Raw genomic sequence first — 57671 nt, 5'->3', positions numbered from 1 at the left:
GCGCCGGCGCTGCTGAAGCGCCTGAGCGAACTGGCGCCGAGCGACGCGATCATCGCCTGCGATGTCGGCCAGCACCAGATGTGGGTCGCCCAGCATTGCCGCTTCAACCACCCGCGCAACCACCTGACCAGTGGCGCGCTGGGCACCATGGGCTTCGGCCTGCCGGCGGCGATGGGCGCGCAGTTCGCCTGCCCCGACCGCACCGTCGTGCTGGTCTCCGGCGATGGCAGTTTCATGATGAATGTGCAGGAGCTGGTCACCATCGCCCGCTGCCGCCTGCCGGTGAAGATCGTGCTGCTGGACAACAGTTCGCTGGGCATGGTCCGCCAGTGGCAGGAGCTGTTCTTCGCCGAGCGCTACAGCGAGATCGATCTGTCCGACAACCCGGACTTCGCCGCACTGGCCCAGGTGTTTGGCATTCCGGCTACGCGCATCGAAGCGCGTGATGATGTCGAAGGTGGCCTGGCCGCGATGCTGGCCCAGCCCGGCCCAGCGTTGCTGCATGTGGCCATCGATGCGCGTGCCAACGTGTGGCCGCTGGTGCCGCCCAACAACGCCAACAGCACGATGCTGGAAAGCAACCCTGCCCATCAGTCCCAGGAGTTCCCCAATGCAATACCGGCTTGACCTGGTGCTGACCCCGGCCGAAGGCGCGCTGCTGCGCGTGATCGGCATGGCCGAACGCCGCGGCTTCGCGCCGCGCGCGATCGCCGGCGCGCCCAATGCCGCCGACGATGGCCGCTGGCACCTGCAGCTGGTGGTGGACAGCACCCGTCCACCGGAAACGCTGCGCCGCCAGATCGAGAAGATCTACGACTGTGTTTCCGTGCGCATCAGCGCGCTGGAACCCGGAGTCTCCGCATGAACGCCCGCACCGCTGCATCGGTGCCGGTACGGAGGTCTCTTCTCGCAGCACAGGGATGTGCAAGTGGTGCGCGTGCAGGATGCATGGCGTCGCACCGCGCAGCACAGGGATGTGCAAGTGGTGCGCGTGCAGGATGCACGACGTCGCACCACGGCGCGCCGTCGCAGCGCGTACCGCATGGCGACGATCACCGTGGCCGGGTGCACGATGCCCGCTAGCCGCACCCCGCAGGAACCGGAGGTAGGCGACGTAAGCGTCGCCGATGTGCTGGCCGCGCAGGCGCGGCTGCGCCGCTTCCTGCCGCCCACGCCGCTGCATTACGCCGAGCGCTTCGGCGTGTGGCTGAAGCTGGAGAACCTGCAGCGCACCGGCTCGTACAAGGTGCGCGGTGCATTGAACGCGCTGCTGGCCGGCCGCGAACGCGGCGATGACCGCCCCGTCATCTGCGCCTCGGCCGGCAACCACGCCCAGGGCGTGGCCTGGGCCGCCTACCGCCTGAACATCCCGGCGATCACGGTGATGCCGCACGGTGCACCCGCCACCAAGATCGCCGGTGTCGCCCATTGGGGCGCCACCGTACGCCAGCACGGCGAGAGCTACGACGAGGCCTATGCCTTCGCCCGCGCCCTGGCTGACCAGCACGGCTATCGCTTCCTGTCCGCCTTCGACGATCCCGACGTGATCGCCGGCCAGGGCACGCTGGGCATCGAGCTGGCCCCGCATGCGCCGGATGTGGTGATCGTGCCGATCGGCGGCGGCGGCCTGGCCTCCGGCGTCGCGCTGGCGCTGAAGTCGCAGGGGGTGCGCATCGTCGGCGCGCAGGTCGAGGGCGTCGATTCGATGGCCCGTGCGATCCGCGGCGACGTGCGTGAGATCGCCCCGGTCGCCACGCTGGCCGACGGCGTCAAAGTGAAGATCCCCGGTTTCCTGACCCGCAAGCTGTGCGGCGCGCTGCTGGACGATGTCGTCATCGTGCGCGAAGCCGAGCTGCGCGAGACCCTGGTGCGGCTGGCGCTGGAAGAACACGTCATCGCCGAAGGCGCCGGCGCGCTGGCACTGGCTGCCGGCCGCCGCGTGGCCGGCAAGCGCAAGTGCGCGGTGGTCTCCGGCGGCAACATCGATGCACTGGTCCTGGCCCAGCTGCTGGCCGACATCCGTCCCCGCCCCCCGCGCAAACCGCGCCGCCGCGCCAGCGAGCGAACACGCCCGCCCCTACCGACCGTGCTCGCGACACCCCCGATCTCCGTTTCGATTCCTACCTCTGCCATCCCATCCGACCTTGCCGTCGAGGAGACCTCCTGGTGACCATGCCCAACTCCCCCCACATCAGAATTTTCGACACCACCCTGCGCGATGGCGAGCAATCGCCCGGCTGCAGCATGACGCCGCCGCAGAAACTGGTGATGGCCCGTGCCCTGGCCGAGTTGGGCGTGGACATCATCGAGACCGGGTTCCCGGCCAGCTCGCAGTCCGACCGCGAAGCGATGACGCTGATCGGCCGTGAACTGCGCCAGACCACCCTGGCGGTGCTGTCGCGCTGCCTGGCCACCGACATCGAGACCTCGGCCAAGGCCCTGGAGGTGGCCGCCAGACCACGCCTGCACCTGTTCCTGTCGACCAGCCCGCTGCATCGCGAGCACAAGCTGCGGATGAGCCGCGAGCAGGTACTGGAGTCGGTGCACAACCACGTCAGCCTGGCCCGCGGCTACGTGGACGACGTGGAGTTCTCGGCCGAAGATGCCACCCGCACCGAGGAAGACTTCCTGATCGAGGTCGCCCGCGTCGCCGTGGCCGCCGGCGCTACCACCATCAACCTGCCCGACACCGTGGGCTTCACCACGCCGGAAGAGATCCGCGGCATGTTCCAGCGCGTGATCGCCGGCGTGCCCGACAGCGACCGCATCATCTTCAGCGCGCACTGCCACAACGATCTGGGCCTGGCCGTGGCCAACTCGCTGGCCGCCATCGAAGGCGGCGCGCGCCAGGTCGAGTGCACCATCAACGGCATCGGCGAGCGCGCGGGCAACTGCTCGCTGGAAGAGATCGCGATGGTGTTGAAGGTGCGCAACGCGTTCTACGAGGAAGACACGCGCATCAACACCCCGCGCATCGTCGCCACCTCGCAGCTGCTGCAGCGCCTGGTCGGCATGCCGGTCCAGCGCAACAAGGCGATCGTCGGTGCCAACGCGTTCGCACACGAATCGGGCATCCACCAGCACGGCATGCTGCGCCACCGCGGCACCTACGAAATCATGCGCCCGGAAGACGTGGGCTGGGAGTCCTCGCAGATGGTGCTGGGTCGCCACAGCGGCCGCGCCGCGGTCGATCAGCGCCTGCGTGCGCTGGGCTTCTGGCTGGAGGAGGAAGAGCTGAAGCTGGTGTTCGAGCAGTTCAAGGCGCTGTGCGAGCAGCAGCGCGTGGTCACCGATGCCGACCTGCAGACCCTGATGCAGGGCAGCGCCACCCAGAATGGCTACCGGCTGGCGTCGATGACGATCAGCGATGTCGGCAGCCGCGCCAATGCGCTGGTCGAGCTGTCCGATCCGGAGGGCAACCGGGTTGCCGAGACGGCGCAGGGCGATGGCCCGGTGGACGCCTTGTTCGGCGCGCTGTCGGCCGCCACCGGCGTGCAGTTGATGCTGGACAGCTACCACGTGCACAGTGTGGGCATCGGCGCCGATGCGCGCGGCGAAGCCAACCTGAGCGTGCGCCACGAGGGCGTGGAGTACGAGGGCACCGGCACCAGCCGCGACATCATCGAGGCCTCTGCGCTGGCCTGGCTGGAGGTGGCCAACCGGCTGCTGCGCCAGCGCAACGCAACGACCGAGCAGCCCACGGCGACCGCCGCGGCCTGAGCACCCCATGACGTACCCCGAACCGCAGCAAGGCCAGTCCATGACCCCAGCTCCCCGCACCCTGTACGACAAACTGTGGGATGCCCACGTCGTCGTGCCCGAAACCGACAGCGCGCCCGCCGTGTTGTACATCGATCTGCACCTGATCCACGAAGTGACCTCGCCGCAGGCGTTCACCGAACTGCGCGAGCGCGGCCTCTCACCCCGCCGCTCGGACCGGACCAAGGCGACGATGGATCACTCCACCCCCACCCTGCCGGCCGCTGCCGACGGCAAGCTGCCGTATGCCAGCGCCGCCTCCGAGGCGCAGGTGGCCATGCTGGCCGCCAACTGCGCCGAGCATGGGATCGAGCTGTTCGACCTGCAGTCGGCCAGCCGCGGCATCGTGCACGTGATCGCGCCGGAGCAGGGCTTCACCCAGCCGGGCATGACCATCGTCTGCGGCGACAGCCACACCTCCACGCATGGGGCGTTCGGCGCGCTGGCCTTCGGCATCGGCACCAGCGAGGTCGGCCATGTGCTGGCCACCCAGTGCCTGCTGCAGCGCAAAGCCAGGACGATGGCGATCACCGTCGACGGCGTGCTGGCGCAGGGCGTCGGTGCCAAGGACGTGGTGCTGCACATCATCGGCGTGATCGGCGTCAACGGCGGCACCGGCCATGTGCTGGAGTTCCGTGGCAGCGCGATCGACGCGATGGACATGGAGCAGCGCATGACGTTGTGCAACATGTCGATCGAAGCCGGGGCGCGCGCCGGCATGGTCGCCCCCGACCAGATTACCTTCGACTGGGTGGCCGCCACCCCGCGTGGCCCCAAGGGCGCCGCGTTCGATGCCGCGGTCAGCGCGTGGTCGCAGCTGCGCAGCGATCCCGGTGCGCGTTTCGATGTCGAGGTCCACATCGATGCCGCCGACATCCGCCCGACCCTGACCTGGGGTACCCACCCCGGCACCGCCATCGCGGTGGACCAGCCGATTCCGGCGGCCAACGACGCTGCCGCGCAGAAGGGCCTGGACTACATGCACTTCCACGCCGGGCAGACCCTGGCCGGCACGCCGGTGGACGTGGTCTTCGTCGGCTCCTGCACCAACGGCCGCTTGAGCGACATGCGCGACGTGGCACGGGTGCTGCAGGGCCGCCGCGTCGCCCCGAGCGTGCGCATGCTGGTGGTGCCTGGCTCGGAAATCGTCAAGCGCCAGGCCGAAGCCGAAGGCATCGATGTGATCGTGCGTGCGGCCGGTGCCGAATGGCGCGAGCCCGGGTGTTCGATGTGCATCGCCATGAACGGTGACCTGGTCGCACCGGGGCAACTGGCGGTCAGCACCAGCAACCGCAATTTCGAGGGCCGCCAGGGTCCCGGCTCGCGCACCCTGCTGGCCTCGCCGATGACGGCCGCCTGGGCCGCGGTCAACGGCCGCGTCGCCGACCCACGTGAACTGTATGCCACGCTGGAGGTGGCCTGATGAGCGGCTTCCGTACCCTGACCTCGACCAGCGTGGTGCTGCGCGAGACCAACATCGATACCGACCAGATCATCCCCGCGCGCTTTCTGTCCACCACCGAACGCGTCGGCCTGGGCAAGCATGCCTTCAACGATTGGCGCTGGCAGAGCGAGGGCGTGCCGAACCCGGCGTTCGCCTTCAACCAGCCGCACAACGCAGGCCGCAGCATCCTGCTGGCCGGCCGCAACTTTGGTTGCGGTTCCTCACGCGAGCATGCGCCGTGGGCACTGACCGACCTGGGCCTGCGCGCCATCGTCAGCAGCGAGATCGCCGACATCTTCCGCGGCAATGCGCTGAAGAACGGCCTGCTGCCGATCGTGCTGGACGAAGCCGATGTGCAGACGCTGATGCAGCGCCCGGATGACGCGCTGACCATCGATGTGGCCGCGCGCGAGCTGCGCACGCCCGACGGGCGCGTGTATGCCTTCCCGTTGGACGGCTTCTCGCAGACCTGTCTGCTGGAAGGCGTGGACCAACTGGGGTATCTGTTGGGCCGTACCCCTGACATTGAACGTTACGAGAGTGAACATGCACGCTGAGATTGTCGTATTGCCGGGTGACGGCATCGGTCCGGAAGTCGCCGCTGCCGCCGTGGCGGTGCTGGAGGCCGTCGCCACCCGTTTCGGCCACACCTTCGGTTTCCAGGAACACGATATCGGTGGCATCGCCATCGATCGCCACGGCGAGCCGCTGCCGGCCACCACACTGGAGGCCTGCCGCAAGGCGGACGCCATCCTACTCGGTGCGGTCGGTGGCCCGAAGTGGTCCGATCCCAACGCCAAGGTCCGCCCGGAACAGGGCCTGCTGGCGATCCGCAAGGCGCTGGGGCTGTACGCCAACCTGCGCCCGGTGCGCACGCATGCAGCGGCGCTCGGCGCTTCGCCGATCAAGGCCGAGCTGCTGGAGGGTGTGGACTTCGTCGTCGTGCGCGAACTGACCGGTGGCATCTACTTCGGTGAGAAGACCCGCACCGCGGATACCGCCAGCGACCTGTGCAGCTACAGCGTGGGCGAGATCGAACGCGTGATGCGAAGCGCGTTCCGGCTGGCGCAGACCCGCCGCGGCAAGGTCACCTCGGTGGACAAGGCCAACGTACTGGAGACCTCGCGCCTGTGGCGCGACGTCGCCGCGCGGATCGGACGCGAAGAATTCCCGGAGGTCGCGCTGGAACACCAGCTGGTCGATTCGATGGCCATGCATCTGCTGGCCAAGCCGCGCGAGTACGACGTGATCGTGACTGAAAACATGTTCGGCGACATCCTCACCGACGAAGCCTCGATGCTGGCCGGCTCGCTCGGCCTGCTGCCCTCGGCCTCGCTGGGCGAGCCCGGTGCGGTCGGCATCTACGAGCCGATCCACGGCTCGGCACCGGACATCGCCGGCAAGGGCATCGCCAATCCGTACGCCACGATCTTCAGCGCCGCGATGCTGCTGCGGCATTCACTGGGGCTGGACGAGGAGGCTGCTACGGTCGAGGCAGCGGTGTATGCCGTGCTGGATGACGGCGTGTTCACCGCCGACCTGGCAGCCAAAGGTTTCGCGGTGAGTACCGCCGCAGCGACCGACGCGGTCCTTGCCAAGCTGCAATGATCGCAAAGGACGCGGCCTGAGGGCCGCGTTCCTGTTTCTACATCCCGCACGGCCTCCCTGTCCCGTCGGTCACGTCGCTGCCAGCGGCCGGCCCCCAACAAGGAAAGCCATTGAATCATCGTTCCTCAGACGACTTCCTCAACCACGTGGCCCAGCGGGATCCGCATCAGCCGGGGTTCCTGCAGGCCGTCAAAGAAGTGATCCAGAGCCTGTGGCCCTTCCTGGAGCGACATCCCCGTTACCTGGAACACGGCCTGCTGGAGCGGCTGGTGGAGCCCGAGCGGGTGATCCAGTTCCGCGTGGCCTGGGCCGATGATGCCGGCAGGACCCATGTGAATCGCGGCTGGCGGGTGCAGCACAGTTCGGCGATCGGCCCGTTCAAGGGCGGCATGCGCTTCCACCCGTCGGTCAATCAGTCGATCCTGAAGTTCCTCGCGTTCGAGCAGACCCTGAAGAACGCGCTCACCACCCTGCCGATGGGCGGTGGCAAGGGCGGCTCGGACTTCAATCCCAAGGGCCGCAGCGACACCGAAGTGATGCGCTTCTGCCAGGCCTTGATGCTGGAGCTCCATCGCCACCTCGGTGCCGACACCGACGTGCCCGCGGGCGATATCGGCGTGGGCGCGCGCGAGGTCGGCTACATGGCCGGCATGATGAAGAAACTCACCAACAATGCCGCCTGCGTGTTCACCGGCAAGGGCCTGTCCTACGGCGGCAGCCTGATGCGTCCGGAAGCCACCGGCTTCGGCACGGTCTACTTCGTCGAGCAGATGCTGCACCATGCCCGCCGCGACACCGATGGCGCGAAGGTGCTGATTTCCGGCGCCGGCAACGTGGCCCAGCATGCGGCGATCAAAGCCATCGAGCTCGGCGCGAAAGTACTCACCCTCTCTGATTCGGGCGGGACGCTGTACGCCCGCGAGGGCTTCGATGAGGAGGCGCTGCAGGAGGTGCTGGACCTGCGCAACGAGCGCCGTGGTTGCCTGTCCGAACTGGCCGACGACAAACGCTTCGAGTACCTGGACGGCAGGCGCCCCTGGCACATCCCGGCCGAGATCGCCCTGCCCTGCGCCACCCAGAACGAGCTGGACGAAGACGACGCCCGCGCCCTGGTCGACAACGGGGTGCTGTGCGTGGCCGAAGGCGCCAACATGCCCGCCACGCTGGAGGCGGTGGACGTCTTCCTCAAGGCGGGCACCCTGTACGCACCGGGCAAGGCCAGCAATGCCGGCGGCGTGGCCACCTCGGGGCTGGAAATGAGCCAGAACGCGCAGCGCCTGTCCTGGCATCATGCCGATGTCGACGAGCGCCTGCACGGAATCATGAAGGACATCCACGCCAATTGCGTGCGCCATGGCAATCGCGCCGATGGCAGCGTGAACTACGTGGATGGCGCCAACATCGCCGGCTTCGTCAAAGTGGCCGATGCAATGCTGGCGCAAGGCGTTTACTGACGCTGATCAAGAAAAAGGCGCCGCATCCGCGGCGCCTTTGGATGTCACCTGCCGTGGCGGTCAGTGCGACGTGTCAGCGCCGGCCTCATCCGGCTTGACCCGGAACCACGCCGCATACAGTGCGGGCAGGAATACCAGGGTCAGCACGGTGCCGACGATCAGGCCGCCCATGATCGAGATCGCCATCGAGCCGTAGAACGCACTGCGCGACAGCGGGATCATCGCCAGCACCGCCGCCAGCGCGGTCAGCACGATCGGACGGAAGCGGCGCACGGTGGCATCGATGATCGCGTGCCAGCGGTCGTGCCCGGCGTCGATGTCCTGCTGGATCTGGTCGATCAGGATCACCGAGTTGCGCATGATCATGCCGGCCAGCGCGATCGTGCCCAGCAGCGCCACGAAGCCGAACGGTGCGCGGAACAGCAGCAGGAACAGGGTCGCGCCGATGATGCCCAGCGGCGCGGTGACCAGCACCATCGCCGCACGCGAGAAGCTGCGCAGCTGCAGCATCAGCAACGTGGCCACCACGATCAGGAACAGCGGCATGCCGGCCTTGATCGAATCCTGGCCGCGTGCCGAATCCTCGATGGTGCCGCCGGTTTCCAGCAGGTAACCAGCCGGCAGCTGCGCACGCACGTCATCCAGGCTCGGCAGGATCTGCTGGACCACGTCCAGCGGCTGCATGCCATCGCCGATGTCGGCACGCACGGTCACGGTCGGCAGGCGGTTGCGGTGCCAGATGATGCCGTCCTCGAACGCATACTCCAGGCGGGCGACCTGCGACAGCGTCACCGAGGTGCCGCTGCTGGTCGGGATCGCCAGGCTGCCGAGCAGGCCCAGCTGGGCGCGCTCGTTGTCCGGCCCGCGCAGCAGCATCTCGATCTGGCGGTTGCCCTCACGATAGGTGCTTACGCGCATGCCCGACAGCGAGCTGCCCAGGAACTGGCTGACCTGCGCACTGCTCACGCCCAGCGCGCGTGCACGGTCCTGGTCGATCACCAGCCGCACCACCTTGCTCGGCTCGCTCCAGTCCAGGTTGACGTTCACGGTGTGCGGGTTGGCGCGCACCTTGGCCTCCACCTGGCGGGCCAGCGCCTGCACCTGGGCGATGTGCTCGCCGGAGACGCGGAACTGCACCGGGTAACCGACCGGTGGGCCGTTCTCCAGGCGGGTCACGCGCATCTGTACGTCCGGGAACTGCTTGATGACGTCCTTGAGCATCCAGTCGCGGATCGCTTCACGGGCCTGGATGTTCTCGGTAAGCACCACGAACTGCGAGAAGTTGGTGGCCGGCAGCTGCTGGTCCAGTGGCAGATAGAAACGCGGCGAGCCGGTGCCCACGTAGGCCACGTAGTTGCTGATGCCCTCGCGCGCCTCGAGCAGTTTCTCCAGCTTGCTCGCCTGCGCCTGGGTGGCGGCCAGCGATGCACCTTCGGCCAGTTCGATGTCCACCATCAGTTCGGGACGGGTCGAATCCGGGAAGAACTGCTGCGGCACGAAGCGGAACATCAACAGTGACAGCACGAACAGCGCCACGGTCGCTGCGATCACCCACCAGCGATGGCGCAGGCAGGCATCCAGGAAGCCGCGGAAGCGCACGTAGAACGGACGCTGGTACGGATCGTGGTCGTGCGCGTGTTCCTTCGGGGCGAGCCAGCGCGCGAACGCAGGATGGCGGTCGGCCCACTGCAGGCGCCTGGCGCGCCAGCGCCCGGCCAGGCTGGTCGGCTTGGGCAGCTGCGGATTGAACAGGTCCGGCAGCATCTTGTCGCCCAGGTACGGGATGAACAGCACCGCGGCGATCCACGACACCACCAGGGCGATGGTCACCACCTGGAACAGCGAGCGGGTGTACTCGCCGGTGCTGGAGGCAGCCGTGGCGATCGGCAGGAAGCCGGCGGCGGTGATCAGCGTACCGGTCAACATCGGGAACGCAGTCGATTCCCAGGCGAAGCTGGCTGCGCGCAGGCGGTCGTAGCCCTGCTCCATCTTGGTGGCCATCATCTCCACCGCGATGATCGCATCGTCGACCAGCAGGCCCAGTGCCAGCACCAGCGCGCCGAGCGAGATCTTGTGCAGGCCGATGCCGAAGTAATGCATGACGAAGAACGTCATCGCCAGCACCAGCGGGATGGTCACGCCGACCACCAGGCCAGTGCGCAGGCCGAGCGAGAAGAAGCTCACCAGCAGGACGATCACCACTGCTTCGGTCAGCACCTGCACGAACTCGCCGACCGATTCTTCCACCGCGTGCGGCTGGTCGGAAACTTTGCGCAGTTGCATGCCGGCCGGCAGGCTCTTCTGCAGGCGCTCGAACTCGGCATCCAGGGTGGCGCCGAGCTTGAGGATGTCGCCGCCGTCCTTCATCGCCACCGCCAGGCCGATCGCGTCCTGGCCCATGAAGCGCATCTTGGGCGAGGCCGGATCGGCAAAACCACGTTTCACCTCGGCGATGTCGCCCAGGTGCAGGGTGCGCTCCCCGGCCTGGATCGGGAACCTGCGGATGTCCTCGATGGTGTCGAACTGACCGGTCACGCGCAGCTGCACGCGGTCGCTCGGGGTCTCGAAGAAGCTGGTGCCGGTAACCGCGTTCTGGTCGGCCAGCGCCTGCTGCACCTGCTGCAGCGATACGCCCAGCGTGGCCAGCTTGGTGTTGGACAGCTCGATCCACACCTTCTCGTCCTGCAGGCCGACCAGGTCGATCTTGCCGACGTCGGGCACGCGCTGCAGTTCCAGCTGGATGCGGTCGGCATAGTCACGCATGACGGCGTAATCGAAGCCGTCACCGGTCAGCGCATAGATGTTGCCGAAGGTGTCGCCGAACTCATCGTTGTAGAACGGACCGACGATCTCCTGCGGCAGCGTCGAGCGGATATCGCCCACGCGCTTGCGCACCTGGTACCAGAGATCGGGAATCTGCTTGGAGCGCAGGCTGTCGCGCGCCATGAAGATGACCTGCGATTCGCCCGGCCGCGAGTAGGAGCGGATGAACTCGTACTCGCCGGTGTTCATCAGCGCTTTCTCGATCGGCTCGGTCACCTGCCGCGAGACCTGCTCGGCCGTGGCGCCCGGCCAGATCGTGCGCACGACCATGGCTTTGAAGGTGAACGGTGGATCCTCGGACTGGCCGAGGTGTTTGTAGGACCACGCGCCGATGACCGCAAAGGCGATCATCGCGAACAGGACCAGCGGGCGATTGCTCAGCGCCCATTCGGAAAGATTGAAGCGGCGCACGCGCTCAGTCTCCCTTGGCGGCGGGCGCCGGCGTGGTCGGCGTCGTACCGAGCACCGGGCGGTTCTGGCGATCCACGGCCGTCACCGGTTGGCCCTCGCGCAACAGGTGGCCGCCGGCGGCAACCACCCAATCGTTTGCGTTCACGCCGGTCAGCACCGGCACGGACTCGGCGGCATAGGCACCGACCGTCACCGGCGTGGCCTTCAACGTGCGCTTGGCCGGATCGACCACCCACACGCTGCTGCGCCCATCGGTACCGCGCTGCACCGCGGCCAGCGGCAACTGCAGCGTTCCCTGGCGGCCGGCCGCGGCGAACACGCGCGCGCTCTGGCCCAGTTCCACTTCGGTCAACGCTTCCGGTGCCAGGCTGACGCGGGTCGCATAGGTACGCGCCTGTGCATCGGCGGCCGGGGCGATCTCACGGATCGTGCCCGCCAGCAGCTGGCCCGGGCGGTTCCACAGCTCCACCTGCACTGGCTGACCGACCTGGTAATCACGGATGTTGCTTTCCGGCAGCGCGATCACGACCTCGCGGCCACCATCGGCGGCCAGAGTGAACACGGTCTGCCCGGCACTGACCACCTGCCCGGCCTCGGCCTGGCGGCTGGCGACCACGCCATCGGCCGGCGCCCGCAACTGCGCGTATTCGGCCTGGTTGCGGGCCACGGCCAGATTGGCGCGGGCCGCATTGGCCTGCCCCTGCGCGGCCTTGAAGGCAGCGGTCTGGCTGTCCAGCGCGGATTGGCTGACCAGCTGCTGCCCGGCCAGCGTGGCGTAGCGCTTCTGGTCATCCCGGGCACGGATCAGATCGGCTTCGGCAGCGGCCAGCTGCGCCTGCGAGGCGCTGGCCTGGGAGGCGTAGTCGGCGGCATCCAGTTCGGCCAGCAGCTGGCCCTTGCGCACGCGCTGGCCGGCATCGACATGGCGCTTGATCATGTTCCCGCCGACGCGGAAGGACAGCGGGCTTTCCTCGCGGGCCCGGATCTCACCGGGATAGGCGGCCACTTCCTGGCCGGCCACGGTGCCGGGATGGACCACCAGCACCGGAATCGGCGCGTCCGGCTCGGCGTCCTGCTTGCCACATGCTGCCAGCGCCAGTGCCAGCAACCCACCACCCATCCATCGCATGTTTTTCATGAGGTCCTGGACCTGAAAGTAAGCCGGGAAACACCGCTGGAAACGCTCTGTTCCAGCCGCTTCAATATTGAACCAACCGGTATAGTATAAATATCGAACCGATTGGTCTAGTATTGATTGGATGACTGATCCGACCCCCTCAAAATCGCCTTCCAAGCCGGCCGCCAAGGCCGCCGGACCGGGGCGCCCGAAGGATCTGGGCAAGCGCGCGGCCATCCTGGAAGCGGCCAAATCACTGTTCGTGGACCAAGGCTACAACGGCGTGAGCATGGACAGCATCGCTGCCCAGGCAGGCGTCTCGAAGCTGACCGTTTACAGCCATTTCGGCGACAAAGAGACCCTGTTCACCGAAGCAGTGCAGTCCAAATGCGTCGAGATGCTGCCCGACGAGCTGTTCGTCACCGACGTTGAAGGCCCGCTGCGCGACCAGCTGTTGGGCATCGGCCATGCCTTCTTCACCCTGATCACCTCCGATGCGGCGGTGGCCGTGCAACGGGTGATGATGTCGCCGGATACCGATGACCGGATCCGCGAAGTGTTCTGGCTGGCCGGCCCGCAGCGGACCACCGATGCGTTGGCCGACTTCCTGCGTGCCCGCACGGCCCGCGGCGAGCTGGAGATGACCGACTTCCCGACCGCCGCGATCCAGTTCCTGACCTTGATCAAGGGCGAGCTGCATACGCATATGATGTGCGGGTTGCGGCCGGCCCCGGCCGAGTGCGATGCCAACGCTCACGTGAGCGCCAGCGTCGACTTTTTCCTGCGGGCGTATGCCCGGCGGCACTAAACTGAATGGACCGGAGGTCGCGGTGACTTCCGGCACTGCGACCCCGGCGCGACGGCAGCGATGCTCTCAGCGCGCCGCCGGCTCCCGGCACCGGTAAAATGGCCGGCCCACTGCGCTGGATATAGAACCTCATGACGATCGATTACTCCCACGCCCGCGAACTGATGGTCGAACAGCAGATCCGCCCCTGGGATGTGCTGGAAATCCGCGTGCTCGATGTACTGGCACGCTTGCCGCGGGAGGCGTTCGTCGCTGAATCGCACCGGGCCCTGGCCTACGCCGACATCGAACTGCCGCTGGGCAACGGGCAGAAGATGATGAAGCCGGTCATCGAAGGCCGCACCCTGCAGGCGCTGGATCTGCAGCCGGGCGACGAAGTGCTGGAAATCGGCACCGGCAGCGGTTACCTGAGCGCCTGCATGGGCGAACTGGCCCGCGAAGTGCTGAGCCTTGAAATCGACGCCGACCTGGCCACGACCGCGCGCGCGCGCCTGGATGCCGCCGGCCTGGGCAACAACGTCCGCATCGAAACCGCTGACGCGCTGAACTGGGACACCGAGCGCCGCTTCGATGCGATCTGTGTCACCGGCGCGGTGGATGTCATCCCGTCACGTTTCACCCAGTGGCTGCGTCCCGGCGGTCGACTGTTCGTGATCCGTGGCCTGTCGCCGGTCATGGAGGCGGTGCTGGTCAAGGCGGACGGCACCACCGAATCGCTGTTCGAAACCGATATCGATTACCTGCGCGGTGCCGCCCCGGCACCCCAGTTCCAACTCTGAGTCCAAGGAAGCCGCAATGATCCGCCGATCCCTCGCCTTTGCGCTGGCCGCCGCCCTGCTGCCGATGACCGCCTCTGCCGCCGACCTGCTGCAGGTTTACGAAATGGCGCGCAACGGCGATCCGCAGCTGTCGGCTGCCGAGTCGACCCGTCTGTATGACAAGGAAGGCGCCGTGCAGGCGCGTGCCGCCCTGCTGCCGCAGCTCAACGGCGAGGCCTCGCTCAACCGCACCCGCACCAACCCGAACCATGATCTGACCTCCAGCTCGTTCACCACCAAGAGCCGGAACTACACGATCAACGGCAGCCAGACGGTATTCAACTTCACCCAGTTCGCCAACCTGCGTTCGCAGCGCGAGCTGAGCCGTGCAGCGGACTTCACCCTGGATTCGGCCAACGACGACCTGATCGTGCGCACCTCGGCGGCGTACTTCAACGTGCTGGTGGGCATTGAATCGCTGTCGGCCGCGCAGACCAACGAAGCCGCTGCCAAGAAGCAGTTCGACTTCGCCGACAAGCGCCTGGAAGTGGGCCTGGCCCCGATCACCGACGTGCACGAAGCCCGTGCCCAGTACGACCAGGCCCGCGCCAACACGATCATCGCGCAGAACACCCTGGCCGACGCCTACCAGGCGCTGACCGAACTGACCGGCCAGCCGGTCACCGACCTGCGCGCCCTGCCGGCCGATTTCCGTCCGGAACTGCCGGCCAAGTACGCCACCATCGATACCCTGGTGGCCGAAGCCGTTGCGCAGAACCCGGCGCTGAAAGCGCAGGAACTGAAGGTCAACGCCGCCGAATCCGGCGTCTCGGCCGCCCGCGGCGCGCACTACCCGACCCTGTCGCTCGGCGCCACCGCCGGCAAGTCGGCCAGCTGGGGCGATGTCGTCGGCGACGGCGGCAGCAGCTTCAGCCCGGACCGTCGCACCAACAGCGTCGGCCTGACCTTGAACGTGCCGATCTTCTCCGGTGGCGCCACCCAGTCCGGCGTACGCCAGGCCCTGGCCCAGCGTGACATCGCCCAGGACGGTTACGAGCAGCAGAAGCGCGCCCTGGACCGCAACACCCGCAATGCCTACCAGACCCTGGTGGCCGGCATCAGCGAAGTGGAAGCGCGTCGTCTGGCCGTCGTGTCGGCACAGAGCGCCTATGACGCCTCGCAGGTCGGCCTGGAAGTCGGGACGCGTACCGTGCTGGACGTGATCCAGAACCAGCGCATCCTGTTCTCCGCGCAGCTGGACTACGCCAACGCCCGCTACACCTTCCTGCAGAACCGTCTGCAGCTGGGCCAGGCCGTCGGCACGCTGGACATCGCCGAACTGCAGGACATCAACCGCCTGCTGACCCAGAAGGCCGCCACGCCGAGCACCACCGTCAACTGATCGACGGCGCACGGCGAGAGAGAAAAACCACCCGCCTGCGGGTGGTTTTTTTTGCGTGCAAGGTGCCGATCCCGACACGCCACAGCCGCTGCCCACGCCACAACAACCCTCGCGATCGCATCGCGCAATGCCGACCTGCGCACAGTCTCCACCGTGAACCGGTCCACAGTCCGGCACGTCGCATGGAAAATGGCTTGACCCCTCACCATGGGCCGACTAAGGTCCGCCCCGCACCACCTTCCCTTTCCCTCCAGAGGCCCCCTCCTTGGACAGTCATAGTCGATCTCGTTGCTGCTCCTGAGCCGACGGACCCACTGACCCCAAGGTCGGTTCCGTCCGCACAGGACGGGGCCCACCAGCGCAGCTGACACGCTCGCCCGCCTCGCATCATCCGTATCGCCGTTCCACCGACCCCAAGAAGGGTGCCACTGGCGTTTCCGTTTGCCTGGAGATTGCCCATGCACGTTTCCCGTATGTTCGCCCTGCCCCTCGTGGCCGTGGCGATGCTTCCGTTCGACACCCGCGCCGCCGCCAGCCTGATGGTGGACGACGCCTCCATCACCGATGCCGGCCGCTGCCAGCTGGAAAGCTGGGGCCGCCGTATCGATGCCGGCAACGACTGGACGGCCGTACCGGCCTGCACGTTCGCCGATACCGAATGGTCGCTCGGCCTCAGCCATCAGCACGCCACCTCCACTACGCAGTGGGCCGTGGGCGCCAAGCGGGTACTGCGTGATCTCGATCAACGTCGTTGGGGCGTGGCAATCAGTGCCGGCCTCGGCAGCGACTGGCACCGCCCGCGCGCCGACGATTGGAGCCTCAATGCGCCGCTGACGATGGTGCTCGGCGCGTCTGACCGGACCCTGTTGCACCTTAATCTGGGCTGGGCGCGCACGGGCGATGCACGGGGTCGCACCGATGGCATCGGCGTGGAAATCGTGGCCGCACCGCACTGGTCACTGCTGGCCGAAACCGCCCGCGATGCGGCGCGCCAGCGCAGCAGTCAATTCGGCGTGCGCCACGAACTCTGGCGTGGCGCCAGCGTGGATCTGCTCGCGGGGCGTGCCCACCATCAGCGCGACGGTCAGTGGATCACGCTCGGCCTCAATCTCGCCGCCACCCGGTAATGCCGTGCGCGCCGGCTGACCGCACCGACTGATCCCGCCGGCCGCCTGCACTCCGCACGCGGCCCACGCAAACACCGCTTACCCGACTCGCCCGGACGCACTCCGGTGTGTCGGACACGTATACCCCATCACCGCGCGCTGCCACCCCACACGCCACTTTCTGCTGGAGCACCACCATGAACCGCGAAGACCTTCTGTTCTCGATCCGCACCCTCTCGCTTTCCCTCGACGCGGCTGGATTTGCCAGCATCGCGGCGACCACGCATCCCTCCGATCTGGTCGACGCACTCGACGCGCTGAGCGTGGACAAAACACTGCCCTTGCTGATGATGCTCGAGCCCACGGCGCGCGCCGATCTGTTCGCGCACTTCGCCGAGCTCCGCCAGGATCAGCTGCTGGCCGCGATGCCACGCGAGGCGGTGGTGCAGCTGTTCGAGCACATGCCATCGGATGACCGTGCCGATCTGTACAACCGCCTTGGCGATGACGCCAAGCAGAACCTGCTGCCGGCGCTGACCAAGGTCGAGCGCGACGACATCCTCAAGATGGCGTCCTACCCGGAAGGCACGGTCGGCTCGGCGGCCACCTCCGACTATGTCTGGGTCTCGCCGGAGATGACCGTCGCGCAGGCACTGGCACATATCCGCGCGACCGCACTGCACAGCGAGACGGTCAACATCCTGTTCGTGCTCGACCACACGCTGCGCCTGCGCGGCACGGTCGCGCTGCGCGATCTGGTGCTGGCCAACGAGAACCGTACCGTTGCTTCGATCATGCACGCGCAGCCGGTCGCGGCGAAGGCGAACTGGCCACGGCTGCAGGCTGCCGAACTGATCCGTCGCTATGACCTGCTCGCGCTGCCGGTCACCAATGGCGGCGACCGCATGATCGGCATCGTCACCGTCGACGATGCGATGGACATCGAGAAGGAGCAGGACGCCTCGCAGCTGGCACGTTTCGGCGGCACGGTGAGCGCGCAGGGCAATGACCTGGACGTGCGCAGCACACCGCTGAAGCAGATGTTCCGCGTGCGTGTGTTCTGGCTGGCGATCCTGACCTGCTTCGGCATCGTCACCAGCACCTTCGTCGCTGCGCAGGAAGAGCTGCTCTCGCAGGTGATCGTGCTGGCCGCCTTCATCGCCCCGATCGTGGACATGGGCGGCAATACCGGCAGCCAATCGGCCACGCTGGTGATCCGCAGCATGGCGCTGGGCGAATTGAAACTGAGCTGGCGCGATGTCTGGTTCGTGATCCGGCGCGAGCTGCCGGTGGTCGCCGCGCTGGGCATCAGCATCGCCGTGCTGGAAGCGATCCTGGCCTACTTCAGCAAGGGGGTAGGCATGGACGTGCTGCTGGTGGTTGGCTCGAGCATGCTCGCGTGCACCGCGCTGGGCGGCATCATCGGGGCGCTCCTGCCCTTCGCCGCACGCCGCATCGGGGCGGACCCGGCCACGCTGTCAGCCCCGATGATCACCTCGGTGATGGACCTGATCGGCGTGTTCATCTACTTCGGCTTCGCGTACGCCTTTCTCGGCGATCTGCTGGTCGCGGCTGGCTGACCCGCGCGCGGGCCTGGTCGACGCACGGCGCGATCAGGTCCGCGGCGTTCAGGCCACCGGCGGCGGCAGCCGCGGTGCGATCAGGGCGACGGTGCGCTTCAGCGCGCCACGCCCATTGCTCACCAGCGCGCAGCCTGCCCGCGCCATGTCTTCGCGGGCCTGTGGATCCCGCAGCAGGATCAGCAGCGCATCGCCGACCCCGTTGGCATCCTCGGCGATCACCACTGCACCGGCTTCGCGCATGCGCCGGGAAATTTCGGCGAAGTTGTGCAGATGCGGGCCCGTGACTGCCGCGGTGCCCATTGCCGCCGGCTCCAGCAGGTTGTGTCCACCGATGGCCTGCAGGCTGCCGCCGACGAAGGCCACCTGCGCGCAGCCGTAGAACGACATCAGCTCGCCGAGCGTATCGATCACGAACACATCCGTATCCGCCTGCGGCCACTGCTGCTGGCGGCGCGTGGCGACCTTCCAGCCCTGCTCGCGGGCCAGTGCTTCCACCCGCGGGAAGCGCTCGGGGTGTCGCGGTGCCCACAACAGCAACAGGCCCGGTACCGCGTCGCGCAGGCGGCGGTGCAGATCGATGGTGGCCTGCTCTTCGCCTTCGTGCGTGCTGGCGGCGATCCAGACTGGACGTTCGGCAGGCACCAGATCATGGAAGCGTGCGATGAAGTCCTGCACGTTCGGCGTGGCGATATCGAACTTCAGGTTGCCCAGCGGCTGCACCTGGTCCGCCCGCGCGCCCAGCTGGATGAAGCGCTCGGCATCGTCGGCCGATTGCGCGGCCACGCAGGTAACGGTGCGCAGCGCGCGGCCGATCAGCGGACGCAGCAGGCGATAGCCACGCAGCGAGCGCGCCGACAGCCGCGCATTGAGGATGTAGACCGGGATCCGGCGGTCGCGGCAGCCGAACAGCAGGTTCGGCCACAGCTCGGTTTCCAGGATCAGCGCCAGGCTCGGCTTGAAGTGGCCGAGGAAGCGGCCGACGCTGCCGGGCACGTCGTACGGCAGGTACACATGGTCCACCGCATCGCCCCACAACGCGCGGACCCGCTCGGAGCCGGTCGGGGTGATCGTGGTGATCACCCAGCGGATGTCCGGGCGCAGCGCGCGCAGGGCGTTCACCAGCGGCGCGGCGGCATTCACCTCGCCCACCGAGACCGCGTGCAGCCACACCCGCGGCTGGCCGCTGGAGTGCGGGTAGGAGGCATAGCGCTCGTCCCAGCGCTGGAAGTACTCGCGCACCCGGAAGCCCCGCCAGACCAGGTGGTACACGGTGATCGGCAACAGCAGGTACAGCACGGCCGAGTACAGGCCGCGCAGGATCCATTCGACGGGACTTTTACGCATCCGCAAAGGATACGGGAGCGGCGCGGGGAAGACACGCCGCGCTGCCGTGATGACCCCGCCGGGACGCATCCGGGCGCATCCATTAGAATCGAAGCATGTCCGATAACGCTTCCACTGCCACCCGGCCGTCCCTGCGCGATCCGCGCCATTGGCCGACCTTCGCCTTCATGCTGCTCGCCTTCGCGATCGCCCGCCTGCCGTGGCTGCTGCAGCGCGCGCTCGGTCGCGGCGTCGGTACGGTTGCCTACCGGCTGGCCAGCAGCCGCCGGCGCGCCGCCGAGGTCAACCTGAAGCTGTGCTTCCCGGAGAAGGACGACGCCTGGCGGCAGCGCCTGCTGCGCGACAGCTTCGATGCCCTGGGCGTGGGCATCTTCGAGTTCGCGCGGGCGTGGTGGGGGAGCATCGACAGCATCCGCCCGCAGGTCCGGATCGAAGGGCTGGAGCACCTGCACCGCATGCAGGCCGAGGGCCGGGGCGTGTTACTGGTGTCCGGCCACTTCATGACGCTGGAGATGTGCGGCCGCCTGCTGTGCGACCACGTCGCGCTGTCCGGCATGTATCGCAAGCACCGCAACCCGGTGTACGAGTGGGCGGTGAAGTTCGGCCGCCTGCGCTACGCCAAGGCGATGTACGCCAACGAAGACATCCGCGCGACCGTGCGGCATCTGAAGAAAGGCGGCTTCCTCTGGTATGCGCCGGACCAGGACATGCGCGGCAAGGACACCGTGTTCGTGCCGTTCTTCGGCCATACCGCCTCGACCATCACCGCCACGCACCAGCTGGCGCGGATGACCGGCTGCGCGGTGATCCCGTATTTCCACCGTCGGGAAGGCGGCAAGTACTTCCTGAAGATCGGGGCGCCGCTGGAGAATTTTCCCAGCGAGGATGTCGAGGCCGATACCGCGCGCGTCAACCAGGCCATCGAAGCGATGGTGCGCGAGGCGCCGGACCAGTATCTGTGGATCCACCGCCGGTTCAAGCGACAGCCGGGCGGCCGGAGCGACTATTACCGGTAGAGCCACCCCATCGCTGGCTGCACATAACGCCGGGTCCACCAAGCAGCCACGCAAGGCGTGGCTCTACCCGTCGTCGCGTGCCAGCAGACTGCCCGCATACAGCGCGGCCAACAACAGCGTGAGGCCACCCCAGAAAGTGGAGTAGAACGCCAGATGGGTGTTGAGCGGGAACACGGTTACCGCCAGCGCCAGCATCGCCGGACGTGCGCGCTCACGGGCTCCGGCCGGCGCAAAGCGCCACGCGCGCCAGGCCTGGGCCACCGCCGCCAGCCACAGCAGCAGGCCGAGAATGCCGGTTTCGGACAGGATCTCGAGCACGATCTGGTGTGCGTGCAACGCCGGGCCGGCACCCCAGACTTCCTGGGCGGACGGATCCGGGTTGCAGGCCGGGTACGCATCGCGGAAGCCACGCGCGCCGACGCCGTTGATGGGATGCTCCTCGATCATGCACGCCGCGGCCGACCAGATCTGCGCGCGGCCTGACAGCGCCTGGTTGACGCCATCGCTCTCGCCCTCCCAGGCCATGGCGGTACGTGCAACCCGGTCACCGACCTGGGGCACGCTCACGGTCAGCACGACCGCCGCCACCGCGCCCACCGCGACACAGGCCAGTAGTCCGCGCACGCCGATCAGCCGCCAACCGGAGAACACCAGCACCAGCGCATAAGTCAGCCACGCCGCGCGCGAACCGGCCAGTACCAGCACCACGCCCACCGCGGCCGCCACCAGCGACCAGCCGAGGATGCCGGCTCGGCGCGAGGCCGCGAACAGCAGGAACGGAGAAAGGCTCGCCAGCACCTGGCCGAACTTGAGATTGCACGGGCCGAGCACGCCACTGAGCCGATCGACCAGCGCCATCTCTTCGGGCGAGCACAGGCCGTGGCCGCTGACCGCCCACTTGAGCTGGTCCATCGACCAGAACAATGGACTGCTGCCGATGATCGCCTGGGCCAGCGCATCCACGGTCCAGAGACCGGTGATCACGGCCAGACCGCGCAGGGTCAGTGCGCGCCGCTGCGGGGTCGCCACGGCGATCGCCACCAGCCACATGAAGGGCAGATAGCGCAGGCCTGCAGCCGCCTTGCGCCACGCGGTACCGGGATCGATCGCATCGAAGGCGGAAAACGCCTGCGGCAGCCAGTAGCCCAGGAACAGGATGCTGGTCAGCGCCCAGGCCGGGCTGCTGAGCAGCCGCTGGTTGCCCTGCAGCCGCAACTGCACCATGCGCACTGCGGCGTACAGCGCACCGAGCACCAGCACGCCCTCGGCGATGCCGGGCAGCGGCCACAGCGCAACGAACGCGATGACCCACCATGGCGCCCAGCGGCCGGCACGGGAGGCCGGCGAACCCGGGAGAAGGGTCGGCTCAGCCGATGAGGGAGGCATAGAGCTGGAGCGTGTCACGTTGCATCGCCTGCAAGGTAAACGGGATCCGCGACGGCAATGCCGGCGGCTGCAGCAGCAACTGCTGCGCGCGCGCCAGCAGCGCATCGGCGTCGCCCAAGGGTACCGCGCCGGACGGTTGCAATTGAGTCAACAACTCGCCCACGCCGCCATGGTTCCAGCCCAGTACGGGCCGGCCCACCGACAACGCTTCGACCACGGTACGGCCGAACGCTTCGGCCTTGTCCGAGAGCTGCAGCACCAGATCGCTGGCTGCATACGCCTGCGCGATGCGCGAGGTCGGCGCGGTCATCAGCACCGCATCGAACACGCCCAGGCTGCGCGCCTGCGCCTCGAGTTCGGCCACATACGCCTCTCGCCCCGGTTCGCGCGTGCCCGGCATCCACAGTCGGGCCGGGACGCCGGCCGCATGCAGCCCGGCCAGCAGGCCCAAGGCATGGCGGTGCCCTTTCAGACGAGTGCCACGGCCCGGCAGCAACAGCAGCGGTGCATCGCCAGCCAGTGCGGGATGCTGCTCGGCCACGGCCAACCGCGCACGCCGATCCTGGCGGCCCACGCGTGGGAACTGGCTCACATCGACCCCACGCGGGATCACCTGCAAGCGCTCGGCCGGGACGCTGGGGTAATGCGCCTGCACGAACTCGCGCACGCTGTTGGACACGCAGATCACGCGCTCGCCGCTGGTCATCACCGCGCTGTAGCGGCCGGGCGAGTTGAGCCCGTGCACTGTGGTGACCCAGTGCGGGCGGGTGGCGGCCGGCAGGTTGCGCACGGCATACAGGCCCAGCCAGGCCGGCAGCCGCGAGCGCGCGTGCACGATGTCCGCGCCCACCTCGCTGAACAGATTGCGCAGGGTCAGCACGTGGCGCAGGGTCAGCAGCGATTTGCGGCCGATATCCAGGGTCAGGTGTTCGGCGCCGCTGGCGAGCAGCGGCTCGACCAAGCGCCCACCGGCAGACACGACGATGGCCCGGTGGCCGGCGGCAACCAGGGCGGAGGCGATCTCAAGGGTGGAGCGTTCGACCCCGCCGGAGTGCAGCGCCGGCAGCAGCTGCACCACGGTCAGTCGGCGCACAGTGTGGTCCGCGGGTCAGTCGGCGAGCACGAACACGGCGCCGCAGTACGGGCACGCGGCTTCGCAGTTGGGCTCGTCCTCGATCGGCAGGTACACGCGCGGGTGCGAGTTCCACAGCGCCATTTCCGGCGTCGGGCAGCTCAGCGGCAGGTCGCTGCGGTGCACGGTGTAACGCTTCTCGGCATTGGCGGGCGCGGTGGCGGTATGGCTCATGGCGTGGACACACAAAGGGGGTTGCGAGACCGTCGATTCTAGCATCTGGCGGCCGCGGAAGGCCGCCGGCGCCAGCTGCGCAACGTGCGGACCGGCCGGCGACCCGATGAACGACCACCCACGTTTTTAAATCGATCCAAATTGATTGTCAACAATCCGATATGAAACGAATTTGCGGGATTTAGATCGAACTAATTGCACTTGTCAGAGCCAGTTGTCGTGATGCAGGATCGGCCGGTACCGATCATCGACCCGATCGCCTGCCCGCCCCCCACCGGACATGCATCGCCGCTTTCCTGCCGTCTGCCGATGGCTGGGGCGATGCCGTCCGCCGTGGCCATCGATGCGGGTCCTGCCTGCCGCCTGCCCTTCCCGGGAGACCCTTGCATGACCCTGTCCGACCTGCGCCCCGTCCGCCGTGCCCTCCCCCTTGCCCTGGCCCTGGCCTGCGCATCGATCGCCCTGCCGGCCGCCGCGCAGGGCCTGCAGACCTCCTTCGAGCCGGGCCAGCCGGCCCCGGCCGCGGCGGCCAGCGACGGCGCCCTGCAGATACGGATCGGCGCTGGCCCGGCCGCTCCCTATGCGGCCAAGCCAGGCGTCGGATACAGCGGCCTGCATGCGCTGCACTACGCCAGCGCCGGCGGCCAGGCGCGCCGCCCGCTGTTCCAGACCGATCTCACCATCGAGGCCGATACCACCCTGTCCTGGCTGGTACTGCCCGAGATCGTCGGCAAGGACACCGTGGCCTCGACCTACGTCTCGCTCGATCTGGTCCTCGACGACGGCACCCGCGTCTCGGCCAGCGCGGCGCGTGATCATCACGGCGTAGCGCTGGGCGCCCGCGCGCAGGGCGACTCGAAGACGCTGTACCCGCAGCAGTGGGCGCGCAAAGCCGTGCGCCTGGGCGATACCCCCGCCCTGCGCGGGCGCCGCGTGGTCGCGCTGGAACTGGAGGTCGCCAGCGCAGACGGCGCCCCGGTCGCCGGTTGGATCGACGATGTCCGCCTGGAGACGCAGGCGCGCCGCACGCCGCAGCGCCCGTCGGACTGGGTGCTGACCACCCGCGGCACGCAGGCCAATGGCACCTTCTCGCGCGGCAACAACTTCCCGGCCACCGCCGTGCCGCACGGCTTCAACTTCTGGACGCCGGTGACCGATGCCGGCTCGCTGACCTGGCTGTACCGCTGGAACGAACAGAACGACGCCGCCAACCGCCCTGCCCTGCAGGCGCTCGCACTGAGCCATCAACCCAGCCCGTGGATGGGCGACCGCCAGACCTTCCAGGTGATGCCCTCGGCCAGCCGTGGCGTGCCCGAGGCCGACCGCGGCAAACGTGCGCTGAGCTTCTCGCGTGACAACGAGCAGGCCCGCCCGTACCGCTACGACGTGCGCTTCGACAACGGCATCGCTGCCTCGATCGCACCGACCGACCACGCCGCCGTGTTCCGCTTCGAGTTCCCCGACGGTGGTGATGCCAACCTGTTGTTCGACAACGTCGACGCGCGCGGCGGGCTGACCCTGGATGCGGCGACCCAGACGCTGTCCGGTTACACCGACACCCGCAGCGGCCTGTCCACCGGCGCGACCCGCATGTACGTGGTGGCCAGCTTCGACCGCCCGTGGCGCAGCAGCGGCACCGTGGACACCGGCCGACCGACCGGCTACATCAAGTTCGATGCCGGTGCCGACCGCCGCGTCTCGATGCGCATCGCCACCTCGCTGATCTCGATCGAGCAGGCGCGCCACAATCTCGCGCTGGAGCTGTCGGCCGCTGACGATGTCGATCGCGTGGCAGCACGCGCGCAGGACGCCTGGGATCAACGCCTGGCCCGCTTCGACATCGGCGATGCCAGCGACGACCAGAAGACCACGCTGTACTCCAACCTCTACCGGCTTTACCTGTATCCCAACTCCGGCCACGAGAACGCCGGCACCGCGGCAGCGCCTGACTGGCGTTACGCCAGCCAGGCCAGTGCCTCGGACGAGAACACCGACGGCAGCGCCACGCGCAGCTTCGCGCCGGTGCGCGACGGCAAGGTCTACGTCAACAACGGCTTCTGGGATACCTTCCGCACCACCTGGCCGGCCTACGCGCTGTTCACCAAGGACGACGCCGGCGCGCTGGTGCAGGGCTTCCTCGAGCAGTACCGCGCCGGCGGCTGGGTCGCGCGCTGGTCCTCGCCCGGCTATGCCGACCTGATGGTGGGCACCAGTTCGGACGTGGCCTTCGCCGATGCCTGGCTGAAGGGAATCGGTGGCTTCGACGCGCAGGAGGCCTATGCCGCCGCGCTGAAGAACGCGAGCGTGGTGCCGCCGGACCGCCATGTCGGGCGCAAGGGCATGGACCGCTCCACTTTCCGCGGCTATGCCACCGCCGACGTGCACGAAGGCATGTCCTGGACGATGGAAGGCGCGCTCAACGATTTCGGCGTGGCCAACATGGCCGAAGCGCTGGCCAGGCAGGCCGATACGCCAGCCGCACGCGAGCGCTATGCCACCGAGGCCGACTACTTCCGTCACCGCGCCGGCACCTACGCCACGCTGTTCGATCCCGCCGCGGGCTTCTTCCAGGGCCGCAAGCCCGATGGCAGCTGGCGGCTGGACGCCAAGGACTACGACCCGCGCGTGTGGGGTCATGACTACACTGAATCCAACGGCTGGACCTTCGCCTTCACCGCCGCGCACGACGGCGAAGGGCTGGCCGCGCTGTACGGTGGCCGCGAGCAGCTGGCGGCCAAGCTGGACACGTTCTTCGCCACCCCGGAAACCGCCGATGCCGCGTTCTCCGGTTCCTACGGCGGCACCATCCATGAAATGACCGAAGCGCGCGATGTGCGCATGGGCATGTACGCGCACAGCAACCAGCCGGCGCACCACATCCCGTGGATGTACCTGTATGCCGGGCAGCCGTGGAAGACCCAGCAGCATGTACGCGAAATCCTCTCGCGGCTTTACCTGGGCAGCGAGATCGGCCAGGGCTACCCGGGCGATGAGGACAACGGTGAAACCTCGGCGTGGTACCTGTTCGCCGCGCTGGGCATCTACCCGCTGCGCATGGGCGCGCCGGAGTACGTGATCGGTTCGCCGCTGTTCCGCCACGCCCGCGTCGAGCTGCAGGGCGGGGCGGTACTGACCGTCAATGCGCCGGCGAACTCGGACACCAACATCTACGTGCAGTCGCTGAAGGTCAACGGCAAGCCCTGGACCAAGACCTGGCTGCCGCACGCGCTGCTCGCCAAGGGCGCCACCCTGGACTTCGTCATGGGCCCGGAGCCCTCGCGCTGGGGTACCGGCGCGGATGACGCACCGCGCTCGCTCACCGCACGCGGCCAGCAGCCGGCCCTGCTGCACGACCTGCTTGGCAGCGATGCCACCGCGCAGCTCGGCGACGGCCGCGCGGCCGCGGCATTGATCGATGACGATGCAGCCACGGCGATGCCGCTGGGTGCTTCGAGCACGATCACGTTCAGCAACGTCGCCGCAGGCACACCGTCGATGTACACCCTGACCAGCGGCAATGGCCCGATCCGCGGTGGCGAATGGACGCTGGAGGCGCGCACCACCGGTGGCCGCTGGGTGCAGGTGGACCAGCGCCGCGGCGAAGCCTTCGCCTGGGCGATGCAGACCCGCCCGTTCCGCATTGCCCAGCCGGGGCGCTATGCCGAGTACCGCCTGCGCATCGGGGCACCCGGGCGCCTGCAACTGGCCGAAATCGAACTGCTCGCCCCGGCCCCTGCCCGATGAGGACCCTCATGCCGATTTCCCGTTGCCTGTTGACCGCCCTGCTCGTCACCGCCGGTCTCGCCGATGCCCATGCATTCGAGACCACACAGACCCGCCAGGGCGTGACCCTGCACTACCGCGATCCCGGCGATGCACTGGCCGCACCGGTACGCGAACGCATCATCGAGACGTTCTTCAGCGCGTATCTGCGTGAGCGCGCCGATTTCCACCCGGCCGCGCCGACGCAGGTCGGCATCGTGATCGACCCGGCGTACGACGGCATCGCCTTTGTCGGCGAAAAGGCGCTGGCAGCGACGATCACGATCAACCCGGCCTGGCTGGCCAAGCATCCGGGTGACATCGACCTGGTCACCCATGAAGCCATGCATATCGTGCAGGGCTACCCGGAGTACGCCAACGCGCGGGTGCCGGGCTGGCTGGTGGAAGGCATCGCCGATTACGCCCGCGACCGCTACGGCAAGGACAACGCAGGGGCGGGCTGGGCATTGCCCATGCAGGTCAAACCGGAGCAGAACTTCGACACCGGCTACCGGGTCACCGGTGCATTCCTGGCCTGGAGCGAGGCGCAGCATCCCGGGCTGGTGAAGGCGCTGGACGGCGCGCTGCGCGAGGGGCGCTATACGCCGGCGCTGTGGGAAACGCTCAGCGGCGTGGCGTTGCCAGTGTTGTGGGAACAGTACGTGCGCACACGCTGATTGCCCGGGGTGCCCGATCAGCGTTTGCGAGGAGCCGGCCAGCGGCCGGCACTACCGGTGCTGTTGGTCGATGGCAGGTACCGACCGTTGGTCGGTACGCTTTCGTGTGTCAGCGCGCGCCGACCAACCCGGCGTACAGCGCGAACAACTGCTGGAAGTACCGCTTCGTGCGTGGATGGCGCATGACACCGTTCCCGTGGCTGACCGTGGAGGATATGGTCGGGCCCAGGGTGGCGACGCCCCCACCGGAGCGCCGCCACGGCCGGGCCGCGTGGTGCTATTGGGCGCCTGGGAGGTTGCAGGGTGGTGACGCGTGGGCGGCGTGCATGTGGCAATGCAAAACGCCTACCGACCAACGGTCGGCAGCGACCGGTTTCGTGGCCCGAAACCAGAACGCGCCCCGAAGGGCGCGTTCTTGCAGCTGGAGGTCAGAAAGACCGGCGCGTTACGCGCCGTTCTTTTCGGCCTCCAGCTGCTTCCGGATCTGCGCATCCACGGCTGCGATCGCGGTCATGTTGAGCACACGGCGCGAGGTCGCGCTGGTGGTCAGGATGTGCACCGGCTTGGCCACGCCCATCAGGATCGGACCGATCGCCACGCCGTCGGTGAATACGCGCACCAGGTTGTAGGCGATGTTGGCCGCTTCCAGGTTGGGCAGCACGAACAGGTTGGCACGGCCCTTCAGCGTGCTGTTGGGCAGCAGCTTCTGGCGCAGGGCTTCATCCCATGCGGTGTCGCCCTGCATCTCGCCGTCCACGTTCAGGCGCGGGTTGCGCTTGAGCAGCATCTCGCGGACCGCACGCATCTTCAGCGCGTCCTTGGAGTCGTGGCTGCCGAAGTTGGAGTGCGACAGCAGCGCCACCTTCGGTTCGATGCCGAACAGCTTCATGCGGTAAGCCGCCTGCAGCGTCGCTTCGGTGATCTGTTCGGCCGTCGGGTCTTCCTGCACGTGGGTATCCACGAAGAAGAACACGCCCTGCTGGTTGATCACGCCGGTCATCGCCGAGGTGGAGGTCACCTTGGCTTCCAGCGGCAGCACGCTGCGCACGTAGCCGAGCTTCTTGTGGAAGCGGCCGACCACGCCGGTCAGCATCGCGTCGGCTTCGCCACGCGCCACCATCACCGCGGCGATCAGGGTCGGACGCGAGCGCATCAGGTTCTTGGCCGCGGCCACGGTCACACCGCGGCGGCCGGTGAGGTTGTGGTAGTACTGCCAGTAATCGTTGAAGCGCGGATCGTCGTTGATGTTGGTGATGTCGAAGTCGACACCGGCCTTCATGCGCAGGCCCAGACGCTCGATGCGCGATTCGATCACGTCCGGGCGGCCGATCAGGATCGGCTGCGCCAGGCCTTCATCGACCACGTTCTGCACCGCGCGCAGCACCACTTCTTCTTCGCCTTCGGCGTACACCACGCGCTGCTTGTCCGAACGCGCACGGTCGTAGACCGGCTTCATCATCAGGCTGGTGCGATAGACGAACTGGGCCAGCTTCTCGCGGTAGGCGCCCATGTCGGCGACCGGCCGGGTAGCCACGCCCGAATCCATCGCAGCCTGGGCCACCGCGGCCGACAGCTCCACCAGCAGGCGGCGGTCGAACGGACGCGGAATCAGGTAGTCACGGCCAAAGCTCGGGGTCTCATCGCCATAGGCCGAGCCCAGGTCGCTGGCCTCGCGGCGTGCCATCGCGGCGATCGCGTGCACGCAGGCGATCTTCATTTCTTCGTTGATCGCGGTCGCACCGACGTCCAGCGCACCGCGGAACAGGTACGGGAAGCACAGCACGTTGTTGATCTGGTTCGGGTAATCCGAACGACCGGTACCGATCAGCGCGTCCGGGCGTACCGAACGGGCCACTTCCGGCATGATTTCCGGCGTGGGGTTGGCCAGCGCGAAGATCACCGGATCCTTGGCCATGGTCTTGACCATGTCCGCGGTCAGGATGCCCGGCGCCGACAGGCCCAGGAAGATGTCCGCGCCGTCGACGATTTCGGCCAGCGTGCGCTTGTCGGTATCCCGCGCGTAACGTGCCTTCTCCGGATCAAGATCGCTGCGACCGGTGTGGATCACGCCGTCGCGGTCGAAGGCCAGGATGTTCTCCGGCTTCAGGCCCAGCGAGACCAGCATGTTGACGCAGGAAATACCCGCCGCGCCCATGCCGGTGGTGGCCAGCTTCACCTCGTCGATCTTCTTGCCGGTGACGACCATGGCATTGAGCACTGCGGCGCCGACGATGATCGCGGTGCCGTGCTGGTCGTCGTGGAACACCGGGATGTTCATGCGTTCGCGCAGCTTGCGCTCGACGATGAAGCACTCCGGTGCCTTGATGTCTTCCAGATTGATGCCGCCGAAGGTCGGTTCCAGCGAGGCGATGATGTCGACCAGCTTGTCCGGGTCGTTTTCATCGATCTCGATGTCGAACACATCGATGCCGGCGAACTTCTGGAACAGCACGCCCTTGCCTTCCATGACCGGCTTGCCGGCCAGCGGGCCGATGTTGCCCAGGCCCAGCACGGCGGTGCCGTTGGAGATCACGGCGACCAGGTTGCCGCGGGCGGTGAGCTCGCTGGCCTGCTGCGGGTCGGCCATGATCGCCTCGCAGGCGTGTGCCACGCCCGGGGAGTACGCCAACGACAGATCGCGCTGGGTCAACATCGGCTTGGTCGCGGTGACCTTGATCTTGCCGGGCGGCGAGAGCCGGTGATAGTCGAGGGCTGCCTGTTTGAAATCTTCGTTGGACATCGCTTTCTGCAGATGAATGGGCGAGAGGAACAGGGGATCATACCCCCGTTGGCGTGGACGGACCTGTCGCTACGCTGTCGCGGTCATGCTGCAACCGCACATAATCCAGCGCGTCACGCGGCCCGTTCGCCGGCGTATGCGGACCAGCCTGCCGCGCGCCCATGACAGCGCACACCGGGCCTTGAAAACAAAACATGGCCGTGCCGCCCCGGCAGGAACGGCACGACCATGCACCACACAATCAGTTCATCGGGCTCAATGCGCCGGGGCCGGCAGCGTCGCCGGCAGGTCATCGATGAGCAGCGACGGCAACTCGGCTTCGCGGCCATCGAGCACCATCGCCAGGCGGTCGCGGTCCAGCGCGTTTTCCCAGCGCGACACCACCACGGTGGCCACGGCATTGCCGATGAAGTTGGTCAGCGAGCGGCATTCGCTCATGAAGCGGTCCACGCCCAGGATCAGCGCCATGCCGGCCACCGGCACTTCCGGGACCACGGCCAGGGTGGCGGCCAGGGTGATGAAGCCGGCACCGGTGACGCCGGCGGCCCCCTTGGAGCTGAGCATCGCCACCAGCAGCAGGGCGATCTGGTGGCCCAGGGTCAACTCGGTGTTGGTGGCCTGGGCGATGAACAGCGCGGCCAGGGTCATGTAGATGTTGGTGCCGTCCAGGTTGAACGAGTAGCCGGTCGGGACCACCAGGCCCACCACGGACTTGCTGCAGCCGGCCTTCTCCATCTTTTCCATCAGCGAGGGCAGCGCCGATTCGGAGGACGAGGTGCCCAGCACCAGCAGCAGCTCGGCCTTGAGGTAACGGGCCAGCTTGAACACCGAGAACCCGCACAGGCGGCAGACCACGCCCAGGATCACCGCCACGAACAGGAAGGCGGTCAGGTAGAACGAGCCGACCAGCCAGGCCAGGTTGACCAGCGAGCCGACGCCGTACTTGCCGATGGTGAAGGCGATCGCGCCGAATGCGCCGATCGGCGCGGCCTTCATCAGGATGTGGACCAGGCGGAACACCGGCGCGGTCAGCGCCTCCAGGAAGGTCAGCACCGGGCGGCCCTTGGCGCCGGTCAGGGCCAGCGCGATGCCGAACAGCACCGCCACGAACAGCACCTGCAGGATGTTGCCCTCGACGAACGCACTGACCAGGGTGGCCGGGATGATGTCCATCGCGAAGCCGACCAGGGTCAGCTCATGCGATTTCTGCACATAGCCGTTGACCGCGGTCTGGTCCAGGTCGGCCGGGTTGATGTTCATCCCCGCGCCCGGCTGCACCACGTGCGCCACCACCATGCCGACCACCAGGGCCAGGGTGGAGAAGAACAGGAAGTAGGCCATCGATTTGGCGAACACCCGGCCGACGGTGCGCAGGTGGGTCATGCCGGCGATGCCGGTGACGATGGTCAGGAAGATCACCGGGGCGATGATCATCTTCACCAGCTTGATGAAGGCATCGCCCAGCGGCTTGAGCGATTCGGCGAAGGCCGGCTCGTAATGGCCGAGGATGGCACCGAGGACGATCGCCACCACCACCTGGAAATACAGTTGGCGGTAGAACGGCAGCGGCTTGGCCGCCAGCGGGGCGGTGGTGGGAACGTGCATGGGAAGCTCCGGCATTGTCACGAAGGATGCCGGCCGCGCTGGGCGGCATCTGGCGTGGCCTTTTTACGCCCGCATCTCGCCAACGCAGATAACCTATTGGTACTAGCCCCCCGGTTCAGCTGGCCGGACTGCCTACACTGCCCCTGCACCGCGCCCCCACGGCGGCGGGTGGCCCGGCAGCGGATGAAGGGGGGAGAGCCCCACAGATCTGCCGTTCGCGGCCGTTGTTGTTCTGCCCCACTCCTTATTGCAGCCACCGCCCATGCGCCCTACGCCCCTGTTCATCGCCCTGGCCCTGACCACCGCCCCGCTCGCCGCCACCGCGGCCGATTGGGACAACTGGCCGACCAAGACCACCTTCAGTGACGGTACCGAGCTGGCAGCTACTGCCAACATTGCCTACGACCTCAACGACTTCTCCGGCGGCAGCGGCATCGACGATGCCGACGCCGTGCGCCGCAAGGAATTCGGCGCAACCCTGAAAAAGAAGGGCGTTTACGACGCCATGGTCTACTACGATTTCCAGGCCGACACCTGGCTGGACGTATTCGTCCGCTTCGAGAGCAAGGCCTTCTTCGGCAGCGACATCGGCCGCTTCCGCTTCGGCTATATGAAGACCCCGGTCGGCCTGGATGCCGGCACCTCCTCGCGCGCCGGCAGCTTCCTGGAGACCGCCCTGCCCGTGCAGGCGTTCTACGAGGGCCGCCGCACCGGTGCCGAATGGGTGCTGGAACGCCCGGAGTACCTGTTGCAGGCCGGCGCCTACGGCGGCAAGGACCTGCAGGGCGACAATCCCGGCACCACCCAGGCGGTGCGCGCCGTGTGGACGCCGGTCAAGGCCGCAGGCGACGTGGTCCACCTGGGCCTGGCCTATTCGCAGGAAAACCCGCGCGGCTACCGCGATGGCCGTGATGTCTCGCATGCCGCCAGCGCGCGCCTGCGTGCGCGCCCGGAAGCCGGCCTGACCGACATCCGCCTGGTCGACTCCGGTGCGCTGACCACCGCCGACAAGATCGTCCGCACCGGCCTGGAAGGCATCTGGATCCGCGGCCCGTTCTCGCTGCAGGGCGAGGCGCTGCAGACCACGGTCAGCCGTGACGGCAAGCCGGATTACACCGGCAACGGCCAGTACGCGATGGCCAGCTGGATCCTGACCGGCGAATCACGCCCGTACAGCGCCGGCGCGGTGGCCAACGTCAAGCCGGCCCACGGCTACGGCGCGGTCGAACTGGTCACCCGCTACAGCCGCATCGATCTGGACGATGCCGACGTGTTCGGTGGCCGCCAGCATGATTGGACCCTGGGCGCCAACTGGTACCTGACCTCGCACTTCAAGTTCCAGGCGAATTACCTCAAGGTCGACGCCAGCCGTCGTGGCGTGCGCAGCCAGCCGGAAATCTTCGAACTGCGCGCACAGATGCACTTCTGAGCCCGCGTGGCGGACGCGTTGACGCGCGTCCGCCCTGCCCTGCCCTGCCTAGACTGACGGCATGTACCGCGTCTCCCGCTATCGCCCCTGGCTGCTGCTCATCGTCCTGATGCTTGGCGGCACCGCGCTGTGCGCGCTGCTGGCCGGACGCTATGCGCAACAGCGGGCACTGGACGATGAAAGCCTGCAGGTCCGGCGCCAGCTCGGTCTGTATGCCCAGACCCTGCAGCAACGCATCGATCGCTTCGGCACGCTGCCGCAGGTGCTGGCACTGGACCCGGACCTGCACCAGGCGGTGTCCCATCCGCTGACCGCCACCGAGCGCCAGCGCCTGAACCTCAAGTTGGCGCAGGCCAACAACGTCACCCGTGCCTCGACCCTGACCCTGATCGACAGCCATGGCATCGCGGTGGCGGCCAGCAACTGGGACCAGCCGACCAGCAACGTCGGCGAGGATTACAGCTACCGCCCCTACTTCCAGCAGGCGATGGCGCACGGCAGCGGCCATTTCTACGGCATCGGCATGACCACCGCCGTGCCCGGCTATTTCCTCTCGCAGGCGATCTACGACGCGCGCGGCAGCGTGCTGGGCGTGGTGGCGATCAAGATCGAACTGCGCGCGCTCGAACAGGAATGGTTGCAGAGCCCGGACATCGTGCTGGCCACGGACGCACATGACGTGGTGTTCCTGGCCAACGGCGACGCCTGGCGTTACCGCCTGCTGCGCGCGCTCGGCCCGCAGGAACGCAACGAGATGCTGGCCACCCGCCAGTACGCGGACCGCTCGCTGCAGCCACTGCAGGCACGCACGGTGGAGGTGCTCGCCGATGGCGGGCGCATGGTCCGCATCGAGCAGCCATCGCTGCCTCGGCCGGTGCTGTGGCAGACGTTGGCGCTGAGCGATCCACAATGGAAACTGCATCTGCTGCATGACGCCAGCGCCAGCGCGGCCGTCGGTCGCAGTGCCGCGCTGGCCGCCGGCGGGATCTGGCTGGCGCTGTGCTTCCTGGGCCTGTTCGTGCAGCAGCGTCGGCGCCTCGCCGCGCACCGCCAGCGCAGCCGGCGCGAGCTGGAAAGCGTACTGAAGCAGCACGCGCAGGAGCTGCGGACCGCCCAGGACGGCGTGCTGCAGGCTGCCCAGCAGGCCGACAGCGGCCTCAGCCGCAGCCTGGCACACCTGCCGCAGGGCGTGGTGGTGATCGACAACGAGCAGAAGCTGGTGGCGTGGAATGCACGCTACCTGGAGCTGTTCCGCTTCCCGACCGGGCTGATCCGGGTCGGGCGCCCGATCGAGGAAATCTTCCGCTACAACGCCCGCCGCGGTCTGCTCGGTCCGGGGCCGATCGATGAGGCCATCGAGCGCCGGTTGAACCACCTGCGCAGCGGACGTCCGCACATGCGCGAAAGCGAGAAGGACGACGGCACCGTGCTGGAGATCCGCGGCAATCCACTGCCCGACGGTGGCTTCGTCACCAGCTACGCCGACATCACCGCCTACAAGAACACTGCACGCGAACTGCGCTCGCTCGCCGATGCACTGGAACACCGCGTGGCCGAGCGCACCCGTGATCTGGACGAAGCCCGTCGCGAAGCCGAACGGGCCAACCGCTACAAATCGCGGTTCGTCGCCTCGGCCGTGCACGATCTGCTACAGCCGTTGAACGCGGCGCGGATGTTCGTTTCCGTCCTGCGCGGCAAGCTGCACGGTGACGCACGCGAACTCAGCGAGCATGTGGATGCCGCACTCGCCGCGCAGGACGCCATCCTCACCAGCCTGCTGGACATCTCACGGCTGGAATCGGGCGCGCTGCAGACCCATGTGCGCGCCTTCGCGCTGTCGCCGCTGCTGGAAACGCTGGCCCGCGAGTTCGGCCTGGCCGCCGACAGCCGTGGCCTGCAGCTGGACTGGGTGGACACGCGCGCGGTGGTGGTGAGCGACGAAGCGCTGTTGCGCCGCATCCTGCAGAATTTCCTGTCCAATGCGCTGCGCTATACCCCGCGCGGGCGCGTGCTCATCGGCTGCCGGCGCGTGGGCGACCAGTTGCGCATCGAAGTGCACGACCAGGGCCCGGGCATTCCCGAGAGCCTGCAGGGCGAGATCTTCGAAGAGTTCCGCCGCCTGGATGACGGCGTGGACCAGGAACGCGGCGCCGGGCTGGGCCTGGCGATTGTCGAGCGCATCGGCCGCCTGCTGGGGCACCGCATCAGCCTGCGTTCCACACTTGGACGTGGCAGCGTGTTCGCGGTCACGGTGGCGATGGGCAGTGCGGCCGACGTACCCGCACCCGCGGCGGAGCCGGTGGCGGCGCCCGAAGCGGGCGACGACAGCCCGCTGCGCCGCTGCCGGGTGTGGAGCATCGATGACGACCCGCTGGTGTGCGCGGCCACGCGCGCGTTGCTGGAACGCTGGGGTTGCTCGGTGGAACTGGCGGACGGACCGCAGGCGGCGCTGGAGATCGCCTCAGCGCTAAATGTGCCGCAGTTGCTGTTGCTGGACGTGCGCATGGGCCAGTGGCAGGGCCGGGATCTGTATGAAACGCTGTGCACGCTGTGGCATGCACGCCCACCGGTGATCCTGGTCACCGCCGAACGCGACGATGCATTGAAGGCGCAGGCGATGGAGAACGGCTGGGGCTTCCTCTCCAAACCGGTACGCCCGCCGGCGTTGCGGGCGTTGATGACGCAGCTGCTGGTACGCCATCGCCGGTAGGATCGGGCGACCAGTGCGTGATGTTGATCGCATGCGAACCGGATCGCTGACGCATCAGCCGCTGGGCGCGACCCTGCTTCAGCCGTCCAGGCCGGCGCCGGCGTCGCCTTCTGGTTCCAGTGCCTTCACCAGCACGGCCGCCTGGGTGCGGCTGTGGCACTCGAGCTTCTTGAGGATGGCGGTGACGTGCACCTTGACGGTGTTCTCGGCCAGGCCGAGTTCGTAGGCGATCTGCTTGTTGAGCAGGCCGTCGGCCAGGCTCAGCAGCACGCGGAACTGCTGCGGGGTGAGCTGGGCCAGGCGCGCGGCCAGCAAGGCATCGGATTCGGAACGTTCCGCAGCCATTGCCGGGAACCACACGCCGCCGTCCAGCACGACGGCCACGGCTTGGCCGATGGTCTCGGCGGGCGCCGATTTGGGGATGAAGCCGGCGGCGCCGAACTGCTGCGCGCGGCGGATCACGCGCGGGTGGTCGTTGGACGAGACGATCACGACCGGGATGTCCGGGTGCGCACCGCGTACATGCAGCAGCGAGGAAAACCCGCGGGCGCCGGGCATGGTCAGGTCCAGCAGCACCAGCTCGATGTCCGGGTGCTGGTCCAGCGCGGCTTCCAGCGTGGCGGCGCTGGCCACTTCGATCACGTGGACCTGCGGCAGCGCCTGACGCAGCGAATGCACGACCGCGGCACGCAGCAGCGGGTGGTCGTCGGCGACCAGGACGGTGATATCACTCATGCGTCCATTGTAATGACGTTGATGGCCAGCGGCGGCCTCACCGCTCCTGCTGCATGCTGCCCCGCCACGCTTCCAGGAACTGACGGCGCTTGAGCCCGTCCAGGTAGACCAGCAGGCCCGGGCCGAGCTGGATCGGTCGGTAGCTGCGTTCCGGCGAGGCGCCCCGGCGCTGGCCCGCTGCCGGCAGGATGGGCATCAACCGCGCCTCGCGGGAGAGCACCTGCTGCCCGCGGGGCGACAATAGATAATCGAGGAAGCGACGGGCTTCGTCCGGATGTCGCCCCCCGCGCGGAATCACCGCGGTCCGCAGCATGACCAGCGTGTAATCCTCCGGCTCGATGATGCCCAGCGGCGCACCCGCATCGATGCGGGCCTGCGCGTACGAGCCCAGCACGTTGTAGACCAGCGAAAGCTGGCCGCTGCTGACCTTGTCGAGCAGCACGCCGGTGCGCTCCTCCAGCTGTACATGGTTGTCGCCCAGCGCGCCCAGCAGGGCACCGGCCATGCTGCCGCGCTGCCCATCCTGGGTCGCCAGAAGATAGCCGACGCTGCTGCGCTGCGCATCATAGGTACCCACCCGGCCCAGCAGCGGGGCATCGGGTGCGCGCAGCAGCTCCAGCAGCTGCCGACGTGTATGCGGCACCCGCGCCGGCGGCAACGTGCGGGTGTTGTAGACCATCGCCACCGGCTCGTAGCTGATCCCGAACGCCTCATACCGCCACTGCGCCCAGCTCGGCAGCACATCGGTCTGAGCTGAGCGGTGGGCGAGCGCATGGCCGTCGTTGACCAGCTTGGTCTGCAGGTCCATGCCGCTGCTGATCAGCATGTCCGGCGCGCTCGGGCCACTGCGGTCGCGCAGGTAGCGCGCGTACATTTCCTGTGCGATCACATCCTCGTAGACGATCTCCGTGCCCGGATGCAGCCGTTGATAGTCGGCGATCACCGTGGCGAAGACCTCGATGTCGGTCGAGCCGTGGATGCGCAGCTGCGCGGTGGGCGCGCCCTGCGCCGGGAAGCGCTGCACGTCGCCCGGATCAGCCTGCGCGGTGGCAGTGAACAGCAGCATCAACCACGCCTGCCAACGTTTCATGCGTGCCTCCTCGGCAGCTGGATGGTGGCCACCAGGCCGCCATCCACCCGGTTGGACAGATCGATGCGGCCGCCGTGGCTGTCGACTACGCGCTTGACGATCGCCAACCCCAGCCCTGCGCCACCGGCGGCGGCACCTTCGCCACGCGCGAAGCGCTCGAACACGCGCTCCGCATCGGCCGGTGCGATGCCCGGGCCATGGTCGGCGATGGTCAGCACGCAATGCGCGTCGTCGGTGGTCAATGCCACCTGCAGCGCGCCGTCGCCCCCGTACTTGAGTGCATTGTCGATCAGGTTCTTGATGGCTTCGCGCAGCAGCAGGGCATCGCCGTTGACCCAGGCCGGATCACGGGTCACGGCCAGCTGCACCCGCGGCGCCGGCAATGCCTGCGGCAGTGCTTCATGCAGGGCCTGGTGGACGGTTTCGGCCAGGTCGACCGGCGCGAACCGTTGCAGGTTGGCGCGATGGATCACGCTGGCATCGCTGAGCAGCTGGTTGAGCAGGCGGCTCATGTGGGTGGCGTTGCGCTCGATCGCCTGCAGGCTGCGGCGCATGTCTTCCGGATCATCGTCATCCAGCGCCAGCTGCGCCTGCGCACGCAGCGCGGCCAAGGGGGTACGCATCTGGTGCGCGGCCTCGGCCATGAAGGCGCGCAGGGTTTCATGGCTGGTCGAGAGCCGGCCCATGAAGTGGTTCAGGGCACCGACCATCTGGTCCATTTCCTGCGGTGTGGCCGCATCCAGCGGGCGCAGATCGGACGGTTCGCGCCGTGACAGCTCGCGTTCGACGCGTACCAGCGGCCGCAGCGCGCGATGCACGCCGAGCGCGACCAGGGCCAGCGACAACAGGGAGAGCACCACGATCGCCACCAGTGCGCGGGTCACCATGTCCTGGGCCAGCGCCTCGCGCGCACGCCGGGTCTGCCCGACCTGCACACGCACTTCCGCCTGCGCGGACGGGGATGACACACGGCGCGAAACCACGACGAAGCGTACGGTCTCGCCGCTATAGGGCGCATCGAACAACTGCGGTCGATCGCTCGGCGCGCGTGGTGGCGCCGGGAGGTCGTCATAGCCGGTGACGGTCTGGTTGCGGGCGTCGGAGACGCGATAGAAGACGCGGTCTTCCGGTGCCATCGCCAGCAGATCGAGCGCGGCGTACGGCAGATCGACCTGCCACTGTGCCTCCACCAGCGCCACCGAATCGATGATCGAGAGGGCCGAGGACACCAGCAGGTGGTCATAGGAGCGGTTGGCGGCGCGCTGGCCATAGTCACGTGCACCGAAGAACAGCGCGATCGCGAACAACGCCATCAAGCCGCCGAGATAGAGCCACAGCGTGCGCCGGATCGAGGCTGGCGCACGGGCCTCAATCGCCATCGGCACTGCCATCGGGCGTGGCGCCCTGCGCTTCGAGCAGATAGCCGCTGCCACGCACGGTGACGATGCGCAGCGGTGCGTCGGCCAGCTTGCGGCGCAGGCGACCGACGTAGAGTTCGATCGCGTTGGGGCCGGCCTCGTCATCGAAGCCGAACAGGCCGTTGCCGATTTCATCCTTGGCGACCACCTGCCCGAGCCGGCCCATCAGGATCTCCAGCAGGCGGTACTCCCGGTTGGGCAGCTCGATCGGCTGGCCGTCCAGACTGACCCGGTGCGCGGCGTTGTCGAACTGGAAGCCGCCGATCTGCACCACCTCGCTGGCCTGCCCCCGGGTCCGCCGCAGCAGCACGCGGCAGCGCGCCTCGAACTCGCGGAAATCGAAGGGCTTGCCGAGGTAATCGTCTGCGCCGACGTCCAGTGCCTGCACGCGGTCCTCGATCCCGTCCCGTGCGGTGAGCATCAGTACCGGGGTGCTGTCGCCGCGCTCACGCATGCCGGCCAGCACGCGCAGACCATCCAGTTTGGGCAGGCCGATATCGAGCACGACCAGATCGAAGCTCTGGTAGCGCAGCACGCTCGCCGCCGCCAGCCCGTCGCTCTGCCAGTCCACGGCATGCCCACTGCGGCGCATGCGGCGGACGATCGCGTCGGCCAGGTCCGGGTTGTCTTCCACCAGCAGGATGCGCATCGGTCGGGATCGGGAAAGGTGCGGGAATGCTAGCGCGTGCGGCCGCTTCCGTGCGCTTCGCTGCGGTGCAGCAATGACTGACAGGTGGATGACAGCATCCCGGCACTAGGCTGCGCCATCGCGTCATCCCCGAACATCCGGTACCTGGGAGGGTCCATGGAACTGAACGCATTGCGCTGGTGCCTGCCAGCCGCCTGCACGCTGTTGTTGGCCGCGCCGGCCTGGGCCGCCGAGGACGGCGATGACGACCGCCCGGTCACCGCCAGCCTCGGCGGCCGCCTGCACCTGGACTTCGCCGATTTCCACAATGACGGCCGCGGCACGCCGAACAAGGACGACACCGAGATCCGCCGTGCGTGGGTCGACGTCTCCGGCAGGTTCTTCGCCGTCGACTACAAGCTGGAAGCGGATTTCTCCGGCGACCGGGTCGAGGCCAAGGACGTGTTCGTCAGCCGCAGCTTCGGCGATGCCGGCAAGCTGACCGTCGGTCAATTCAAACAGTTCTTCTCGCTGGATGACCGTACCAGCTCCAACTACGGCACCTTCCTGGAGCGCGGCAACGCCGGCACCACGCTGGCACCGCTGTATCGTCTCGGCGCCTCCTGGCAGGCCGCACGCGGCGACATGACCTGGGCAGCCAGCGCCTACAGCCTGGAAAGCATCGATGCCTGGCAGGTGAAGGGTCGTGCGGCCGGTGGGCGTGCCACCTGGGCGCCCGGTGCCACTGCCGGCGATGTACTCCACCTGGGCTTGTCGCTGGCCCACGAGCGCTACGACAACCCCGGCGCCGACGGCGTCCCCGGGCTGAAGATCCGGCCACGCCCGGCCGGCCACCTGTCCGACAACAGCCGCCTGACCCTGGTCGATTTCTCGGCCGGCCGCGATACCGACGTCAACAAATGGTCACTGGAATACGCCCAGGTGCTCGGGCCAGTGTCCTGGCAGGGCGAGTTCAGCGGCGCCACCTTCGACGACGGCAGCCAGCGCGGCAAAGTGCTGGCCGGCTATGGCCTGGTCAGCTGGTTCGTCACCGGCGAATCGCGCGTCTACGACCGCAAGACCGGCCGCTTCGGCCGGGTCAAGGATTTCCAGCACACCGCCGGCGCGTTCGAACTGGCGCTGCGCTATGACCAGATGCGCGGCGACCAGCATCTGATCGGCCAGCCCGACCTGCGCGATGGCCAGACCGAGGCGTGGACGCTGGGCGGCAACTGGTACATGCGCCCGAACCTGCGCTTCATGCTCAACCTGATCGAGAGCCGCAACCGCGACCGCCTGGCCGACGCCACGGTGGACCGCACCCGCGCCGTGACCGGCCGCCTGCAATACGACTTCTGATGTCCTCTTTCCACCCTGTTGCTTCTGGAGAATGCAGATGATGCTGAGCATCCTCGGCTTTGGCATGGTCATTACATTCATGTACTTGATCATGAGCAAGCGGCTGTCGCCGCTGGTCGCCCTCATCACCATTCCGATCCTGTTCGCGCTGATCGGCGGCTTCGCGGCCGGCATCGACGACATGATGCTGGAAGGCATCAAGAAGATCGCGCCGACCGGCGTGATGTTGATGTTCGCCATCCTGTACTTCGGGGTGATGATCGATGCCGGGCTGTTCGATCCACTGGTGCGGATCATCCTGCGCTTCGTCAAGGGCGATCCGATGAAGATCGTGCTCGGCACCGCCATCCTGGCGATGCTGATCTCGCTCGACGGCGATGGTTCGACCACCTACATGATCACCGTGTCGGCGATGCTGCCGCTGTACCAGCGGCTGGGCATGAACGCGCTGAACATGACCTGCGTGACCATCCTGGCCGGCGGTGTGATGAACCTCACCCCGTGGGGCGGCCCGACCGCGCGTGCGGCCACGGCATTGCATGTGGATCCGGCCGATGTGTTCGTGCCGCTGATTCCCTCGATGGTGATCGCCTGCGCCGGCGTGCTGGTGCTGGCCTGGTACCTGGGCATGAAGGAGCGCCGTCGCCTCGGCGTGGTCACCCTGCCGCAGGGCGGCAGCTGGATGGACAACAGCGTGTCCGATGACGGCAATACCCTGCCGACCGTGGAAGACGCCGAAGACACCAAGCGGCCGAAGCTGCTCTGGGTCAACCTGGGCCTGACCCTTGCCCTGATGACCGCGCTGATCATGGGCGTGCTGCCGATGCCGGTGCTGTTCATGGTCGGCTTTGCGATCGCCCTGGTCATCAACTACCCGAACCTGGCCGAGCAGCGCCGCCGCGTGGTCAACCACGCCGGCAACGTGCTGTCGGTGGTGTCGCTGATCTTCGCGGCCGGTATCTTCACCGGCATCCTCAACAACACCGGCATGGTCGAGGCGATGTCGCACAGCTTCCTGGCGGTCATCCCCGACAGCTGGGGGCCGTACCTGGCGGTAATCACCGCGCTCGCCTCGATGCCGTTCACCTTCTTCATGTCCAACGACGCGTTCTATTTCGGCGTGTTGCCGATCCTGTCCGAGGCGGCCGGCAATTACGGCATCACCCCGGTGGAGATGGCGCGCGCCTCGCTGGCCGGCCAGCCGGTGCATCTGCTCAGCCCCTTGGTGCCCTCGACCTACCTGCTGGTCGGCCTGGCCAAGGTGGAGTTCGCCGACCACCAGAAGTTCACCCTGAAGTGGGCCATCGGCATTTCACTGCTGCTGATGTTCGGCGGGCTGCTGTTCGGTCTGTATCCGCTTGCGTCCTGATCCGTTTACCAAGGAGCGTTCCGCCATGACTCTTCGCATCGCTTACGTCACCAGTGCCATGGGCAGTGTCGGCACTGCCATCTGCCAGAAGCTGGCCCGCAACGGCCATACGGTGGTCGCCGGCTGCGCCCCGAATTCGCCGCGCAAGGCGGCCTGGCTTCGCGAGCAGCGCGAGCTCGGTTTCGACTTCATCGCATCCGAGGGCAACGCGGCGGACTGGTCGTCGACGGTGGCGGCCTTCGCCAAAGTGAAGGCGGAGGTCGGCGAGATCGACGTGCTGGTCAACAATGCCGGTGGCAGCCGCGATGTGTTGTTCCGCCAGATGAGTCCGGACGACTGGAATGCGGTGATGGGTTCGAACCTGCATGCGCTGTTCAACATCACCAAGCAGGTGATCGATGGCATGAGTACGCGCGGCTGGGGCCGGATCGTGAACATCGGCTCGGTCAGTGCGCACAAAGGCCAGATCGGGCAGGTGAACTTCGCGACGGCGAAGGCGGCGATGCACGGGTTCAGCCGGGCGCTGGCCAATGAGGTGGCGACGCGCGGGGTGACGGTGAATACGATTTCGCCGGGGTATATCGCGAGTCAGTCGATCAGCAGTTTTCCGCCGGATGTGCTGGATCGTCTGGCGGGGTCTGTGCCGATCCGTCGGCTGGGCAAACCGGAGGAGGTGGCGAGTCTGTGTGCGTGGCTGGCGTCGGATGATGCGGCGTATGTGACGGGGGCGGATTATGCGGTGAATGGTGGTCTGCACATGTTCTGATGATCTTGCGCGTCCTGTTTGATGCGTGACCTCCCCCACGAGGTGAGCCGCGATGCTGGTTGGCGTCGCGGCTTTTTTTCTTCTCGTTGATGCTTTCTGGGGATGCGAGAAGGAGCAAGTGCGAATGCAACTGCGAATGCAACTGCGAATGCAACTGCGAATGCAACTGCAACTGCAACTGCAACGTCAACAGCGGAGCAACAGCCGGGGTGCACGGTTGTCTCGCGCTGGGCGAGCACGGATGGGTCGTCGGGACCCGCCGCAAGTACGTCCTTGTAGGCTCGTGTGTTGCCATCCATGGCAACACACGGTCCCGCCAACCCATCCGTGCCCACCCTTTGACAGGAGACCGGTGCGCAACGAAAAAGCCGGATCCTGGCGCCGTCGTTGTGGTCGGCTGGTCGGCCATTCGGCTGATCGCGCGCCTCCCCCCTTTCCGCCTGATTTCCGCTGCGTGGCAGTTAGGGCGTCTGGCCTTTTGCCTGGTGAGCTGTTGAGCCGCTGAGCCACTGGGGCTGTGGGATCTGCAGTGCTTTCAGCACGGTCACGACTTTCCGTGCTCAGACTCAGATGGCTCAGCTCGGCTCGTCCTTGCGCGGCTCCCGCTCTGGTTCCCATGGCCACCAGCGGCCTGTCGGAGGCGTGGGGCGTGTGGGTTGGCGGGACCGTTGTGCCGCATGGATGCGGCTCACGAGCCCCCATGGATGGGTTTACGGCGTGTCCCGCGAACCCACACGCCCCACGCCTGGCTCAGTCATCCGAGAAGCTCTGCGCTGTGGGCGGTGCACTGTTGGCATTGCGCCCTTGGCGATGCACAAAGCAAAGCCACCGACCAACGATCGGTGGCTCGCCTTGCCCTTGCAAGCGGAGATCAGAACTCCGCAGCCACCGTCATGAACAGCTGGCGCGGCGCGCTGGCGTGGATCGCGTAGCGGGTACCGGTCGGATCGGTCGGGGCGAACGAACTGAGCTGGCCGGCGTAACGCTTGTTGGTCAGATTGGTTGCATTGAGCGAAACCTTGACGTCGCGCAGGCCCAGGCCCGGCCCGAACGAATAGCCCATCCCCGCATCGAAGGTCGTCACGCCCGGCACCGACTGGTCGTTGGTGTAGGTGTAATACCGCTTGCCGGTGTACTTCGCGCGCAGGCTGGCGAAGAAGCCATCGTGGTTCCAGCTGATTTCACTGGAGGCCATGCGCTCGGGCGTGTCCACCGTGATCTTGCCCGCCACCGGCACGATCGCGCCGCCGGAGGTGTAGTCGTCCTCGTAGGTGGTCTTGTTCCACGAGAGCGCGTTGTACCACTGCAGGCCGTCCACCGGCTTGAGGATGAAGGTCAGTTCCGCACCGCGGCTTTTCACCGAACCAACGTTGATGAAGCGCGTGATGCACTCCGGGCGCGTGCCGACTTCGATGCTGGTGCAGGGGTTGAGCGAGAGCAGGCGGTTGTCGAACATCACGTGGTAGGCCGCGATCGAGGCCTGGTACTTCTCGCCGAAGGTGCGGAAGCCCGCTTCCAGTGTCTTGGACTTTTCCGGCTCCAGCCCGGCGCTGGCCGCGAAGGACTCGGGCGAAACCTGCAGCGGACCGCCGCTGCCGCCACCGACGAAAGCGGCGATGTTCTCCGAGTAGGAAGCGAACACTTCCTGGTTCGGGCTCAGCTTGAAGCCGATACCTGCCTGCGGCAGGACCGATTCCTTGGCGGTCAGCGTGCCCGATGCGTAGCTGGCTTCGGTGCCCGGCTTGGCATTGGCGGTCATGCGGGTGTTCGGGCTCTTGATGCCAACGTCCAGGGTCAGGCGGTCGTCCAGGAAGCGCATGCGGTCCTGCACGTAGAACTGGCGCGTGCGGATGTCGAAATCCTGGTCGAACAAGCGGCGGTCCGGATGGTTGAGGTAGCCGTCATCCAGGAACGGGCCGGTGATGTAGTAGAAATTACGCTCGACATTGTGGTCGTTGCGCTCGTACCACAGCCCTGCTTCCAGCGAATGGATGCCCCACTGCCAGCTCAGCGCGGCGGTGATGCCCTGGCGGTTGATGGTGTAGTTGGTGCTGCGGATGGAGATCGGCAGCATCTCCGCCGTACCCGGGTTGGACGGCTGGCCCGGTGCCCACCAGTGGCCCTGGCCGCGGTTCTCATGGTGGTAGCCGAGCAGCTTCAGGCGGGCATTGTCGCCCAGGGCCAGGTCGGCATCCAGCGAGTACAGGTTGTCATCGCGCAGCGCGCGGCTCTGGTAGTACGCGTCATCGATGCTGTTGACACCACCGCTGAAGGCACACTTCTGCGCGGCGTAGGTTCCCGGTGCGCAGTAGGCGGCGGCGACGGCACGATCCCAGTCCGGTGCGTAGATGTTCCAGTCCCAGCCCAGGCCCCGCGCCAGCATGCTCTTGGACAGGTAGGCATAGTTGGCCTGGCTCACCCGCGAGGTCGCGGCGAACGCGCCGAAGCGGTTGTCGCCGACGTTCCAGATCGCCTTGGCATTGAACTGGCGGGTGGTCTGGTTCTGGTTCGGCTCGGCCCACATGTCCGCATCCTGGTGCACGCCGGACACGTACGCCGAGAAGCCGTTGATGTCGCCGGTATCCACGCGCAGGTAGCCGCGGCGCTGGTTGTCGTCGCCGACGGTGACGCTGGCCTTGCCACCGAACTCGGTGGACGGGTCCTGCGAGAAGTACTGGATGGTGCCGCCGAGGTTGCTGGTCGAGGCGACGCCCAGCGAGCCGATGCCTTGCGACAGCTCCGCGCCGGCCAGGTTCTCGGCGATCAGCGCACGGGCGATGCTCAGGCCGTTGTAGTTGCCGTAGCTGTTGTCGCCCAGCGGGATGCCGTCGAGCGTGTAGCCCAGGCGGCTCTTGTCGAAGCCGCGCAGGCTGATCGTCTGCGATTCTTCATTGGCGCCGAAGGCATCGTTGGACTGCACGGAGACGCCTGGCAGGCGGTCGAGGATCTTCTGGCCGCTGGTGCCCGGCGGCAGCACTTCCTTGTCCACGGCGGTGATGCGCTGCACCTGGCGGGTCTCGCCCTGGCCGATCACCGACACGGTGTCCAGGGTCTGCGCGCTGAGCGCAACGGTGGCATCGGGGCCTGCGTTGGCAGCTGCGTCGGCAGCGTGGGCATTGGCGGCGCACAGCGCAATCGCCACGGCGATCGTCAGGGGTCGGGTCAGCATGGTAATCCGTTGCGTGGGGGGTGATGACCTGCGCACTGCAGGTGCGTGACCATCATGCGAGCGCAACATGAAAGGATTCTTACGCGGCGGCGTGCGGCAGATGAAATGCCCCCCACGCGCGACACCACGCGCATCCCCCGTGCCGTCCGCAGGTACAATGCACGCCTTACCACAACGGCAGGGACAGCAGGCAATGAACGAACAGGACTACGAGGCCGCCAAGTGGGCCCTGCTGCACGCGCATCTGGTGCAGGCCACGCCGGAACAGCGGCATCTCTATGTAGCGCGCTCGAACTACGGTGACAACCAGCGCGCGCTGGCGTGGCTGGCCGACCAGCCCGACCTGGACCGCGCCACGGCGCTGATGCTGTTCTGGAGCGTGGGTGCGGGCTCGCATGCGCAGTACGAATCGTTGGATGACGTGCCCGACTACGATCGCGACACCCACCAGTTCATCGGCGTGGTGTAGCAGCGTTTCCTTGGCGGCTTCTATGCCGACCACGGTATCGGCTTCGACCCGACCCGGTGGGACGGTGCCGGTCCGAACGAGCATTCGGCGGACGAACTGCAGCGCGTGCCGGCGCAGATGCTGCAGGCCGTGGACGGCGAGCATCACATCGATCCGTTCGACGAAGCCTACGATGAGGACTACGACGACGGCCTGCCGATGGCACTGGTCGAGCGGCTTTACGAGTTGGCCGACGTGCACATCGCCTGGGAGCAAGCCAACCCGCAGGCGGAGTAGGTCACCACCAACGGGGGTGACCTACTCGGCGGCCAGCTGGTCCATGCGGATGCGGTTGGCGAACAGCGAAAACGCCAGCATGCCAGCCAGTCCGTTGGCGCGGCTCACCCAGTGCGGCAGCCAGCGCGGCGGGCGCAGGATGCCCTCTTCAAACAGCGGCGCGAAAGCGAGCGCATCGGTCAGCGACATCTTGCCGGCGAACAGCCAACGGCAGACCTGCAGGCGGTCTTCGGCCAGCATGTGGCGGAAAAAGGTATGCACCGAGACCAGCCCGCGCAGGTACACGGTGTCCTTGGTGAACGCCGCGCCGCCGGTCGGCGGTACGCCGCGGAACACGCGCTGGGCCGAGGCGAAGCTCTCTTCGCTGTTCTGCCCGGCGTCACAGAAGTAGCGGAAAACCTCGATGAAATCGGCACCTTCGCGCGCCATCGCGATCGCTTCGGTACGCAGGCTGATGCGCTTGAGGCGTTCGATATCGATGCTGCCGGTGATCTGTTCGGCGAACGTGGCCAGTCCTTCCTGGGTGGCGGTGACCCGTGGCGAGGACAACGCCAGGCTGGGCAGGTGCGGCTGCTCGCGTCCGTTGAGTGCGGTCAGCGAATGCACCAGCGCTTCGTGGTGGAACAGCTGGGCGCGGTCATAGGCGCTGAAGCGGGCGCTGGTACGCAGGCGGATCCGGTTCGGGCCGGCGGCCGCCTTGGAGATGAGGTCCGGATCGAGCTGGACGCTGATGATCCGCGTCTCGAAGAACGCATCCAGATCGCTCTGCAACTGCAACTGCAGCGCGGTGGCCGAGACCGGTACCTGTTCTTCCGGCGCGAGCAGCTCGTGGTCCAGTTCCTGCGCGATCTGGATGAAGTGGCGGGCGGCGTCGCGGGTGCTGGGGCCGTTGCCAGGCAGCGGCTGTTCCGGCGCGCCGAACAGTTCCACCGAGTAACGATCGACCTCGGCGGTTCCCAGCGATTCAAGCAGGCCGGCGGCCTGATCCCAGCTATGCGCCGAGCGCTGTACGTACAGGCCGATGGGATGGTCTGGATCGCATTGCGCGCTGATCGCGGCCAGCCGGTGGCGGGTCTCGGCGAAATCGAGTTTGGGATAGTCGACCTGCGGCAGCACCGGTTGGCCGCGGGCGACGCTGGCCAGGAACGGGGCCTGCAGCGCAGCTGGCCAACTGGTCAGCCCCAGCAGTTTGATCCCGCCCACCGCCTCGACCAGTTGGGCATCGAGCGCGGTGTGGTGGGCAACGTCACGATCCACGGTCATTGGCGTGTCCATGAACGGACAGTAGCAAATGATAACGGGGACTGATAACGGGGACGGAGGTGGTTAATCGCTCCGATTAACTCCCCCCGTCCCGGTTAAACAATCATCTCCGGCCGCCCTTTCCGCCCGGGCGCCACTGCGCGCCCTTGCCGACGTGCTTTCGCTCGATGGCCTGCTGCGCCTGGCGCACGGCCAGCTTGGCAGCGGCGGCGGCCACTTCTTCTTTCAGCTTGAAGTAGTTGAGCAGGCGCTCTTCATCCAGCGTGCCGTCCTCGATGGCCGCGCGGATCGCACAGCCCGGCTCGCGCTGGTGCGCGCAGTCGCGGAATCGGCATTGCGCTGACAGCGCCTCCACGTCGGAGAAGCCACCTTCGCTCAGGGCTTCCTCACCGGTGGGCTTGAGCTCGCGCATGCCCGGGGTGTCGATCAGGCAGGCCCCGGCCGGCAGCGGAATCAGCGCGCGGTGCGTGGTGGTATGCCGCCCGCGCGAGTCGTTGACGCGCACATCGGCGGTCTTCATCCGCTCCTCGCCGAGCAGCGTATTGGTCAGGGTCGACTTGCCGGCGCCGGAGGAGCCGACCAGCACCACGGTCTGGCCGGCGCCCAGCCACGGCAGCAGCGCCGAGGCGCTGGCCGGGTCCTTACCGTTGATCGCCAGCAGCGGGATGTTCTGCGCCGCCAGTTCTTCCAGCACATCCAGCGCGTCCTGGCTGTATTCGGTCTGGTCGGCCTTGGTCAGTACCACCACCGGCTGCGCGCCACCCCCGCCGACCAGCAGCAGGTAACGCTCGATCCGGCGCGGGTTGAAGTCCGCATCCAGGCCGCAGATGATGAACACCGTATCGATGTTGGCCGCGATCACCTGCTGGTGGTAATGCTCGCCGGCCGCGCCCCGCTTGATCGCGGTGCGCCGCGGCAGCAGGGCCACGATCTTGATCCCCTCCAGCAGTACCCAGTCGCCGACCGCCGCCCGCTCGTGGCTGGGGAAGCGCGGGCGCTGCCACTCCGGCGGCGACTCGGTCTTGATCGCCGCTTCGGGCGCATCGGAGACGATGTACCCGGTCCGATGCTGCTCGATCACCCGGCCGGGGCGCGCCTGCGGGAACTGCTCGAACAGGGCCTGCCAGGCCGGCAGCTCCGGGCCGCCCGGCCAGGGCCAGCCAATGGTCTGCAGGGCAAGGTAATCAGTGGGTTCGCTCATCGTGCCCATTCTAAGGGGTGTGGCGACCGGGCGTCGCCGCGGGGGACTGGCGCGGGTCAGGACGCGCGGAATTCCTTTCATCTGAAACCGCCTTGCCAGGGCGCGGAATCCGGCCGGAAACGCTTGCCCTGCAACGCAACAATTCCGCTACCATGCGGTTTCCATGCCTGAATGACGGCCCGTTCATGTCCACGCCCCCGCTGAAGCCGCTCGCCACCCGCGAGCGCCTGTCCGAAGTCCGCTACGAGATCCGGGGCGAACTGGCGCGACGAGCGCGGGAGCTGGAGGCCCAGGGCCGCAAGCTGATCAAGCTCAATATCGGCAACCCCGGCAACTTCGGCTTCCGGGCGCCCGAGCATCTGCAGCGCGCGATCGCCGATGACATGGGCCGCACCGATCCGTACACCCACCAGCAGGGCCTGCCGGAGGCGCGCGAAGCCATCGCCGCCGCCTATGCCCGCCGTGGCGCACCCGATGCGCACCCGGACCGGGTCTTCATCGGCAATGGCGTCAGCGAGTTGATCGACCTGTCGCTGCGCGCCCTGCTCAACCCGGGCGACGAAGTGCTGGCGCCCTCGCCCGACTATCCCTTGTGGTCGGCCGCGACCATCCTCAACGATGGCCGCCCGGTCTATTACCGCTGCGCGCCGGAGAACGGCTTCCAGCCCGACCCGGTCGAGATCGAGGCGCTGGTGTCCTCGCGCACCCGCGCGATCGTGCTGATCAACCCGAACAACCCCAGCGGCGCCAGCTACTCGCGTGAGCTGCTGGAGCGCATCGTCGCCATCGCAGCCAAGCACAACCTGCTGTTGATGGTCGATGAGATCTACGACCAGATCCTGTACGACGACGCCCAGTTCCATGCCGTCGCGCCGCTGGCCGGCGAGCATCCGTGCATCACCTTCAGCGGCCTGAGCAAGGTGCACCGCGCCTGCGGCTGGCGGGTGGGCTGGGCGATGCTGTCCGGCGCGGCCGAGCGGCTGGGCGAGTTCCGTGCGGCGATGGATCTGCTCAGCGCACTGCGCCTGTGTGCCAATGTGCCGGGCCAGTACGCCATCGACGCCGCGGTCAACGGACCGGACACGATCTCGCCCCTGTGCGCGCCGGGTGGCCGCCTGTATGAAACCCGCCGCGCGGTGATCGAGGCCTGCAATGCCAGCGAGCACCTGTCGCTGGTGGCTCCGGCCGGCGCGCTGTACGCGTTCCCGGCGGTGGTCGGTGCGGCGGCGCGCAGCTTCGACGACCATGATTTCGCGCTGGAACTGATGAACGAGGAAGGCGTGCTGGTGGTCCCGGGGTCGAGCTTCAACGTGCCCTACCGCCACCACTTCCGCGTGACCCTGCTGCCCGAGCCGGAGGTCATGCGTGATGTGTTCGCGCGCATCGATCGCGCCCTGGCGCGCCGTGCCGAGGCCAACACCAAGGTGGTGCCGCTCAAGCCGCGCAGTGCGGTGGCCTGATGGGCCTGCCGTACCTGGCCCTGGGCGATTCCTATACGATCGGCGAAGGCGTTGACCCCGCCGGACGCTGGCCGATGCAGTTGGCCGCCGCCCTGCGCGATATCGGCGTCGAGGTCGACGATCCGACGATCATCGCCACCACCGGCTGGACCACCGACGAGCTCGAGGCCGGCATCGATGCCGATGCACCCCAGGGCACGTTCGCGTTCGTCAGCCTGCTGATCGGGGTCAATGATCAATACCGCGGGCGCAGCGTGGACGAGTACCGCCCGCGCTTCACCGCCCTGCTGGAGCGCGCGCTGGCCTGCGCCGGCGACCGTGCACCGCGGGTGCTGGTCCTGTCGATCCCGGATTGGGGCGTGACCCCGTATGCCATGGCATCCGGTCGCGACCGCGTGCAGATCGGGCAGGCGCTGGATGCCTACAACGCGGCGGCGATGGCAATCTGTGCAGAGCACGAGGTGGCGTTCGTCGACATCACCGACCTGAGCCGCCAATGGGGTGGCGAAACGGTGATGCTGGCAGACGATGGCCTGCATCCGTCTGCCGCGATGTACGCGCTGTGGCACCAGCGTGCCTTCGAAGTGGTCCGCGTGCTGTGGGCGGAGCCGACCCGCTGAGCGAGGCGACGCTGCCGCTGGCCAGGGAACAGGCCCGTCGTATCGCCACGGCGTTCCTGCCGGCAGGGCGGTTCGGCAATCGCCGCGATTACTACTACAGCCGCGGCAAACTGGGCAGCGATCCGCTGTATCCCGGCGTGCTCGCCGCGCTGGACGATGCGCCCGCCGTCCCGTTGCTGGACATCGGCTGCGGTCTTGGCCTGCTGGCCCACGTGCTGCGCCAGCACGGCAATGCACTGGCCTATCACGGGCTGGATATCGATGCCGACAAGGTCGCGCGCGCCGAGCGTGCCAGCACTCGCGCCGCGCTGCCGCAGGCCCGGTTCACCTGTGTGGACGCGAGTGCAGCCCTGCCCACGCACCAAGGCAATGTCGCCCTGCTCGACGTGCTGCAGTACCTGCCAGCCCCGGCCCAGACGCAGCTGCTGCACGACGCCGCCGCACGCGTGGCACCCGGCGCGCGGCTGGTGATCCGCACCATGCTGGCCGACCACAGCGGCCGTGACCGCGCCACGCGCATCACCGACATGCTCGCGCATCTGGTCGGCTGGATGGACACGCGGCCACGCCATTACCCGGACGCCGAGAGCCTGCGCACGCCGCTGCAACGCGCCGGGCTGCAGCTGCGGATGACGCCGCTGTACGGCAATACGCCGTTCAACAACTGGCTGATCGTCGGCGACCGTCCGCTCGGCGCCTGACCGTGGCTCGCGTCGCCGGCCATACACGCGCATACTCGCGCCCCTTTCCGGCAAGGAGCCGCCCATGCCCCGACAGACCCGACATTCCGCGCTGGGCATCGCCGCGCTGATCGTCAGTGCCGGTGGCCTGGTGATGCTGCTGCTGAGCATGCATTACGCCCATGCGCCCGAACACGCGGCGATGCGCGAGCTGCCGTGGACACTGGCGGCACTTCTGGGCAGCAGCGTCGGCCTGGCCATCCTGGCCCTGCTGCTCGGCCTGGGCAGCGTGCTGCAGCCACGCCGCCGCCGCCTGTTCGGCGTCATCGCACTGCTGGTGACAGCGGGCCTGCTGATCGCCCAGCTCTCGCTCGGCGGCTGGATCCGCGACCAGTGGCATGCATCGCATCCGCCATCCGCCGCTGCGGTCCCGCAGCCCATCGCCCGCTGACCTTCCTCTGTTCCACCGCATCGACAAGGAGCCCTGATGCACACCCCTCATTCCGGTATGGGCATTGCCGCCTTCATTACCTCCCTGTGCGGCGCGATGTCGATGCTGGGCCTGATCGTCACCGCCGGCATCATCGAGACCACCACGCCCGGGGGAATGGATGAAACCTCGATGTCGGCGATCCTGGTCGGCCTTGGCCTGATGGGTACCGCCATGATGCAGCTGGTGGCCTTCGGCCTGGGCGTTGCCGGTGTATTCCAGGCAGACCGCCGTCGCGTGTTCGCCGTGCTCGGCCTGGTGATCTCAATCGGCAGCATGCTCGGCGTGATCCTGCTGATGATCCTCGGCGCCCTGACCTGACCCCGGCCCGCGACGGTCATCGCCCTGGCGTCAGTCCGGCAGCCCGGCATGCAGGCCACGCGCCTGCACCGCCTGCAGCACTGCTTCGATGATGGCCAGGTTGTGGCCATGCGCGGCCCCCTCGTGCAGCAGCACGATGCTGCCGGGCGCCAGATCACGCGTGATCCGCTCGACCACCTGATCGGGCCTGCAATCAACGCCGTCGAACCCGCGCGCGCTCCAGCCGACCCGGGTCAGCTGCCATTGCTTCAATGCCGGGCCCACGAACGGGTTGGTCATCCCGACCACCGAGCGATACCAGCGCGGTGGCGTGCCGGCGATCGCGGTGAGGGCCTGCTGGCACTCGCCGATCTCCGCCGCCATGGCCTGCCGCCCCAGCCGCCAGAAGCGTGTCTGCGGGTGCCGGTAGCTGTGGTTGCCCAGGCTGTGCCCACGGGCGAGCATCGCGCGGACCAGGTCCGGCCGCGCCTGCGCGCGGTCACCGACCAGGAAGAAGGTCGCCTTGGCTTCGTAGCGGTCCAGCAGGTCCAGCACTGCCGCCGATTCCGCCGAAGGGCCGTCATCGATGGTCAACCACACCTTGCGGGCATCGCCGGGCAGGTGGCTGAGCACCGGCGCATAGAAGCGGCTGTTGGGCAGGAACACCGGCACCATGAACAGGGCATGGGTCGCCACCATCAGCGGCAGCCCGCAGCGCCAGCCCCAGGTGACCCAGGCCAGCACCACCAGCACCTGCGACAGCACCAGCCATGGCAGCCAGCGCCAGGGGCGCCGGGGAATGCGATACAACGTTTCCGGTACGGTCATGCCCCATGATGCCATGCCGCGTAGAATAGGCGGTTCGCATATCCGGACCCCGACCGTCATGTCCCTTGATCCCGCCCTGCGCTCGCGCATCGAATCCATTCTCAACGCCAACCGCGTCGTGCTGTTCATGAAGGGTCAGCCGAGCATGCCGCAGTGCGGTTTCTCGGCCAAGGCCGTCGGCGCCCTGCAGGACCTCGGCTTCGAGTTCGACCACGTCAACGTCCTGGCCGACGCGGAGATCCGCGAAGGCATCAAGGCCTACGGCGAATGGCCGACCATCCCGCAGCTGTACATCGACGGCGAGCTGATCGGTGGCAGCGACATCATCCTGCAGATGGCCGGCAGCGGTGAGCTGAGCAGCGTGCTTGGCCTGGCCGCGCCGGACCGTACCCCGCCCCGCATCACCGTGACCCCGGCCGCGGTGGAGATGCTGCGCGGCGCGCTGGCCGACTCCCCGGGTGCCTCGCTGCAGCTGGGCATCGACGCCCGCTTCCAGCCGAACTTCCAGCTGGCCCCGCATGACGACAACGCGATCGCCGCCGAGTCCAACGGTCTGCGCGTGCAGTTCGACCTGGCCAGCGCACGCCGCGCCGATGGCATCACCATCGACTGGGTCGACGACATCCGTGGCAAGGGCCTGGCCATCGACAACCCGAATGCCCCCAAGGCCGTGCAGGAACTGAGCGTGCGCGACGCCGACGACCAGCTGCGGGCCGGCAGCATCACCGTGGTCGACGTGCGCCCGGCCGACGAGCGTGCGATCGCGGCGATCAACGCCCCGTTCGAAACCTTTGACGGCGACAACCGCGCCCGTCTGGAAGCCCTGCCCAAGGACACCGCGCTGGCCTTCCTGTGCCATCACGGCGGCCGCAGCGCACAGGCCGCCGAGCAGTTCCGCGCCCTGGGCTTCACCAAGGTGTCCAACATCACCGGCGGCATCGATGCCTGGTCGAACGAGGTGGACAACGGCGTGCCGAAGTACTGATCTTCAGCGCGTCATTGGATGAAAAAACGCCGGCATTGCCGGCGTTTTTTTGTCCAGGGCGCCGATGGCGTCCCTCCATGCAGGGCACTCCACCGGCTATCCGACAAACCCACCTTCGGCCAGGTAATCCAGCTCTTCGGGGGTCGGCATCCGCCCCAGCACCGCATTGCGGTGCGGGAAGCGGCCGAAACGGCGGATGATGTCGCGATGCAGTTCGGCGTACTGCAGGTATTCCTTGTCACCCAGCGCATCGAACATCGCCACCGAACGCTCCTGGTCCTGCGGATCCTCGGAGTGCTCGAACGGCAGATAGATGAAGGCCCGCAGCTTGGGCACCAGTTGCAGGTCCAGGCCTTCCTCCACCGCACGCATGGCGTAATGCCGCGCCAGGCCGTCGGTCGCGTAGGAATGCGCCGTGTCGCGGAAGCAGTTGCGCGGGAACTGGTCGAGCAGGATCATCAGCGCCAGCGCGCCATCGGCACTGCTGAGCCAATGCTCGCGGGCACGCCGGGCGGCGGCGAAATGCTCTTCCTGGAACTGCTGGCGAAACCGCGCATCGAACGCGTCATCGCGCGCGAACCACTGCTGCGGTCCGGCGTCGCGCCAGAACTCCACTACTTGTGCCGCCACGTCCATTCACTACCCCTGTGGATGGCACGCCCCAAGACGTCCATCCGTTCCAATGCCGTTACTCGTCAAAACGCAGGTGGCGGACCGACTTGCCGTTGCGCCGTATCAGCTTAAGCGCCTCGATACCGATCTGGATATGGTTCTCGACGAACTGTGAGCTGACCTTGGCGTCGGAGACCTCGGTCTTCACGCCGTCGGGAATCATCGGCTGGTCGGACACCAACAGCAAGGCCCCGATCGGGATGTGGTTCGCAAAACCGGCGGCGAACAGGGTCGCCGTCTCCATATCGATGGCCATGCAGCGCGTCACCCGCAGCTTTTCCTTGAAGGCCTCGTCGTGCTCCCAGACCCGACGGTTGGTGGTGTAGACGGTGCCGGTCCAGTAGTCGTAGCCGAGGTCGCGGACCATGGTCGAGACCGCCCGCTGCAGTGCGAAGGCCGGCAGGGCCGGGACTTCTGGCGGCAGATAGTCGCTGGAGGTGCCCTCGCCGCGGATCGCCGCGATCGGCAGGATCAGGTCGCCGAGCTGATTCTTGCGCTTGAGCCCGCCGCATTTGCCCAGGAACAGCACGGCCTTGGGCATGACCGCCGACAGCAGGTCCATGATGATCGCTGCGTTCGGACTGCCCATGCCAAAGTTGATCATGGTGATGTCGTCGCTGGTGACGCTGGCCATCGGCCGGTCAGCGCCCTGGATGCGCCCCCCGGTGAGCTGGGAAAAGGTATGCAGGTAGCCACCGAAGTTGGTCAGCAGGATATGTCCCCCGAACTGCTCCAAGGGCACGCCGGTGTAACGCGGCAGCCAGTTTTCGACGATGTCCTGTTTGATTTTCATGGCGGTGTTCCGACAGGCAACAGGCGACAATTCTGCGAGACCTGCCTCGTAACTTCGAGGGCGGGCACTCAATCCGGGTGGTCGATCCTATCGACCCTGCCCTGGAGGACAAAGGAGACCACCGAAGGCAGGGCGGTCGGGATGGCGACCAGTAGGAAGAAGGCCGCCGGTGCACCAAAGGCCCACAGCGAGGCCGCTAAGGATATGCCGACCAAGAGGAAGGAGTACGGGATCCGCTTGATCATCAGGTAACTGGCGGTGGCCGACAACAGGGAGAGGGCTGCGAGGATGATGCGCATCTCTTTGGGTAGCCCGCTCGGCGACTGCTCGAAGAATCTGGCCACCAGCATGAGACCGGACGCGAACGCCAGCAGGACAAGTAACATGTAGTAGTTCCTAGTGTGCTTGCGATAAGAGCCTTCGGTTACCCTTCATCGACGCATCCATGTGACCGTCCGCTTGCTTGTGGACGCGGGCTACCCGCGTGTTCGAAGCTCCCACGTTGGATGACAACGGCGCAAGTGGTGATCGCGACATCGCGGCAGCAGATTGGAAAAAGGCGGCCAATGGCCGCCTTTTTCCGTTTTACTGATAGCCCCGGATCAGACCTGCTCGGTGATGCCGTCCACATCCACCTCGACGCGGGCGAACTGCAGGTACGGCTCCAGCCCTGCCTCGCGACCACCGAAGCGGTACGCGCCCTCGATGAAGCCCTGGCGGGTGGTGGCGTCGTACTTGGCCGACAGCGCGTCCTGGTAGCCGGCAAACGTCAGCTGACGCTTGCTGTCCACGTCATGACGGGAATAGCCCAGACCGGCGCGCAGGCCAAATGCCCCCCACTGGTTGCCCACG

49 protein-coding genes (1 of these 49 running past the window's edge) are annotated in these 57671 nt (G+C 67.4%); 29 read left to right on the top strand and 20 right to left on the bottom strand.

What is annotated here, in order from left to right:
- The 8 genes from ilvG to gdhA all read left to right on the top strand — a co-directional run.
- On the top strand, positions 1-627 hold the end of the coding sequence (gene ilvG, locus AC07WC_RS16800; RefSeq protein ID WP_495211012.1) for an acetolactate synthase 2 catalytic subunit. 1107 nt of this gene lie to the left of the window's left edge; only the last 627 of its 1734 coding nucleotides appear in the window; its start codon lies beyond the left edge, outside the window; it ends in the stop codon at positions 625-627.
- Entirely contained in the window at positions 611-865 is a 255-nt protein-coding gene (locus AC07WC_RS16795) for an ACT domain-containing protein (protein ID WP_019183810.1), read from the top strand. The genes ilvG and AC07WC_RS16795 overlap by 17 nt, the downstream gene beginning before the upstream one ends.
- A 207-nt stretch (positions 866-1072) precedes the next feature.
- Positions 1073-2170 carry a threonine dehydratase gene (locus tag AC07WC_RS16790; RefSeq protein WP_495211018.1) on the top strand — a complete coding sequence of 366 codons (1098 nt, stop codon included), beginning with the start codon at positions 1073-1075 and terminating at the stop codon, positions 2168-2170.
- 2 nt (positions 2171-2172) lie between these two features.
- Complete coding sequence (locus AC07WC_RS16785; protein WP_495211011.1) at positions 2173-3720, top strand: 2-isopropylmalate synthase; 1548 nt, start codon at positions 2173-2175, stop codon at positions 3718-3720.
- Between the two features lie 40 nt (positions 3721-3760).
- Positions 3761-5182, top strand: coding sequence for a 3-isopropylmalate dehydratase large subunit (gene leuC, locus AC07WC_RS16780; protein WP_495211010.1), 1422 nt, complete (start codon positions 3761-3763; stop codon positions 5180-5182).
- Complete coding sequence (leuD, locus tag AC07WC_RS16775; RefSeq protein ID WP_495211009.1) at positions 5182-5760, top strand: 3-isopropylmalate dehydratase small subunit; 579 nt, start codon at positions 5182-5184, stop codon at positions 5758-5760. The genes leuC and leuD overlap by 1 nt, the downstream gene beginning before the upstream one ends.
- Positions 5750-6811, top strand: coding sequence for a 3-isopropylmalate dehydrogenase (leuB, locus tag AC07WC_RS16770; RefSeq protein ID WP_495211008.1), 1062 nt, complete (start codon positions 5750-5752; stop codon positions 6809-6811). The genes leuD and leuB overlap by 11 nt, the downstream gene beginning before the upstream one ends.
- A 110-nt stretch (positions 6812-6921) precedes the next feature.
- Positions 6922-8265, top strand: a complete 1344-nt coding sequence (gene gdhA, locus AC07WC_RS16765; RefSeq protein ID WP_495211007.1) for an NADP-specific glutamate dehydrogenase — start codon at positions 6922-6924, stop codon at positions 8263-8265.
- Positions 8266-8325: 60 nt separating this feature from the next.
- Here gdhA and AC07WC_RS16760 read toward each other — a convergent pair whose 3' ends face one another.
- The gene (locus AC07WC_RS16760) at positions 8326-11499 is read right to left on the bottom strand and encodes an efflux RND transporter permease subunit (protein ID WP_495211006.1); all 3174 of its coding nucleotides are present in this window, start codon (positions 11497-11499) and stop codon (positions 8326-8328) included.
- A 4-nt stretch (positions 11500-11503) separates the two neighbouring features.
- Entirely contained in the window at positions 11504-12637 is a 1134-nt protein-coding gene (locus tag AC07WC_RS16755) for an efflux RND transporter periplasmic adaptor subunit (protein ID WP_495211005.1), read from the bottom strand.
- A 121-nt stretch (positions 12638-12758) separates the two neighbouring features.
- Here AC07WC_RS16755 and AC07WC_RS16750 point away from each other — a divergent pair, with 121 nt between their 5' ends.
- From AC07WC_RS16750 to mgtE, 5 genes are all read left to right on the top strand, one after another.
- Positions 12759-13424 carry a TetR/AcrR family transcriptional regulator gene (locus AC07WC_RS16750; protein ID WP_495211004.1) on the top strand — a complete coding sequence of 222 codons (666 nt, stop codon included), beginning with the start codon at positions 12759-12761 and terminating at the stop codon, positions 13422-13424.
- 131 nt (positions 13425-13555) lie between these two features.
- On the top strand, positions 13556-14203 hold the full coding sequence (locus AC07WC_RS16745) for a protein-L-isoaspartate O-methyltransferase family protein (RefSeq protein WP_495211003.1): 648 nt from the start codon (positions 13556-13558) through the stop codon (positions 14201-14203).
- A 16-nt stretch (positions 14204-14219) separates the two neighbouring features.
- Positions 14220-15584: a TolC family outer membrane protein gene (locus AC07WC_RS16740; protein ID WP_495211002.1), complete on the top strand. Its 1365-nt coding sequence runs from the start codon at positions 14220-14222 to the stop codon at positions 15582-15584.
- Positions 15585-16042: 458 nt separating this feature from the next.
- Positions 16043-16711, top strand: a complete 669-nt coding sequence (locus AC07WC_RS16735) for a PA4824 family protein (RefSeq protein ID WP_495211001.1) — start codon at positions 16043-16045, stop codon at positions 16709-16711.
- Between the two features lie 176 nt (positions 16712-16887).
- Positions 16888-18270 carry a magnesium transporter gene (gene mgtE, locus AC07WC_RS16730; protein ID WP_495211000.1) on the top strand — a complete coding sequence of 461 codons (1383 nt, stop codon included), beginning with the start codon at positions 16888-16890 and terminating at the stop codon, positions 18268-18270.
- Positions 18271-18318: 48 nt separating this feature from the next.
- On the opposite strand, the gene waaA is transcribed toward mgtE, so the two are convergent.
- Positions 18319-19617, bottom strand: coding sequence for a lipid IV(A) 3-deoxy-D-manno-octulosonic acid transferase (waaA, locus tag AC07WC_RS16725; protein WP_495210999.1), 1299 nt, complete (start codon positions 19615-19617; stop codon positions 18319-18321).
- Between the two features lie 95 nt (positions 19618-19712).
- On the opposite strand from waaA, the gene AC07WC_RS16720 reads away from it, so the two are divergent.
- Positions 19713-20633 carry an LpxL/LpxP family Kdo(2)-lipid IV(A) lauroyl/palmitoleoyl acyltransferase gene (locus AC07WC_RS16720; protein WP_495210998.1) on the top strand — a complete coding sequence of 307 codons (921 nt, stop codon included), beginning with the start codon at positions 19713-19715 and terminating at the stop codon, positions 20631-20633.
- Positions 20634-20696: 63 nt separating this feature from the next.
- Here AC07WC_RS16720 and AC07WC_RS16715 read toward each other — a convergent pair whose 3' ends face one another.
- The 3 genes from AC07WC_RS16715 to AC07WC_RS16705 are packed head-to-tail and all read right to left on the bottom strand — an operon-like array spanning position 20697 to position 23325.
- Positions 20697-22019, bottom strand: a complete 1323-nt coding sequence (locus AC07WC_RS16715) for an O-antigen ligase family protein (RefSeq protein WP_495210997.1) — start codon at positions 22017-22019, stop codon at positions 20697-20699.
- Complete coding sequence (locus tag AC07WC_RS16710) at positions 22000-23112, bottom strand: glycosyltransferase (protein WP_495210996.1); 1113 nt, start codon at positions 23110-23112, stop codon at positions 22000-22002. Before AC07WC_RS16710 ends, AC07WC_RS16715 begins: the two co-directional genes overlap by 20 nt.
- Before the next feature lie 15 nt (positions 23113-23127).
- Positions 23128-23325 carry a zinc-finger domain-containing protein gene (locus AC07WC_RS16705; protein ID WP_019183790.1) on the bottom strand — a complete coding sequence of 66 codons (198 nt, stop codon included), beginning with the start codon at positions 23323-23325 and terminating at the stop codon, positions 23128-23130.
- A gap of 387 nt (positions 23326-23712) precedes the next feature.
- Here AC07WC_RS16705 and AC07WC_RS16700 point away from each other — a divergent pair, with 387 nt between their 5' ends.
- Positions 23713-27069: a GH92 family glycosyl hydrolase gene (locus AC07WC_RS16700; RefSeq protein ID WP_495210995.1), complete on the top strand. Its 3357-nt coding sequence runs from the start codon at positions 23713-23715 to the stop codon at positions 27067-27069.
- 8 nt (positions 27070-27077) lie between these two features.
- The gene (locus AC07WC_RS16695) at positions 27078-27764 is read left to right on the top strand and encodes a basic secretory protein-like protein (RefSeq protein ID WP_495210994.1); all 687 of its coding nucleotides are present in this window, start codon (positions 27078-27080) and stop codon (positions 27762-27764) included.
- 445 nt (positions 27765-28209) lie between these two features.
- On the opposite strand, the gene AC07WC_RS16690 is transcribed toward AC07WC_RS16695, so the two are convergent.
- Together AC07WC_RS16690 and AC07WC_RS16685 are read right to left on the bottom strand one after the other, a co-directional pair.
- Positions 28210-30504 carry an NADP-dependent malic enzyme gene (locus AC07WC_RS16690; protein WP_495210993.1) on the bottom strand — a complete coding sequence of 765 codons (2295 nt, stop codon included), beginning with the start codon at positions 30502-30504 and terminating at the stop codon, positions 28210-28212.
- Between the two features lie 255 nt (positions 30505-30759).
- Positions 30760-32109 (bottom strand): dicarboxylate/amino acid:cation symporter, encoded by a 1350-nt coding sequence (locus AC07WC_RS16685; RefSeq protein WP_495210992.1) that lies wholly within the window; start codon positions 32107-32109, stop codon positions 30760-30762.
- A gap of 262 nt (positions 32110-32371) precedes the next feature.
- Between AC07WC_RS16685 and AC07WC_RS16680 the strand changes: the two genes are divergently transcribed.
- Positions 32372-33538, top strand: coding sequence for an OprO/OprP family phosphate-selective porin (locus AC07WC_RS16680; protein ID WP_495210991.1), 1167 nt, complete (start codon positions 32372-32374; stop codon positions 33536-33538).
- Positions 33539-33599: 61 nt separating this feature from the next.
- Positions 33600-36248 (top strand): hybrid sensor histidine kinase/response regulator, encoded by a 2649-nt coding sequence (locus AC07WC_RS16675; RefSeq protein ID WP_495210990.1) that lies wholly within the window; start codon positions 33600-33602, stop codon positions 36246-36248.
- Between the two features lie 78 nt (positions 36249-36326).
- Here the strand turns inward: AC07WC_RS16675 and AC07WC_RS16670 are convergent, their stop codons facing one another.
- The 4 genes from AC07WC_RS16670 to AC07WC_RS16655 are packed head-to-tail and all read right to left on the bottom strand — an operon-like array spanning position 36327 to position 40140.
- A complete protein-coding gene (locus AC07WC_RS16670) occupies positions 36327-36983 on the bottom strand; it encodes a LuxR C-terminal-related transcriptional regulator (RefSeq protein ID WP_495210989.1) in 657 nt (218 codons plus the stop codon).
- 37 nt (positions 36984-37020) lie between these two features.
- Positions 37021-38073: an ABC transporter substrate-binding protein gene (locus AC07WC_RS16665; RefSeq protein ID WP_495210988.1), complete on the bottom strand. Its 1053-nt coding sequence runs from the start codon at positions 38071-38073 to the stop codon at positions 37021-37023.
- A complete protein-coding gene (locus AC07WC_RS16660) occupies positions 38070-39452 on the bottom strand; it encodes a sensor histidine kinase N-terminal domain-containing protein (RefSeq protein WP_495210987.1) in 1383 nt (460 codons plus the stop codon). Before AC07WC_RS16660 ends, AC07WC_RS16665 begins: the two co-directional genes overlap by 4 nt.
- Complete coding sequence (locus tag AC07WC_RS16655) at positions 39442-40140, bottom strand: response regulator (protein ID WP_495210986.1); 699 nt, start codon at positions 40138-40140, stop codon at positions 39442-39444. The genes AC07WC_RS16660 and AC07WC_RS16655 overlap by 11 nt, the downstream gene beginning before the upstream one ends.
- Before the next feature lie 156 nt (positions 40141-40296).
- On the opposite strand from AC07WC_RS16655, the gene AC07WC_RS16650 reads away from it, so the two are divergent.
- From AC07WC_RS16650 to phbB, 3 genes are read left to right on the top strand one after another with little or no spacing between them, the layout of a single operon-like run.
- Complete coding sequence (locus tag AC07WC_RS16650; protein ID WP_495210985.1) at positions 40297-41478, top strand: OprO/OprP family phosphate-selective porin; 1182 nt, start codon at positions 40297-40299, stop codon at positions 41476-41478.
- A gap of 40 nt (positions 41479-41518) precedes the next feature.
- Complete coding sequence (locus AC07WC_RS16645; RefSeq protein ID WP_495211017.1) at positions 41519-42847, top strand: CitMHS family transporter; 1329 nt, start codon at positions 41519-41521, stop codon at positions 42845-42847.
- Between the two features lie 25 nt (positions 42848-42872).
- A complete protein-coding gene (gene phbB / locus AC07WC_RS16640; RefSeq protein WP_088432597.1) occupies positions 42873-43613 on the top strand; it encodes an acetoacetyl-CoA reductase in 741 nt (246 codons plus the stop codon).
- Positions 43614-44484: 871 nt separating this feature from the next.
- On the opposite strand, the gene AC07WC_RS16635 is transcribed toward phbB, so the two are convergent.
- The gene (locus tag AC07WC_RS16635; protein WP_495210984.1) at positions 44485-46782 is read right to left on the bottom strand and encodes a TonB-dependent receptor; all 2298 of its coding nucleotides are present in this window, start codon (positions 46780-46782) and stop codon (positions 44485-44487) included.
- A gap of 193 nt (positions 46783-46975) precedes the next feature.
- Between AC07WC_RS16635 and AC07WC_RS16630 the strand changes: the two genes are divergently transcribed.
- Together AC07WC_RS16630 and AC07WC_RS16625 are read left to right on the top strand one after the other, a co-directional pair.
- Entirely contained in the window at positions 46976-47251 is a 276-nt protein-coding gene (locus AC07WC_RS16630; RefSeq protein ID WP_495210983.1) for a DUF4274 domain-containing protein, read from the top strand.
- 105 nt (positions 47252-47356) lie between these two features.
- On the top strand, positions 47357-47527 hold the full coding sequence (locus AC07WC_RS16625) for a hypothetical protein (protein WP_495210982.1): 171 nt from the start codon (positions 47357-47359) through the stop codon (positions 47525-47527).
- 21 nt (positions 47528-47548) lie between these two features.
- Here the strand turns inward: AC07WC_RS16625 and AC07WC_RS16620 are convergent, their stop codons facing one another.
- Positions 47549-48790: a flavohemoglobin expression-modulating QEGLA motif protein gene (locus AC07WC_RS16620; RefSeq protein ID WP_495210981.1), complete on the bottom strand. Its 1242-nt coding sequence runs from the start codon at positions 48788-48790 to the stop codon at positions 47549-47551.
- Positions 48791-48893: 103 nt separating this feature from the next.
- Positions 48894-49991: a ribosome small subunit-dependent GTPase A gene (rsgA, locus tag AC07WC_RS16615; protein WP_495210980.1), complete on the bottom strand. Its 1098-nt coding sequence runs from the start codon at positions 49989-49991 to the stop codon at positions 48894-48896.
- Positions 49992-50176: 185 nt separating this feature from the next.
- Between rsgA and AC07WC_RS16610 the strand changes: the two genes are divergently transcribed.
- From AC07WC_RS16610 to AC07WC_RS16590, 5 genes are all read left to right on the top strand, one after another.
- Positions 50177-51451, top strand: coding sequence for a pyridoxal phosphate-dependent aminotransferase (locus tag AC07WC_RS16610; protein ID WP_495210979.1), 1275 nt, complete (start codon positions 50177-50179; stop codon positions 51449-51451).
- Complete coding sequence (locus tag AC07WC_RS16605; protein WP_495210978.1) at positions 51451-52071, top strand: SGNH/GDSL hydrolase family protein; 621 nt, start codon at positions 51451-51453, stop codon at positions 52069-52071. The genes AC07WC_RS16610 and AC07WC_RS16605 overlap by 1 nt, the downstream gene beginning before the upstream one ends.
- 17 nt (positions 52072-52088) lie before the next feature.
- Positions 52089-52772, top strand: a complete 684-nt coding sequence (locus AC07WC_RS16600; protein WP_495211016.1) for a class I SAM-dependent methyltransferase — start codon at positions 52089-52091, stop codon at positions 52770-52772.
- 64 nt (positions 52773-52836) lie between these two features.
- Positions 52837-53202: a hypothetical protein gene (locus AC07WC_RS16595; RefSeq protein ID WP_495210977.1), complete on the top strand. Its 366-nt coding sequence runs from the start codon at positions 52837-52839 to the stop codon at positions 53200-53202.
- 36 nt (positions 53203-53238) lie between these two features.
- Complete coding sequence (locus tag AC07WC_RS16590) at positions 53239-53562, top strand: hypothetical protein (protein WP_495210976.1); 324 nt, start codon at positions 53239-53241, stop codon at positions 53560-53562.
- A gap of 30 nt (positions 53563-53592) precedes the next feature.
- On the opposite strand, the gene AC07WC_RS16585 is transcribed toward AC07WC_RS16590, so the two are convergent.
- Positions 53593-54369 carry a polysaccharide deacetylase family protein gene (locus tag AC07WC_RS16585; protein ID WP_495210975.1) on the bottom strand — a complete coding sequence of 259 codons (777 nt, stop codon included), beginning with the start codon at positions 54367-54369 and terminating at the stop codon, positions 53593-53595.
- 58 nt (positions 54370-54427) lie between these two features.
- On the opposite strand from AC07WC_RS16585, the gene grxD reads away from it, so the two are divergent.
- Positions 54428-55354, top strand: coding sequence for a Grx4 family monothiol glutaredoxin (gene grxD / locus AC07WC_RS16580; RefSeq protein WP_495210974.1), 927 nt, complete (start codon positions 54428-54430; stop codon positions 55352-55354).
- A 96-nt stretch (positions 55355-55450) separates the two neighbouring features.
- Here the strand turns inward: grxD and AC07WC_RS16575 are convergent, their stop codons facing one another.
- The 4 genes from AC07WC_RS16575 to AC07WC_RS16560 form a co-directional block, all read right to left on the bottom strand.
- Entirely contained in the window at positions 55451-55990 is a 540-nt protein-coding gene (locus tag AC07WC_RS16575; RefSeq protein ID WP_495210973.1) for a DUF924 family protein, read from the bottom strand.
- A gap of 52 nt (positions 55991-56042) precedes the next feature.
- Positions 56043-56819 (bottom strand): AMP nucleosidase, encoded by a 777-nt coding sequence (locus tag AC07WC_RS16570; protein ID WP_495211015.1) that lies wholly within the window; start codon positions 56817-56819, stop codon positions 56043-56045.
- A gap of 68 nt (positions 56820-56887) precedes the next feature.
- A complete protein-coding gene (locus AC07WC_RS16565) occupies positions 56888-57205 on the bottom strand; it encodes a hypothetical protein (protein WP_495210972.1) in 318 nt (105 codons plus the stop codon).
- A 216-nt stretch (positions 57206-57421) separates the two neighbouring features.
- A partial coding sequence (locus AC07WC_RS16560; protein ID WP_495210971.1) for an autotransporter domain-containing protein occupies positions 57422-57671 on the bottom strand: 250 nt, incomplete at its 5' end.

This window comes from Stenotrophomonas sp. GW821-FHT01H02A (genome assembly GCF_059422145.1).
This window is presented reverse-complemented; position numbering and strand designations above follow the sequence as displayed.

Bases quoted from the DNA above. Each gene is read 5' to 3' on its own strand.
- AC07WC_RS16630 (WP_495210983.1), top strand. From the start codon at position 46,976: ATGAACGAACAGGACTACGAGGCCGCCAAGTGGGCCCTGCTGCACGCG.
- AC07WC_RS16655 (WP_495210986.1), bottom strand. From the start codon at position 40,140: ATGCGCATCCTGCTGGTGGAAGACAACCCGGACCTGGCCGACGCGATC.
- AC07WC_RS16575 (WP_495210973.1), bottom strand. From the start codon at position 55,990: ATGGACGTGGCGGCACAAGTAGTGGAGTTCTGGCGCGACGCCGGACCG.
- phbB (WP_088432597.1), top strand. From the start codon at position 42,873: ATGACTCTTCGCATCGCTTACGTCACCAGTGCCATGGGCAGTGTCGGC.
- AC07WC_RS16620 (WP_495210981.1), bottom strand. From the start codon at position 48,790: ATGACCGTGGATCGTGACGTTGCCCACCACACCGCGCTCGATGCCCAA.
- AC07WC_RS16735 (WP_495211001.1), top strand. From the start codon at position 16,043: ATGCACGTTTCCCGTATGTTCGCCCTGCCCCTCGTGGCCGTGGCGATG.
- leuD (WP_495211009.1), top strand. From the start codon at position 5,182: ATGAGCGGCTTCCGTACCCTGACCTCGACCAGCGTGGTGCTGCGCGAG.
- AC07WC_RS16585 (WP_495210975.1), bottom strand. From the start codon at position 54,369: ATGACCGTACCGGAAACGTTGTATCGCATTCCCCGGCGCCCCTGGCGC.
- waaA (WP_495210999.1), bottom strand. From the start codon at position 19,617: ATGCGTAAAAGTCCCGTCGAATGGATCCTGCGCGGCCTGTACTCGGCC.
- AC07WC_RS16705 (WP_019183790.1), bottom strand. From the start codon at position 23,325: ATGAGCCATACCGCCACCGCGCCCGCCAATGCCGAGAAGCGTTACACC.
- leuB (WP_495211008.1), top strand. From the start codon at position 5,750: ATGCACGCTGAGATTGTCGTATTGCCGGGTGACGGCATCGGTCCGGAA.
- AC07WC_RS16690 (WP_495210993.1), bottom strand. From the start codon at position 30,504: ATGTCCAACGAAGATTTCAAACAGGCAGCCCTCGACTATCACCGGCTC.
- AC07WC_RS16720 (WP_495210998.1), top strand. From the start codon at position 19,713: ATGTCCGATAACGCTTCCACTGCCACCCGGCCGTCCCTGCGCGATCCG.
- AC07WC_RS16660 (WP_495210987.1), bottom strand. From the start codon at position 39,452: ATGGCGATTGAGGCCCGTGCGCCAGCCTCGATCCGGCGCACGCTGTGG.
- AC07WC_RS16750 (WP_495211004.1), top strand. From the start codon at position 12,759: ATGACTGATCCGACCCCCTCAAAATCGCCTTCCAAGCCGGCCGCCAAG.
- AC07WC_RS16650 (WP_495210985.1), top strand. From the start codon at position 40,297: ATGGAACTGAACGCATTGCGCTGGTGCCTGCCAGCCGCCTGCACGCTG.
- AC07WC_RS16670 (WP_495210989.1), bottom strand. From the start codon at position 36,983: ATGAGTGATATCACCGTCCTGGTCGCCGACGACCACCCGCTGCTGCGT.
- AC07WC_RS16590 (WP_495210976.1), top strand. From the start codon at position 53,239: ATGCACACCCCTCATTCCGGTATGGGCATTGCCGCCTTCATTACCTCC.
- AC07WC_RS16645 (WP_495211017.1), top strand. From the start codon at position 41,519: ATGCTGAGCATCCTCGGCTTTGGCATGGTCATTACATTCATGTACTTG.
- AC07WC_RS16665 (WP_495210988.1), bottom strand. From the start codon at position 38,073: ATGAAACGTTGGCAGGCGTGGTTGATGCTGCTGTTCACTGCCACCGCG.
- AC07WC_RS16565 (WP_495210972.1), bottom strand. From the start codon at position 57,205: ATGTTACTTGTCCTGCTGGCGTTCGCGTCCGGTCTCATGCTGGTGGCC.
- AC07WC_RS16745 (WP_495211003.1), top strand. From the start codon at position 13,556: ATGACGATCGATTACTCCCACGCCCGCGAACTGATGGTCGAACAGCAG.
- AC07WC_RS16635 (WP_495210984.1), bottom strand. From the start codon at position 46,782: ATGCTGACCCGACCCCTGACGATCGCCGTGGCGATTGCGCTGTGCGCC.
- AC07WC_RS16790 (WP_495211018.1), top strand. From the start codon at position 1,073: ATGCCCGCTAGCCGCACCCCGCAGGAACCGGAGGTAGGCGACGTAAGC.
- AC07WC_RS16605 (WP_495210978.1), top strand. From the start codon at position 51,451: ATGGGCCTGCCGTACCTGGCCCTGGGCGATTCCTATACGATCGGCGAA.
- AC07WC_RS16680 (WP_495210991.1), top strand. From the start codon at position 32,372: ATGCGCCCTACGCCCCTGTTCATCGCCCTGGCCCTGACCACCGCCCCG.
- leuC (WP_495211010.1), top strand. From the start codon at position 3,761: ATGACCCCAGCTCCCCGCACCCTGTACGACAAACTGTGGGATGCCCAC.
- mgtE (WP_495211000.1), top strand. From the start codon at position 16,888: ATGAACCGCGAAGACCTTCTGTTCTCGATCCGCACCCTCTCGCTTTCC.
- grxD (WP_495210974.1), top strand. From the start codon at position 54,428: ATGTCCCTTGATCCCGCCCTGCGCTCGCGCATCGAATCCATTCTCAAC.
- AC07WC_RS16700 (WP_495210995.1), top strand. From the start codon at position 23,713: ATGACCCTGTCCGACCTGCGCCCCGTCCGCCGTGCCCTCCCCCTTGCC.
- AC07WC_RS16755 (WP_495211005.1), bottom strand. From the start codon at position 12,637: ATGAAAAACATGCGATGGATGGGTGGTGGGTTGCTGGCACTGGCGCTG.
- AC07WC_RS16695 (WP_495210994.1), top strand. From the start codon at position 27,078: ATGCCGATTTCCCGTTGCCTGTTGACCGCCCTGCTCGTCACCGCCGGT.
- AC07WC_RS16570 (WP_495211015.1), bottom strand. From the start codon at position 56,819: ATGAAAATCAAACAGGACATCGTCGAAAACTGGCTGCCGCGTTACACC.
- AC07WC_RS16715 (WP_495210997.1), bottom strand. From the start codon at position 22,019: ATGCCTCCCTCATCGGCTGAGCCGACCCTTCTCCCGGGTTCGCCGGCC.
- AC07WC_RS16610 (WP_495210979.1), top strand. From the start codon at position 50,177: ATGTCCACGCCCCCGCTGAAGCCGCTCGCCACCCGCGAGCGCCTGTCC.
- AC07WC_RS16685 (WP_495210992.1), bottom strand. From the start codon at position 32,109: ATGCACGTTCCCACCACCGCCCCGCTGGCGGCCAAGCCGCTGCCGTTC.
- AC07WC_RS16740 (WP_495211002.1), top strand. From the start codon at position 14,220: ATGATCCGCCGATCCCTCGCCTTTGCGCTGGCCGCCGCCCTGCTGCCG.
- AC07WC_RS16595 (WP_495210977.1), top strand. From the start codon at position 52,837: ATGCCCCGACAGACCCGACATTCCGCGCTGGGCATCGCCGCGCTGATC.
- AC07WC_RS16795 (WP_019183810.1), top strand. From the start codon at position 611: ATGCAATACCGGCTTGACCTGGTGCTGACCCCGGCCGAAGGCGCGCTG.
- AC07WC_RS16785 (WP_495211011.1), top strand. From the start codon at position 2,173: ATGCCCAACTCCCCCCACATCAGAATTTTCGACACCACCCTGCGCGAT.
- AC07WC_RS16675 (WP_495210990.1), top strand. From the start codon at position 33,600: ATGTACCGCGTCTCCCGCTATCGCCCCTGGCTGCTGCTCATCGTCCTG.
- rsgA (WP_495210980.1), bottom strand. From the start codon at position 49,991: ATGAGCGAACCCACTGATTACCTTGCCCTGCAGACCATTGGCTGGCCC.